This is a genomic window from Chitinophaga varians, assembly GCF_012641275.1.
Taxonomy (GTDB): domain Bacteria; phylum Bacteroidota; class Bacteroidia; order Chitinophagales; family Chitinophagaceae; genus Chitinophaga; species Chitinophaga varians_A.
This window is the reverse complement of record NZ_JABAIA010000001.1, coordinates 1,384,113-1,441,783: the sequence shown is the minus strand read 5'-3', so window position 1 is coordinate 1,441,783 and position 57,671 is coordinate 1,384,113. Positions and strand designations below refer to the sequence as shown.

At 47.8% G+C, this 57,671-nt stretch carries 44 protein-coding genes and 3 tRNA genes (1 of these 47 only partly in view); 26 read left to right on the top strand and 21 right to left on the bottom strand.

The window, feature by feature from the left end:
• Window positions 1–302 precede the first annotated feature (302 nt).
• A complete protein-coding gene (locus HGH92_RS05850) occupies window positions 303–1,430 on the top strand; it encodes a terpene synthase family protein (protein WP_168869805.1) in 1,128 nt (375 codons plus the stop codon).
• Between the two features lie 25 nt (window positions 1,431–1,455).
• Here HGH92_RS05850 and HGH92_RS05845 read toward each other — a convergent pair whose 3' ends face one another.
• On the bottom strand, window positions 1,456–3,222 hold the full coding sequence (locus HGH92_RS05845) for a hybrid sensor histidine kinase/response regulator (RefSeq protein WP_168869804.1): 1,767 nt from the start codon (window positions 3,220–3,222) through the stop codon (window positions 1,456–1,458).
• Window positions 3,223–3,597: 375 nt separating this feature from the next.
• Between HGH92_RS05845 and HGH92_RS05840 the strand changes: the two genes are divergently transcribed.
• Window positions 3,598–3,999: a hypothetical protein gene (locus HGH92_RS05840; protein ID WP_168869803.1), complete on the top strand. Its 402-nt coding sequence runs from the start codon at window positions 3,598–3,600 to the stop codon at window positions 3,997–3,999.
• 181 nt (window positions 4,000–4,180) lie between these two features.
• On the opposite strand, the gene HGH92_RS05835 is transcribed toward HGH92_RS05840, so the two are convergent.
• Together HGH92_RS05835 and nfi are read right to left on the bottom strand one after the other, a co-directional pair.
• A tRNA-Asp gene (locus HGH92_RS05835) sits at window positions 4,181–4,254 on the bottom strand.
• A 111-nt stretch (window positions 4,255–4,365) separates the two neighbouring features.
• Window positions 4,366–5,055, bottom strand: coding sequence for a deoxyribonuclease V (nfi, locus tag HGH92_RS05830; RefSeq protein WP_168869802.1), 690 nt, complete (start codon window positions 5,053–5,055; stop codon window positions 4,366–4,368).
• A gap of 98 nt (window positions 5,056–5,153) precedes the next feature.
• Here nfi and HGH92_RS05825 point away from each other — a divergent pair, with 98 nt between their 5' ends.
• The 7 genes from HGH92_RS05825 (at window position 5,154) to HGH92_RS05795 (ending at window position 14,212) form a co-directional block, all read left to right on the top strand.
• Window positions 5,154–5,417: a UBP-type zinc finger domain-containing protein gene (locus HGH92_RS05825; protein WP_168869801.1), complete on the top strand. Its 264-nt coding sequence runs from the start codon at window positions 5,154–5,156 to the stop codon at window positions 5,415–5,417.
• A 118-nt stretch (window positions 5,418–5,535) separates the two neighbouring features.
• A complete protein-coding gene (locus HGH92_RS05820; protein ID WP_168869800.1) occupies window positions 5,536–6,117 on the top strand; it encodes an RNA polymerase sigma-70 factor in 582 nt (193 codons plus the stop codon).
• A gap of 67 nt (window positions 6,118–6,184) precedes the next feature.
• Window positions 6,185–7,138: a FecR family protein gene (locus HGH92_RS05815; protein WP_168869799.1), complete on the top strand. Its 954-nt coding sequence runs from the start codon at window positions 6,185–6,187 to the stop codon at window positions 7,136–7,138.
• A 49-nt stretch (window positions 7,139–7,187) separates the two neighbouring features.
• Window positions 7,188–10,535 (top strand): SusC/RagA family TonB-linked outer membrane protein, encoded by a 3,348-nt coding sequence (locus HGH92_RS05810; protein ID WP_168869798.1) that lies wholly within the window; start codon window positions 7,188–7,190, stop codon window positions 10,533–10,535.
• A gap of 30 nt (window positions 10,536–10,565) precedes the next feature.
• Window positions 10,566–12,371 carry a RagB/SusD family nutrient uptake outer membrane protein gene (locus HGH92_RS05805; protein WP_168869797.1) on the top strand — a complete coding sequence of 602 codons (1,806 nt, stop codon included), beginning with the start codon at window positions 10,566–10,568 and terminating at the stop codon, window positions 12,369–12,371.
• A gap of 32 nt (window positions 12,372–12,403) precedes the next feature.
• Window positions 12,404–13,369, top strand: a complete 966-nt coding sequence (locus HGH92_RS05800) for a BT_3987 domain-containing protein (RefSeq protein ID WP_168869796.1) — start codon at window positions 12,404–12,406, stop codon at window positions 13,367–13,369.
• A 9-nt stretch (window positions 13,370–13,378) separates the two neighbouring features.
• Window positions 13,379–14,212 (top strand): endonuclease/exonuclease/phosphatase family protein, encoded by an 834-nt coding sequence (locus tag HGH92_RS05795; RefSeq protein ID WP_168869795.1) that lies wholly within the window; start codon window positions 13,379–13,381, stop codon window positions 14,210–14,212.
• Window positions 14,213–14,291: 79 nt separating this feature from the next.
• On the opposite strand, the gene HGH92_RS05790 is transcribed toward HGH92_RS05795, so the two are convergent.
• Window positions 14,292–14,879 carry a hypothetical protein gene (locus HGH92_RS05790; protein ID WP_168869794.1) on the bottom strand — a complete coding sequence of 196 codons (588 nt, stop codon included), beginning with the start codon at window positions 14,877–14,879 and terminating at the stop codon, window positions 14,292–14,294.
• A 179-nt stretch (window positions 14,880–15,058) separates the two neighbouring features.
• Here HGH92_RS05790 and HGH92_RS05785 point away from each other — a divergent pair, with 179 nt between their 5' ends.
• Window positions 15,059–15,409: a hypothetical protein gene (locus HGH92_RS05785; RefSeq protein WP_168869793.1), complete on the top strand. Its 351-nt coding sequence runs from the start codon at window positions 15,059–15,061 to the stop codon at window positions 15,407–15,409.
• 90 nt (window positions 15,410–15,499) lie between these two features.
• Here the strand turns inward: HGH92_RS05785 and HGH92_RS05780 are convergent, their stop codons facing one another.
• Window positions 15,500–16,057 (bottom strand): carboxymuconolactone decarboxylase family protein, encoded by a 558-nt coding sequence (locus tag HGH92_RS05780; protein ID WP_168869792.1) that lies wholly within the window; start codon window positions 16,055–16,057, stop codon window positions 15,500–15,502.
• Between the two features lie 197 nt (window positions 16,058–16,254).
• Here HGH92_RS05780 and HGH92_RS05775 point away from each other — a divergent pair, with 197 nt between their 5' ends.
• The 4 genes from HGH92_RS05775 to HGH92_RS05760 all read left to right on the top strand — a co-directional run bounded on the left by HGH92_RS05775 (window position 16,255) and on the right by HGH92_RS05760 (window position 19,386).
• Entirely contained in the window at window positions 16,255–17,370 is a 1,116-nt protein-coding gene (locus HGH92_RS05775; protein WP_168869791.1) for a hypothetical protein, read from the top strand.
• Entirely contained in the window at window positions 17,363–17,809 is a 447-nt protein-coding gene (locus HGH92_RS05770) for a DUF4375 domain-containing protein (protein ID WP_168869790.1), read from the top strand. Before HGH92_RS05775 ends, HGH92_RS05770 begins: the two co-directional genes overlap by 8 nt.
• Window positions 17,802–18,395: a hypothetical protein gene (locus HGH92_RS05765; protein ID WP_168869789.1), complete on the top strand. Its 594-nt coding sequence runs from the start codon at window positions 17,802–17,804 to the stop codon at window positions 18,393–18,395. Before HGH92_RS05770 ends, HGH92_RS05765 begins: the two co-directional genes overlap by 8 nt.
• 163 nt (window positions 18,396–18,558) lie before the next feature.
• Window positions 18,559–19,386, top strand: coding sequence for a hypothetical protein (locus HGH92_RS05760; protein ID WP_168869788.1), 828 nt, complete (start codon window positions 18,559–18,561; stop codon window positions 19,384–19,386).
• A gap of 78 nt (window positions 19,387–19,464) precedes the next feature.
• On the opposite strand, the gene HGH92_RS05755 is transcribed toward HGH92_RS05760, so the two are convergent.
• The 6 genes from HGH92_RS05755 to HGH92_RS05730 form a co-directional block, all read right to left on the bottom strand.
• Window positions 19,465–20,268 carry a hypothetical protein gene (locus HGH92_RS05755; protein WP_168869787.1) on the bottom strand — a complete coding sequence of 268 codons (804 nt, stop codon included), beginning with the start codon at window positions 20,266–20,268 and terminating at the stop codon, window positions 19,465–19,467.
• Between the two features lie 12 nt (window positions 20,269–20,280).
• Window positions 20,281–21,066 carry a hypothetical protein gene (locus tag HGH92_RS05750; RefSeq protein ID WP_168869786.1) on the bottom strand — a complete coding sequence of 262 codons (786 nt, stop codon included), beginning with the start codon at window positions 21,064–21,066 and terminating at the stop codon, window positions 20,281–20,283.
• 22 nt (window positions 21,067–21,088) lie between these two features.
• Window positions 21,089–24,553, bottom strand: coding sequence for a carboxypeptidase regulatory-like domain-containing protein (locus HGH92_RS05745; RefSeq protein ID WP_211092538.1), 3,465 nt, complete (start codon window positions 24,551–24,553; stop codon window positions 21,089–21,091).
• A gap of 108 nt (window positions 24,554–24,661) precedes the next feature.
• The gene (locus HGH92_RS05740) at window positions 24,662–25,669 is read right to left on the bottom strand and encodes a FecR family protein (RefSeq protein WP_168869785.1); all 1,008 of its coding nucleotides are present in this window, start codon (window positions 25,667–25,669) and stop codon (window positions 24,662–24,664) included.
• Window positions 25,670–25,752: 83 nt separating this feature from the next.
• Window positions 25,753–26,307 (bottom strand): RNA polymerase sigma-70 factor, encoded by a 555-nt coding sequence (locus tag HGH92_RS05735; protein ID WP_168869784.1) that lies wholly within the window; start codon window positions 26,305–26,307, stop codon window positions 25,753–25,755.
• 108 nt (window positions 26,308–26,415) lie between these two features.
• Window positions 26,416–29,700 (bottom strand): RHS repeat protein, encoded by a 3,285-nt coding sequence (locus HGH92_RS05730; RefSeq protein ID WP_168869783.1) that lies wholly within the window; start codon window positions 29,698–29,700, stop codon window positions 26,416–26,418.
• 55 nt (window positions 29,701–29,755) lie between these two features.
• Here HGH92_RS05730 and HGH92_RS05725 point away from each other — a divergent pair, with 55 nt between their 5' ends.
• Window positions 29,756–30,256, top strand: a complete 501-nt coding sequence (locus HGH92_RS05725; RefSeq protein WP_168869782.1) for a hypothetical protein — start codon at window positions 29,756–29,758, stop codon at window positions 30,254–30,256.
• 211 nt (window positions 30,257–30,467) lie between these two features.
• Here HGH92_RS05725 and HGH92_RS05720 read toward each other — a convergent pair.
• Together HGH92_RS05720 and HGH92_RS05715 are read right to left on the bottom strand one after the other, a co-directional pair.
• Window positions 30,468–30,550: transfer RNA gene (locus HGH92_RS05720), tRNA-Tyr, on the bottom strand.
• Between the two features lie 57 nt (window positions 30,551–30,607).
• A tRNA-Asp gene (locus tag HGH92_RS05715) sits at window positions 30,608–30,681 on the bottom strand.
• A gap of 172 nt (window positions 30,682–30,853) precedes the next feature.
• Here HGH92_RS05715 and HGH92_RS05710 point away from each other — a divergent pair.
• Entirely contained in the window at window positions 30,854–31,807 is a 954-nt protein-coding gene (locus HGH92_RS05710; protein WP_168869781.1) for an acetyl-CoA carboxylase carboxyltransferase subunit alpha, read from the top strand.
• A gap of 81 nt (window positions 31,808–31,888) precedes the next feature.
• The gene (gene dapA, locus HGH92_RS05705) at window positions 31,889–32,764 is read left to right on the top strand and encodes a 4-hydroxy-tetrahydrodipicolinate synthase (protein ID WP_168869780.1); all 876 of its coding nucleotides are present in this window, start codon (window positions 31,889–31,891) and stop codon (window positions 32,762–32,764) included.
• 60 nt (window positions 32,765–32,824) lie between these two features.
• On the opposite strand, the gene HGH92_RS05700 is transcribed toward dapA, so the two are convergent.
• Both HGH92_RS05700 and HGH92_RS05695 read right to left on the bottom strand, forming a co-directional pair.
• On the bottom strand, window positions 32,825–33,733 hold the full coding sequence (locus tag HGH92_RS05700; protein ID WP_168869779.1) for a ribonuclease Z: 909 nt from the start codon (window positions 33,731–33,733) through the stop codon (window positions 32,825–32,827).
• Window positions 33,734–33,810: 77 nt separating this feature from the next.
• Complete coding sequence (locus HGH92_RS05695) at window positions 33,811–34,185, bottom strand: STAS domain-containing protein (protein ID WP_168869778.1); 375 nt, start codon at window positions 34,183–34,185, stop codon at window positions 33,811–33,813.
• Window positions 34,186–34,489: 304 nt separating this feature from the next.
• On the opposite strand from HGH92_RS05695, the gene HGH92_RS05690 reads away from it, so the two are divergent.
• The 7 genes from HGH92_RS05690 (at window position 34,490) to HGH92_RS05660 (ending at window position 47,425) form a co-directional block, all read left to right on the top strand.
• The gene (locus HGH92_RS05690) at window positions 34,490–37,024 is read left to right on the top strand and encodes an ATP-dependent Clp protease ATP-binding subunit (protein WP_168810692.1); all 2,535 of its coding nucleotides are present in this window, start codon (window positions 34,490–34,492) and stop codon (window positions 37,022–37,024) included.
• 859 nt (window positions 37,025–37,883) lie between these two features.
• Complete coding sequence (locus HGH92_RS05685; protein WP_168869777.1) at window positions 37,884–39,551, top strand: hypothetical protein; 1,668 nt, start codon at window positions 37,884–37,886, stop codon at window positions 39,549–39,551.
• 98 nt (window positions 39,552–39,649) lie between these two features.
• On the top strand, window positions 39,650–41,662 hold the full coding sequence (locus HGH92_RS05680; RefSeq protein ID WP_168869776.1) for a hypothetical protein: 2,013 nt from the start codon (window positions 39,650–39,652) through the stop codon (window positions 41,660–41,662).
• Window positions 41,663–41,670: 8 nt separating this feature from the next.
• Window positions 41,671–43,254, top strand: coding sequence for a T9SS type A sorting domain-containing protein (locus tag HGH92_RS05675; RefSeq protein ID WP_168869775.1), 1,584 nt, complete (start codon window positions 41,671–41,673; stop codon window positions 43,252–43,254).
• A gap of 75 nt (window positions 43,255–43,329) precedes the next feature.
• Complete coding sequence (gene cmk, locus HGH92_RS05670) at window positions 43,330–44,019, top strand: (d)CMP kinase (RefSeq protein ID WP_168869774.1); 690 nt, start codon at window positions 43,330–43,332, stop codon at window positions 44,017–44,019.
• 638 nt (window positions 44,020–44,657) lie between these two features.
• Window positions 44,658–46,607 (top strand): tetratricopeptide repeat protein, encoded by a 1,950-nt coding sequence (locus HGH92_RS05665; protein WP_168869773.1) that lies wholly within the window; start codon window positions 44,658–44,660, stop codon window positions 46,605–46,607.
• 50 nt (window positions 46,608–46,657) lie between these two features.
• A complete protein-coding gene (locus tag HGH92_RS05660) occupies window positions 46,658–47,425 on the top strand; it encodes a LytR/AlgR family response regulator transcription factor (RefSeq protein ID WP_168869772.1) in 768 nt (255 codons plus the stop codon).
• A gap of 311 nt (window positions 47,426–47,736) precedes the next feature.
• Here the strand turns inward: HGH92_RS05660 and HGH92_RS05655 are convergent, their stop codons facing one another.
• Entirely contained in the window at window positions 47,737–48,960 is a 1,224-nt protein-coding gene (locus HGH92_RS05655; protein ID WP_168869771.1) for a 4-hydroxy-3-methylbut-2-enyl diphosphate reductase, read from the bottom strand.
• A gap of 34 nt (window positions 48,961–48,994) precedes the next feature.
• A complete protein-coding gene (locus tag HGH92_RS05650) occupies window positions 48,995–49,861 on the bottom strand; it encodes a rhomboid family intramembrane serine protease (RefSeq protein ID WP_168869770.1) in 867 nt (288 codons plus the stop codon).
• 347 nt (window positions 49,862–50,208) lie between these two features.
• On the opposite strand from HGH92_RS05650, the gene rpsA reads away from it, so the two are divergent.
• Window positions 50,209–52,104, top strand: a complete 1,896-nt coding sequence (gene rpsA / locus HGH92_RS05645; RefSeq protein WP_168869769.1) for a 30S ribosomal protein S1 — start codon at window positions 50,209–50,211, stop codon at window positions 52,102–52,104.
• A 60-nt stretch (window positions 52,105–52,164) separates the two neighbouring features.
• Here rpsA and HGH92_RS05640 read toward each other — a convergent pair whose 3' ends face one another.
• The 4 genes from HGH92_RS05640 to HGH92_RS05625 all read right to left on the bottom strand — a co-directional run bounded on the left by HGH92_RS05640 (window position 52,165) and on the right by HGH92_RS05625 (window position 55,531).
• Window positions 52,165–53,631: a LamG-like jellyroll fold domain-containing protein gene (locus HGH92_RS05640; RefSeq protein ID WP_168869768.1), complete on the bottom strand. Its 1,467-nt coding sequence runs from the start codon at window positions 53,629–53,631 to the stop codon at window positions 52,165–52,167.
• Between the two features lie 123 nt (window positions 53,632–53,754).
• Window positions 53,755–54,516 (bottom strand): cyclase family protein, encoded by a 762-nt coding sequence (locus tag HGH92_RS05635; protein ID WP_168869767.1) that lies wholly within the window; start codon window positions 54,514–54,516, stop codon window positions 53,755–53,757.
• Window positions 54,517–54,542: 26 nt separating this feature from the next.
• Window positions 54,543–55,205 (bottom strand): hexitol phosphatase HxpB, encoded by a 663-nt coding sequence (gene hxpB / locus HGH92_RS05630; RefSeq protein ID WP_168869766.1) that lies wholly within the window; start codon window positions 55,203–55,205, stop codon window positions 54,543–54,545.
• A 125-nt stretch (window positions 55,206–55,330) separates the two neighbouring features.
• Complete coding sequence (locus HGH92_RS05625) at window positions 55,331–55,531, bottom strand: hypothetical protein (RefSeq protein ID WP_168869765.1); 201 nt, start codon at window positions 55,529–55,531, stop codon at window positions 55,331–55,333.
• Between the two features lie 557 nt (window positions 55,532–56,088).
• Here HGH92_RS05625 and HGH92_RS05620 point away from each other — a divergent pair.
• On the top strand, window positions 56,089–57,671 hold the 5' portion of the coding sequence (locus HGH92_RS05620; RefSeq protein WP_168869764.1) for a HEPN domain-containing protein. The gene runs 529 nt beyond the window's last position; the window shows 1,583 of its 2,112 coding nt (coding positions 1–1,583); it begins with the start codon at window positions 56,089–56,091; the stop codon falls past the right edge of the window.

Here is a 57,671-nt window from a genome sequence, read left to right as displayed (position 1 = left end):
TCGCAGTCAAATAACTTACATTAAGTCTGCTTACTGAAAGAGGATTAACAGAAATTCGATTTTTCCCACAGACAAAATTTGTCCATTTTAGCTATCTTGTATCAAATAATATTCATAGCGATATTAATGATGAGTAATTGAAATTACTGATTGAAACCTCAATTTGCCATCATAACACCTCGATAATGCCACAAACAATCGAATGCAAAAAATATAGCTCCTAGCTTGGACCTGACTGTCCGTCCGACTACCAACTCATAGCATGGCATTCTATTTTTATACACATTAAAAAAATAACATCTATGAAAAGAAATGTATCTCTGACTGCCCTAAAATTGGGGCAGATTCAGGCGCAGTACCGTGAGCTTATTGCCAATGGTACAATGTTTTCTATCGCTGACCTTCTTAATTTCGACAGTTTTACGCTAAAAGACTACTGTCAAGCCTTAAACCCTCATCCCCAAAGTGAAACTATCATTAAGATAGCACAACAATTCTGTGAGGAACACGGCATCTGGATTGAGCAGGCGAAGCACTATATAACCTGTGAACTTTTCCTATATCCCGACGCCCAGTTCGACAGATTGGTTTCTATGGTTGAAAACAATGCTATAGACTATTATCTCAATGACATTGTTGGCCGCGATCTTTTCCGCCATCTAAATTCGGACAAGCAAACCGAAGCGAGGGAATTGATGAAAAGAATGTCAAATGTTGATTTGGATCTTCTACTACCGGATAATGTAACATCGGTTGAAAAGGCCAACATTGAAATTCTTAAATTCATGAAAGGTACCTCCCCTTTGCCATGGTTTGAAAAGTTCCTCCACCTTTATTGTTATCATATTGATGTTACTCATAGGGATGGGAACTCCGATGCACAAGGGTATGTGCCATCCATTGATGAGTATATTGAATTGCGTTGCCATACTTCGGGTATGCACCATATTGTAATGCTCATTGAGTATGCATCCGGTAACTTCCTGGATGCGGACTGGTGCTCAGATTTAGGGATTGACAACTATCTGCAGAGGATTAATTTTTTAACTGCTGCTTTTGGATGTCTGTCAAATGATCTTTTCTCGTTCGAAAAGGAGGTTATTGATAATTCAACAGATGCGAACCTCTTGATGATAGTTGCCTTGAATGACCCTATGTGTTCCTTGACGGATGTAATAGTTAAGTCAGCAAAAATTGTTCAGGAAATGATGATTGAATTATTGGATTTAATCGATAAAATTAAAAAACAGATGCATGATTTAGCCGGGAGTGATGGATCAAAAAATGATGCCCTCACCTCCTACGTAAAAGGTATTGAAAAATGCATTCAAGCCAGCTGGCTGTGGCAGGTTTATACGAAACGATATAAACGCCCGGCTTCAATTTTCGCGGAAACCGGATTGCCTGGTGCAGTGGCACAAGCTGTATAGGAATTAAATGCCATTAAACCGGTATCTATTTTAGTTGATCGTCACAGTGATGTTTTAAATGTTGTGTTAATACCTTTGCGAGGTCCTTAATCACAATTGGTTTTGACATGATTGCTGAAGCTCCGGCTGCAATTAATTTGGCCTGTTTTTCTGCGAAAGCATCTCCTGTGGCGATTACCACTGGAATGTCCTTGGTTCTGCTATCTTGTTTTAATTTGTTTAAAGTCTCTTCTCCATTCAATACAGGCATGGCGCTGTCCAGAATAATTAAGTCGGGTAATTTTTTCTCTATTGCATTTAACGCCTCTTGTCCATTTGAAGTAGTTTTTACTATACAGCCAAGATCTTCCAGAACTTTGGATAAGAGGAGGCAATTCATATCCTCATCATCCGCAATTAAGATGTTGTGTGGAAAATCAAAAATATCCATGTCTTCCTCCTCCTCTTTAATTTCCTCCTGTGTACCTGCCAAAAGAGGTAATATGACAGAGAATTTTGTATGTTCCGGCATTGGATTTGTCACCGCCACTTTTCCATTCAATGTTTCCGCAATGTTTTTAACAAGCGAAAGCCCTAATCCAGTTCCTTCCGTTTGCCTGTTGCCTTTAAATGTTATGAATGGATCAAATATTTGGTCAATTTTTTCTTTGGGAATCATTTTCCCTTTATTGATGACCTCAATCTGGTATGTTTTTTCATTCGCAGCAATTTTCAAATATACAGTACTGTACTTATGGGAATATTTTATTGCGTTTCCCATTAGGTTATTGACTATCTCGCCTATTTTGAGTGGATCGCCAATGATTACTGCAGGCATTTTTTCATCAATAAATAATTTTACCTGAATTCCTTTTCCCCTGGCTAACAATTTATAAGCGGGGATAAATTTTTCAAAGAATGAAGCGGTCTGGAAATGTGATAATACAACAGCATCTATTTGGCCTGATTCGATTTTAGCCATACTAAGGACATTGTTCACAATGTTTTTTGTTTCATTAGATGAATTTCTGAGTATGTCTATTAAATTGCTGATGTTTTCCAGTTGCTTATTTGCAGCGGCTTCTTTTTTTATTAAATAAGACGCTAAGTTGATTTGATTAAGCTCATTTCTCAACTCATGAGCAATTTTATAGGTAAAAACTTTTATAAACTGATTAGCCCGTTCCAGTTCCGGGTTGTTGTCATGGCTTTGCACATATGGTCTGCTAATAACCAGAATTAGAACCAACAAACCCACTAACGCCAAAGACTGAATAATGTAAGCAGTATCTAGTCCTAGTGGTTGCAGCACGACTGAATTTAAATAGTAGATTGTTTGTAAAATTACCAGGGTGAGAATTGCTGATATTAAACAAACTATTCTAAGGCTCTTTTCTTTAAATAACAGATAGAGAATTGAAATTAAAAATACTATTACGCATTGCAACTGTATCAGGCCTCCTAATATAATACCGAATGCTATCACAGCCAGACATTGAGAGAAATAGATTACCAGACTCGCGGTCAAATGTTTTTTATAGTGGTTTAATACGAGGACTGAGAGTGTAAACAGTATATCGACCCCGGCTGCAATTGCTATCACTACGTTCTTGGTAAATATAACGCCGATTGGGGCAATTGATAATATCATGAAGGCTATTGATGCACCAATAGCGTTAGTGAGCTTTATTCTCTTCACTTTATCCTGATCTTCGATACCTGTAGTGCCTATATTTCTAATTGTAGATACAAACCTGGCGGTTTTATTCTTAAAACGAATAAATTTTTTTTTGGTGTTAAGTCTAACATTCATGTTGTAGGAATTTACTAAGGGTCATAACTTCTGATTATTTTGAGAAAGTATCCACCACAGTGTCTGATGTAAAGTTTCCTAGTACTCAAATCTCTTGTGAGATATTGATTTATAATGCCATGTGTGCTGTAGGATTTGTTAATCTATTGTTATTTAATGGAAGATAACAATATTCTTTGTTACAATGATAAATTTAATGTTAACGGCTTCTCCTTTACGTTTATCGCTTGTGTTTTTCATTTCGCACTTCAAGATTAGATTTCTTATCTTAGTATATTCCGGGAGATGATCATATTCGTTTTATCATAACCTGGATAACTCCTAAAATATCCCCCTGCCCAATAAACACTACTAACCTGCAAAATTAACCAAAGAATGAGTGACGCCCTCTATCAGCCCAGATTTGAATTCGATACAAGGCTCGATTCCTCACTTTACCTGACATATGAACAGAACGAGTGTTATGCCTTGGTTGTGTTCGAGAATTATGTTGCCTCTATTCAGCTGAAATTAGCAGAACTGGAAGATGCCGTTTCGGACAAAGATGTCTCTAAAATTGATCTGTTAGCTCACGCCCACATTTCTACCTATAATTATGTTGGGCTGTCTCATATTGCCGAGATTATGCGAGAGATAAGACATCGTGTAAATACGTATGACTGGGACCATGTTAAACATCTCACAGAACAGGCGAGAGTCCAGACGGAAGATGCTTCTCCCATTATCAGTCAGGAGCTGGAGAGGTTACAGCTTTTTATTAAAAATAATCAGCTATGATGCTGACCCAATGAGGTACTTTTTTATGTAAGGTCTTTGACCAAAGCATACACTTTCTTATGAGTAGGATGAGATGAAGAAGAGCAGTGGATGACATATTATGCTAATTGCCACGCCAGTCAAGTAATACAGCTAAAATGCAAAAGGGACAAACCATCTTTTGATGATTTGTCCCTTTTTGCGGACTGGACGGGACTCGAACCCGCGACCTCCGCCGTGACAGGGCGGCATTCTAACCGACTGAACTACCAATCCTCGCTGTGGTTCTGCTTTTCAGCCAAACCGTTGGCCCCGTTTGGGGTTGCAAATATAGAAATATTTATTTCAATCAACCAAATAATTATTCAAAATTTAAGAAATAAATATCTAAATGCCTGCTGGTGGCTCTTTTGAGCCCGATTTGTAAGCCAGCAATGCCAGCCGCGCATAGTGGTCTGCCAGCCGTGTTGTCTCCGGCAGCCGGTATTGGGTGGCTATTTTCAAAACAATGTCTGTGGCGGTGGCCAGACTGACCTTGTGTCCTGTAGAGACAAATACCGGATTAATACCGTCCCGGGTACGCAGGGCGTTGCCGATCAGTGCCTGGTCGTCTTCGGCTATCAGCGGAGCGACGCTGCCGCGTGTTTCACCCAGGTTCTCGTACTCACCGCACAGGCGTGTTTTACCGCAACCTATCACCGGTTTGTCGAGCGTTACCCCGAAATGACAGGCCAGGCCGAAGCGGCGTTGATGCGCCAGTCCCTGTCCATCGCAGATAATAAGGTCGGGCTCTACCTGCAGCTGACGGTAGGCCTCCAGCAGCGGTGGCATCTCCCGGAAAGAAAAAAGCCCGGGGATATAAGGAAAGGTCACTTCCATACAGTGCGAGGCGACGGCCAGCACAGCCAGGGTATTGTAATCCATGACCACCACGCTGCCGGCGATGAGGTTGGTGGACTTGTCGTACTCTACGTCAGTACCGGCAATGGTCCGTATAGGATGAGGAAGCACATCGGTGGTGATGACTTGCGCCCTCAGCTGTTCCTGGAGGGTGATGGCTTCAGCAGGTGTGATCATGTACAGTTCAGTTTTAGCTGCAATATTAACTATTTGTATATTTGAATACCATATCGTGTCACCAGGCATATTTTTCTACCAGCATAAATGATCTCATCATGACACTCTGTTCTCATCTGAAAGCCATCACCGAAATTAAGACAGCGAAAAACTACGTCTGTGAAGAATGCGTCAAACATGATGGTACCTGGGTACACCTGCGTACCTGCCAGACCTGCGGCGCCACCCTCTGCTGCGATGACTCCCCCGCCAGGCATATGACACAGCACTTTCACCAGACAGACCATCCGGTCATCTCTTCGGCTGAACCGGGAGAACAATGGCTCTGGTGCTATAAAGACGGAGTTTTTGCAGAATACTGAATAAATTTTTATTAATATTGACGGATACAAATTCCACCGGATGAACAATGATGATCCACGATACGATAGCCGCGGCGTAACCTTGTGTTAATAATAGCATGTTAATTTTGTCTCCGTCATGGACAATACAACCAATCTGATTTCGCCAAAACTGTTGCAACGCCTCCGCCACGGGGAGGAAGACGCATTGCGCTCCCTGCTCGATCTGCTCGGGCCGAAGGTGCTGGCGTACTGTAAAAAGAAAGTGGGCAATGAAGAAGATGCGGAAGAACTGCTGCTGGACATCTTCCTGAAGCTGTGGCGTTTCCGGGAGAAAATCGACCTGACGGCTGATGTGCAGGTATTGCTTTTCACCATCGCACGCAATCATATTCTGAATTTTATCCGCAACAAAGCCACGCGCCAACTGGCCACTATCGCGCCTGAAGAGGTACTGCCGCAACAGGATGACCATATCCGCCAACGGATGGATTATAACGAGCTGTTCAATCAGTATCAACAGGTATTGGAAAAACTGGGAGAAAAACAACGGGCCGTTTTCCGCATGAGCCGCGAAGAAGGCCTCTCACACCGCGAAATAGCGGATAAACTGGGCATCTCCATACGCACGGTAGAGGCCCATATCCACAGCAGCCTGAAAACAATACGCACAGAATTAAAAGATGCCTATATATTAATCGTGTTACTGTTGATCCAATAAAATTTATTTCACTTCACTAAGTAGTCCCTTCTTTTTTCGTGTATATAAGGGAAAGAGCCAGTTAAATATGACGAAGTACGATGCCTCGGACATGCAGGAACTGATCCGGAAAATACAGGAACATACCGCTACTGCGGAAGAACTGCGGCGTTTCCTGCAAATGACGGAACAACCGGCATTAGACGACCTGCTGCCTTATACGGAATGGCAGCAAAGTCAGGAGGAGGCGTTGCCGTCCGCACTGAAGGAGAAAGTGATGCAGGCCATGCCCACCAACAGGCTACGCCCGCTGAAACACTATCTCCGTAAGTCATTGCCCTACGCTGCTGCCATCACCCTGCTGCTGACATTGCACCGGCTGCTGCCCCGTATAGGGCATCGCCAGTCTGCACTGTTGACGGCCGCCACGAAAGACGGCGAAATAAAACGTATAACCCTGCCTGATAGTACGACTGTTGTGCTCAATGCGCGCTCTGCTATCCGGTATGCGTCGTCGCCGGACACCATCCGGGAAGTGTTCCTGGAAGGAGAAGCCTATTTCGATGTAAAACAAAACGAAAACAAACCTTTTGTGGTCCGCTCCGGCGCACTCAGCACCCGCGTGCTGGGCACGGCTTTTAACATCCGGGCATACCCCGGCGAAACACAACAGCTGGGCGTAGTGTCGGGTAAAATACAGGTGTCGTCCCCGGAAGGCAAATCACTTGTCATGGTAAAAGGTGACCAGGTGACTTATGATGCTGCAGCCACTTTCGTCAGCATCGCCGCCGATCCGCAACAGATGAGCAACTGGCAGAAAGGCATCATCGATATGAACAACCTTACGCTGCAACAGGTGACCGCCATCCTGGAAAGATGGTACAGCGTTAAGATCATGCTGCTGTCACCCGGCATCGGCCAACATGTACTGTCCGGCACACAAACCAATACTTCGTTAACGGCTACACTGGAATCCATCTGTTTTGTATACAACCTCCAATACCAACAAGAGGGGCAAGTCATCAAAATCCGTGAAAAATAATAACCGGATCTAACTGTCACTCCTATACGACGATTACAAAATTTAAGGTATGAAACTATCTTTATCCACTATCCGTGGCCTTACAGGAAAGGTCATGCTAAACTTTCTGTGCCTGCTGCTGGCGGTAATGCCTGCAACAACGCTGAGGGCGCAGGCTCCCGGGCCGGACAACCAAACGGTCAATATTACGGTCAAACAAGCTACGGTAGTGGAAGTATTCCGCATCGTGGAAAAACAGACTCCCTTCCGCTTTCTTTTTGATAAAACCCTGGAAGCTTTCGCTGCCAGGGTTTCCCTTCAACACAAGAACATCCCCGTATCACAACTGCTGGAGGAATTAGACAAACAAACAGGCCTCCAGTTCAAAACATCCGGTACAACTATTTCTGTGGCTGTAAAAAATAAACCTTCTCAGGTGCACCCGGGCGTGGACGCCCCAAAACGGGAAATCACAGGTATTGTTCTGGATTCTACCGGGGAGGCTATGGTGGGAGTGACCGTGTCTGTGAAAGACGGCCGCATCGGCACCGGTACGGACGTAAACGGCCGGTATATTCTCTCCGTGCCCGACGATGCCATACTCGTGTTCAGCCTCCTCAGTTACCGCCGGCAGGAAATACCGGTGGCTGGAAAGAATAAAATTAATGTTGTCCTGCAGCCCGCTTCTTCTTCGCTGGAAGAAGTAGTGGTGGTAGGCTACGGGGAACAGAAAAAAATCAGCCTCGTAGGCGCGCAGGCCACCATCTCCCCCAAAGACCTCAAACAACCGGTGTCTAACCTCACTAACTCCCTCGGTGGCCGTATTGCCGGCATGGTATCGGTACAACGCAGCAGTGAACTGGGTTACAACGACGCCAATATCTATATCCGCGGTATCTCCACTTTCACGAAAGGCCTCAGCGCTCCGCTCACCCTCGTGGATGGCGTACCCCGGAATATCGCCAATGTGGACCCGGAAGACATCGAAAGTTTTTCTGTGCTGAAAGACGCTTCTGCCACGGCTGTCTACGGTGTTCGTGGGGCCAACGGCGTTATACTGATCACCACTAAAGCAGGTAAAGCAGGAAGACCGTCCTACAATATCCGTTATACGGAAGGCTTCACCCAGTTTGCCAAACTGCCCTCTTTTGCTGATGGCCCTACTTACATGCAGCTGTCCAACGAAGCCCTGAAGACACGCGGCAGCGCGCCGATTTATACAGATGAAGCGATTCAGAAAACACGCGACGGCAGTGACCCATATCTCTATCCCAATGTGGACTGGTTCAAGGAACTGTTCCGCGACCATGGCAAAGTGAGAAATGCGAATGCCAATATCAGTGGCGGTTCTGAGAAAGCCGTCTATTACATCGGCCTCGGCTATTATGATGAACTGGGCCTTTACAATGTGGACGGCCTTTCCAAATACAACTCTTCCATCTATTCCAAACGATATAATGTAACGTCCAATATTACACTCACCCCGTCAAAAACTACCACTGTCAAACTGGGCATTCAGGGTTATCTGAATAATGTTAACCTGCCGGCCACTGGTGTGAGCGATATTTTTGCTGATGCTTACTACCTGACTTCTGTACAGATACCCACCCGCTACCCCGATGGCAAAGTGGCCGATCTGCGTGGCGGCGGACTGAAAAACCCCTGGGCATCGCTTACGCAAAGCGGTTATGCCAACCAATGGAGAAGCCAGCTGTACTCTAACCTGCGCCTGACACAGGAACTGCCCTTTATCACGAAAGGATTGTCTGTTACCGGTATGTTTTCGTTTGATGCCTATAACTATACCAGCAACCGCTATACGAAAACACCGGACACCTGGTATGCCACCGGCCGGGATGCAGACGGTAAACTGATGTTTGAACAGACAGCCATCGGTACGGAATTTCTCGCTTACGACAAATCCAACCAGGGAGAACGCTCTTTCTATAATGAGCTGGCAGTGAACTATAGCCGCAGCTTTGGTAGACACGACGTGTCCGGCATGTTGCTTTATAACAACAGCGACAAGGCCAATACATATGCGACTAACCTGGAAACATCATTGCCATACCGCTTCCAGGGACTGGCAGGCAGGTTTACCTACGGCTTCAGCAACAAATATTTCGCAGAACTGAATTTCGGGTATAATGGCGCCGAAAACTTCTACCCGGACAAACGCTACGGCTTCTTTCCATCTGCCGGCCTGGGATGGGTAGTATCGGAAGAACAATTTTTTAAACCTGTTAAAGATTACGTACAACTGTTTAAAGTCCGGTTCTCACATGGTCTTGTTGGTAATAGCAACATCGATGGCAGAAGGTTCGCTTACCTGGCTACAGTGGCCAGCACAGGGGATTACTATTTTGGTAAAAACATGGACCAGAAGTACACGGGTAAGGAAATCGGAGAATATGCGGTGGACGTACAATGGGAGACTTCTAAAAAGACAAACCTCGGTTTTGATATACAAGTGCTGGATGAAAGCCTCGCCTTGCAGGTGGACCTCTTCAAGGAATACCGCAGCGGTATCTTCCTGCGCCGCAAGTCCCTGCCAGGCTACATCGGTATGATCAACGCTCCTTTCGGTAACGTAGGCATTATCGATAACAAAGGCATCGACGCATCGGTGACCTACAACCGTCGCTTCGGTGATCTCTCCGTGCAATTGCTGGGCAATTTCACCTATAATAAAAACGAAGTCATAGAAAACGACGATCCCGCATGGAAATACCCATGGCTGGAAAGAAAAGGCCATAAGGTAGACCAGCGCTTCGGTTACGTTGCTCTCGGTCTCTTTGAAAGTGATGAACAGGTGCGCAATTCCCCCCGTCAGCCGGGTGATGTACGCGCCGGTGATATCAGGTACAAGGACATCAACGGAGACGGCGTAATTGACTCCTACGACCAGGTGCCTATCGGTTATGGCGATGTCCCTGAAATCATCTACGGATTTGGATTTACGCTGGGGTACAAATCTGTCAGCCTCTCTGCTTTATTCCAGGGCGCTGCGCATGTGGACGTGCTCCTCAGCGGCGAAGGCACCATGCCTTTCCAGCAGGGCCTCGCGAGAGGTAACCTCTTCAGCAATATCACCGATCGCTGGACGGAAGAGAACCCCCGCCAGGATGCATTTTATCCGCGCCTGATGGCCGGCTCGCTGAACGATAACTATGCGGCCAGCTCCTGGTGGGTAAAACGCAGCGATTACCTCCGCCTGAAAACGTTGCAGCTAAGCTATAGCCTGCCTCAACGCCTTATGAAAAGGATCGGCTTTAAATCGTCCAATATATTCCTGCAGGGTGTTAACCTGCTCACTTTCTCGCCCTTTAAAATGTGGGACGTGGAAGTGGGTAACGGCAGGGGAGCCGCCTATTCCAGCACCAAATCCTATACTGTCGGCGTAGCCGTGAATTTCTGATGATTAGCTAACAACAATAATCTTCTTCGGATGAAAATAAAAAGACTCGCTTACCTCGCATTGGTAAGTACATCGTTCCTGACGACAGCCTGTAACAAGGACTTTCTTAACCAGGTCCCCGACGACCGCATCACCATCGAGCAGGTGTTTGCCCGCAGGCGCTATTCGGAAGAATACCTGGCCAATATCTATTCTACCATACCCAACGAAGCATACCGCAATACCTCCCCATGGGAAGGCTGCTCCGATGATGCAGACATCACCTATGACCGGCCGGGTTCTGGTTATGATACTTATCCCATCAACCTGGGCAACTGGAGCGCCGCTTCCGGTTATATGGACACCTGGGCCAAATACTACCGTGGTATCCGCTCCGCCTCGTATTTTATGCAACATATCGATGAAAACAAAGAGATAAAAGAGCTGCCCAACGGCCAGGACCTGATTGATAAATACAAGGCTGAAGCCCGCTTCCTGCGCGCCTTCTTTTATTATGGCCTGTTGCGCCAGTATGGCCCGGTGATCCTGCTTGGCGATACACCTATTGCCGGTGACCTGGAACCTTCCGACGCGGAAATGCAGAAACCCCGTAGCAGCTACGATGAATGTGTGAACTACATCGTATCGGAACTGGACCTCGCCGCCACGAAGTTGCCCAAACATTTCACCGAACAAGCCGATGCCGATTATGGCCGCGCTACCGCCGCCACCTGCAAGGCCATTAAAAGCCGTGTGCTCCTGCTTGCTGCCAGTCCGCAGTTCAACGGAAATACCGACTACGCTGGTTTCTCTAACATAGATGGTAAACAACTGATCAGTTCCACCTTCGACAAGGAAAAATGGAAACGTGCTGCCGACGCGGCAAGAGATGTGATCACTGGTTTCAATTTCTCCCTGTACCGCAAGAACGACGCTACCGGAAAATACGATCCCTACCTTTCCTGCCGCGATGTGTTCCTCGATCCGTGGAATAGTGAAGTGATCTTCGCCCGTACCACCAACAACCTGAAGGACTGGGAAAGATCTACCAGCCCACGGCTGGCCAACGGCTATGCTGCCGTGGCGGTGACCCAGCAGCTGGTTGACGAGTTTGAAATGCAGAACGGCAAAGGTATCCGCGAAACCGGCTCCGGTTACATGGAGACAGGCTTTTCTACCGCGGCCACCAAATACACCACCGCCGGTACTTACAATATGTATGTCAACCGTGAACCGCGTTTCTACGTGAACGTTAGTTACAATGGCAGCCTGTGGATCAACACCAGCGAAGGTAATAAGGTGATAGAAACGTTCTTTACAGGGAACACCGGTAAAAAAGGTTCCTGGGATTTCCCCCGCACCGGTTATATCGCCCGTAAAAATATCCACCCCAACAGCAATCCGAGAATTTCCCAGTATATCGCCCGGCCGTTTATACTGGTACGTTATGCGGAGATTTTGCTCAACTACGTAGAGGCGTTGAATGAATATGCTCCCGGTGATCCGGACATCGCCAAATACCTCAATGAAATCCGTAACCGTGCCGGTCTTCCGGAAGTAACGCCGGGCCTTGGCCAGAGCGAAATGCGGGCTAAGATCCGTCATGAGAGAAGGGTAGAGCTGGCGCTGGAAAGCCTGCGTTATTTTGATACCCGCCGCTGGAAAATTGCAGAACAGACAGACGGAGGCAACTTTTACGGTATGAACGTAGACGCCGGTACGAAACTGACAGACCTCGTGTTTTATCAACGTACTGTTTTTGAAAGAAGGGTCTTCCTCAAAAGCTATTATCTGTTCCCTATTCCGCAGTCAGAAATGGACCGCGACCGTAACCTGGTACAGAACCCGGGCTGGTAAACAATTTTATTGATCTTTAAATGACTGACATTATGAAAATGAAAATAGGAACGGCCTGCGGAATGGCTTTGCTGATGCTCGCCAGCTGCAGCCGTGACAGCGACCTGCTTCGTAATATCCCGGACAGCATCGCGGTAGTGTACATGCCGCAGGCGGTGAACAGTCCGGCTACGTATAGCTTTAACCGTACCGCCGCCAGCGATTCCATTATCTATGGCGCCTGCTATGGTGGCCCGCATTCCCCCGCATCGGACATCCGGGTGCAATTTAAAGTAGATGCTTCGCTGGTGGATAAATTCAACGCCAACAACTACACTAATTATCCCGTACTGCCTGAGGGCAGCTACGAGCTGGAGCAATCCGGCTCGGTCATCCCCGCCGGTAAATACAATACGCCCCCGCTGAAGCTGCGCGTGCGCTTCGATAAACTGGACGGCGTAGGCAACTACCTGCTGCCGGTCAGCATTACTACCGATGCTAAAGTCAATGATCGGTTACGTACCACCTATTTCCTTATCAATGCCAAATATACCAGCAACCCGTTTTCACTGTTTGATCGCGCGGCCTGGAAAATAACAGGCTTCTCTTCCGAAGAGCCTACCGGTGAAGGCGCTACGAACGGGCACGCTATTCACGCGCTGGATGGCGATGGTGATACCTTCTGGACTACCCAGTGGAAGGCCGCCAAACCCGGTCCGCCGCATACTATCACCATCGATATGCAGACAGCGCAAAAGCTGCATGGCCTCGCACTTACCGGCCGCACAGATAAAACTACCGGTGAAGTAAAAGCTACGGGCAACCCGAAAAACATCGTAGTGGAAACCAGCCTGGACGGTAACGTATGGGACTATACGGAAACATTCACGCTGGATAATAACAAGCTCAATACTATTTTCCTGGCTTATGCCCGGCAGGCACGCTTCTTCCGGCTCACGATCAATACCAGCCAGGGGGATACCTATCTGACAAACATCGCTGAACTGAATGCTTTTTAACTAGTATATATGTCCAGATATCTTGTAATAAGCCTGCTGCTGTTACTCTGTGCGTGTAGTAAATCAGACGGTAAAAAAGAAGGTCCGCCGGCGCCTGTGAAAGAGAAAATCCGATTGAAGGTGATGACTTATAACATCTACGGCGCGCGTGCCAGTACCGGCGCACCGGCCGATCTGTCTTTGCTGGCCAAGGTCATCAACGAGCAGCAGCCGGACCTGGTGGCTTTACAGGAAGTAGATGTGTTCACCAACCGTACCGGTATTACTGTCCATCAGGCAAAAGAACTGGCTGCCCTTACCGGCATGGAATGGTTCTTTACCAAGGCCATTGATGTCAGCGGCGGACAATATGGTGATGCCGTGCTGTCGCGACTGCCCATCAAAGAAAGTAAACGATATGCGCTCCCCGTAGATCCCAATGTGAGTGGAGAATTCCGGTCTGTCGCTATGATCAAAGTCAATAAAGAAGGAAAAGACTTTTATTTCGCCTCCACACACCTGGACCACCTGTCACAGGAAGAAAACCGGCTGGTACAGGCAGCGGAACTGAAGAAAATAGTAGCCGCCCTTGACCTGCCACTGATCATGGCCGGTGATCTTAACGCGGTGCCCACTTCCCAAACGATGAACATTATCCGCAGTTTTATGAACCTGGGCTGTACGCAGCAATGCCCGCTGACATTCCCTTCCAATAAGCCGGACCGCACGATCGATTATATTATGACGACACCGAATGGAGGTTTCTCAGTAAGCACCTACCAACCATTGACAGGATATATAGCGGATAAAAACGTATATGCGTCCGACCATTGTGCCGTGGTGGCTACGATCAGTATAAATTAACGAAAAACGATAAAGGATGAATGCCACGACGGCTGTTCCCGAAAGGGGAACGGCCGTTGTGTTTTAGGTGTTCTTACGATCAGTAATTATTCCTAAAGTAGGTAATCGTCGTCGCCAGCTCACTTACTTCATCCCTGGTTGCAGCAGGCCGGTTAATACGGCAGAACGCTGTTTGCCGGTTGGTGAGGGCTATGATCAGGTAGAAATCAGCTTGTCTTCTCTGGTAACTCCGGCTCCGTTCTACAATAAAAGTGTTGATGATATTGTTCCAGGAATAGAATGCCTTGTCCATTGTAATGCCCTGTTGGTCCACGATAACAATAGGTCTTTTCCTGGAAGACATTCCGGCAAACCGCGCAATACCCCATGAGGCCAGGAATAAAGTTGCAAAGCTCAGCCCTGCATATATGGGCTTCGGTTCTAACCAAGATACGCTCACTAAAACGACGAACGTCGCAATAGGTATTAAGGCGAGATAGGCGGAAGGTTTGTATATCAAAAATGGACTCCCATCCGGTCTGACCATAAAAGTATACAGAGATTTATCCGCGGTAGGTCTTATATGTAGCTGACTGCCATAGTTAAGTAATTGCCTGATGGCTTTTCCGGTATAGATTTGCTGGTATCCGGGCACGTCCTTGTATTTTTCTGCATCTATAACAGGCATAGGGATACGATTATTATATAGATCTAAAAATCGCTAATTTAGTAAATAATTACTATCCCCACTGCTATGAATCCTTACCAACAGAACGTCCAGGCCCCATAACCATATCTTCCTTCGTGGAAGGCGGCCCGGAAAAGCCGGCACGGAAGTAGCAGGGAAAGTTTCGATGAACCTCCACCATGCATACAATTATGAAAGAATCACTGAAAAAATACCTGGAATATATTGATTCCGACGAGGACTTTTCCTTTAAAGTAAGGATGGAAGCCGAATGGGACGATCACGCCTATCAGGAGTTCCTGCGGTTGCTCACCGCCGTCATCCATGACTACAAAGACAGTGGCCTGATGCCCATACCAGTGATGCTGTTTTTTACTTCCGGTCTCGATCAGCTCATCGGTATTGTCACCAATCCACTGTTTTTCAAAACGGCTTCGAGGGAATACGAAGACCTGGTCCGCGGCCGCGTGGCAGAGCTGGAGATGCTGCAAAAGAAATTCCTCTGCGGGGAACTCTTTATGCAATCTTAAGATATTCAATCGCTGATAGCATCTCCATAAAATTATATTGCTTTGTAAGAAACAATATCCTTTCATGAGCTCAAAACGTAGCCCGGAGCTTCAGCCCTGGGACCTCCGGCGCATATCACACAGCATATCAGAATGTATGTTCAGCCCGATGTTGGTCATGTTATACAGGTGTTCGCTGGCAATCAGCCATACCACTTCACAGATCTGTGTTTCGTTGTAAAACATGGCCATGCGGGAGAATGTGTCCGGGTTTACTTTTTTATGCTGTGTCAGCGCTGTTGTGTAATCCAGCAGCGCTTTTTCTGCTGGGGTGAACAGGTTGCTGGAGGCGTAGTCGGGAAGGGCGTCGAATTTGGCGCTGTCCATGGAAGAGCGGATAACCTCCCATCGCGCGATGTCCATGCAGAAGAGGCAGATGTTCAACCGCGCTACCTGTTGCCGTACCAGCAGAATGGTTTCGTTGCTTAAGGTCAGTTTTTTGTCCAGTTTGTTCACTTTGCCATAGAACATGCCGAAAGCTACCGGCAATCTTACAGCGTGTACTTTCAGCGGAGCCAGTACTTTACCGAACTGCTTACGGGTAAAATAATAAGCCAGTTTCATCATCAGGCTTTTAGGTTGCTCTACAGGGGCGAGAAAAGTGTCCATAATTATAATTTTTATCGGGTGATAGATTGTTTTTGAATGTTATACCCTTATATCAACTGAACTTCCCCGGATAGGACATCGGACGAAAAAAAAATTTGTACCTTTCCTTTTTATAAATACAAGGATTGATTGTCAGTATTTAAAATATATTTGGTAACCCCCATTGGTATGTCTGATGGAATATAACCTTACCCTGAATGAACAATAACATCACCGTAGAACCATTTCAGATTGAAACCACCTGTACCGCGGGAGCAGTAGTCACGCGACTGACGGCCGCCACAGGCGTAACACACCACGATAACATCACCTGTGGCGAACAGACGCTCATGGCCAACTATGTTTATAACAGCCGTTCCTATAAGACAGTATATACCCTGATGGATGCTGACGGCGCCGTTATCAACAGTTATGAGGAGGAAGACGGCATACTGCCGACACTGTTTACCAGCCCGGCGGGAGAAGCTTTTGTGTCTGTTGTTCCCTATCACCCGGACAAAGAACTGGAAATAAGCATACCTGTTTTTAACCGGGAACAAACAGAAATGCCGAAAGGAAACCGCCCTTTTACCGGTAAATTCATCAACGTGGTAAAGGATGCCGCCGTTTTTTATGACAATGACCAGTGGCCGTCTGCGAAACCGGACAAAATGCTCACCATCGTCTTTAAAGACGGGGTGATCAAAAAGAAAAATAATATCAAAATAGCACCGCCTGCACATAACAAAGTGTATATCGCGGACAATGAAATCCATCTGCTGAAGAAGGTGGATGAAATGTGGGTACACCGGCAAATCAACGAAAAAGGAGAGGAGATAAAACGCCGCGAGCTGGACCTGGGAAGACATTACGCCCGGGAGATCGTCACCTGCTCTTTTGAAGGCACTTCCTGCCTGCTGGCTGCTGATGAAAACGGCCTGCTGGCCCTCCTGCTGGTAGATACCGCCGGAGCAGCGGTCTCCCAGGAACTGTTTAACCTGGGCGACCCGGTTTTTAATACCTGGCCCGCGGCCTGCATTGGCCCCCATACCTCCGCCATTCGTTTTAATACAGAATTTGGCAACGGCTGGATGGTGCTCCGTGATCATCAGCTGGTGGAATTGTTTTACAGTAAAGGGGTACAGGGATATAAAAACCTGCTCAGCGGTGAAGTGATCAGCATCCCGACAGACGGAAAACTAATCCTTTCCGGCCTGAATAAAACCCGGGAAAATGCGCTGGCTGTCATTATCTATCCCAAATCAGACAAATCCAAAGAACAAAAAACATTGTTTATCATCAACAGAACAATAACAACAAATGGAAATGGATGAACAAAGACAAGCTTTTGAAGACTATTCTTTTGAAGTGACCGGCCGGCTCTTCGATCAGCATGGCGGCAAACTGGAACAGCTCCCGGAAAAAGAACAGGAAGTAGTACGGATATGGCGGCTGGAAGCGGATATGTATAACGGCGGCTTCCTGCAGTACTTCTGCAACTGGGGCTACGAAAATTTTGAAAAGACACAGCAGATACTGACCAGGCTGGGCGCAGTTCAAAGCCTGGCGATCATCACAGAATATGAACAGGCAATCACTGTGCTGAAAAATGATGAGAGAATTACGGAGCTGTGGGACATCCCCAAATACATGGACGAATACCTGAATGAAGAACAACAGCAACGGCTCAACGAACTGGATGAGCTGTACTGGGAAAACCCGGATGATATCCAATTATTAGGTTATAACTATTATTTGAAACAAGATGCGTAACAAATCAATATTTTTAGGCATGCTCCTGGCACTGGGAGCTACCTGCGCCATGGCCCAGGCTAAAGTCGACGACTATCTGAATATACCAGGGCCGCTGCAACTGAACAATGCAGCTTATCGGCTGGCCTGGTCTGCACATCCCAATAAGAACTACTACAAGCAGGAATACCTGGTCCCCGGAGAAACCCTGGAGAGGTTTAATTCCCTGGTTACCATCGACTTCCTGAAGGGGGAGTTCCGGCCCGCCGACCTGGCCGGTCAAAAAGTGGAGGAGCTGAAGAAACTGAAAGCTACCAATCCCCTGGTAAACTATAACGTGTACGAAAAAGACCAGCAGTACATTCTGGATTTCCTGATCAGCCAAAGTTCCGCTGATGGCAAGCAATTACTGATCGTGGAAAGAAATGTATACCGGTATGAGCGCAATGCCAACCCTGCCCAACCTGGAATTGTGCTGCTATGCGCCAGCCAGCGCGCCTATGGTAATGGTATTGAGCCGTTCCTGCAAAAACTGAAAACAGACAAAATGAAGCTGGTCAAGGCGGTGGCGGAATATAAAATGCCGGCTGTTACTGCAAAACAGTAATAGCTTCTTAAAGGCGTGTTAAAATTTTCTTGTATGCCCGATAACCCCCCTTTATGGCATAATAACCGGATAGGTTATACGTTTTTCACCTAAATTTGGATCTGAAAAACTTATAGCCAACAAACAATCCGGATGCTCATAAAGCCGCCGGGCCCATAGGAGTATGAAGAAGAATTTATTTACGGCTGCAGCTTTGCTGCTGGCTTCCTGCGCTTTCGGTCAAACTAAACCGCTCATCGGTATTTTTTTCAAAGGAACTGACAGTACCGGCCAACAGGCTGCTATTCGGAATACCGTGGAAGACGCCTTCCTGCGTGCCAAACGCTTTGATTTTGTGGAGCGTGGTGAAATGAACGAAATAAAATCCCAGCCAACGGAAAGTGCACAGCTGGAGGCTATGAAAGAGCTGAAAGCCCAATATCTGCTGGTCGGCAATGTAGTGAGCGTAATGGAAGACCAGAAACAAGCCAAACTGCCGGTATTCGGTAATTCCGTGACCCAACAGACGGAAGTCATCTTTAATGTGAAAGTGCTGGACGTGAATTCCGGTGAACTGGTGGCTGCTGGCAACTTCTCCAATACAGGCAAGGGAAAGAACGGTTTCCACGATGCGCTGGCCGGCACCCGCCCGCGCCTCGACAAATTCGTTAAGGACAACTTCAGACTGATGGCCACCATCGCTTCCGTAGAAGAGAAAAATGCTTATGGCGACGCAGTGAAAGTGCTGTTGTCAGCAGGTAAAGCAGTAGATCTCCGCGAAGGCGACGAATTTAAAGTCTACGAATCCGTAGAAGTAAATGTGGACGGTAAAAAAATTACCCGTAAGAAAACTGTGGGAAAGATCATCGTTTCCAGGATAGAGGATGAACACTTTAGCGTTTGTGCCGTTGTGGAAGGCGCCGGGGAAATCACGAAGCTGGTCGGCAATGGAGCCACCCTTCGTTGTGAACTCACTGCAGAAGCTCCTAAAAAATTGTTTTTCCAGAAATAAAGCTATACAAAAAGCGGCTGCCTTAAAGCAGCCGCTTTTTTATTTTAACTCTTCCTGCGCTATCACTGCTACATCTGTCTACCAGGTCCTGTCAGGATAAAAATACAAACGGGTCGCTTCCAGCTGGATCGGGTTATGGATCAGGAAATACGGCTGGACCAGGCCTTTTTCTCCGGTAAGTGGCAGGTTCATGCCAAAGGCGGTGACTTTACTGCTCTCTTCATCGTCCCCAAAAGCCCACTGGTCTGTCGTACCGGCTTTGGTAAAATAAATGGTGGCGGCATCCAGTTTGTTTTTGGTATCAAAATCAGGAGACGGAAGATAGTCTGCATATACCCAGGTATTGGGTTTTATATTTTGGGCGATGTATACTTTATACTCTTTGCCTGTGCTGGCGTCTTTCCGATAGAGGAAAATGTCGAAAGGCGCGTCATTATTGGTATAGCGGACGTAAAATCCCAGTTTGTTAGTGGCGGCGTCGGCGGAGGGAGGATTTATCGCCAGCGCTTTACCATCTAAATAAACGACATTAAAATTGGCTTTGGTGCCGCTGGAGGGCAGCGGTTGACTGAAAATAACCGCTTTGGTGGCCGTGTCGGTAATAGTCAGCGTTTGTATGCCCTGGTGATTTAACGGGGACGTATATACGGCATTAAAGGAAATCATTGAGGTCGGTTTGACGATAAATTTTCCGTGTATGGAAGACACGTCGTATTGAGTGGTGTCAATAGATACCTGCCATGCATGATCGCTGCCGTTATAACCGTTAATGACTACATGCATGATCTTTTTTGCCTGTAGGTCTTCTTTGTTGCAGGCGAAGAAAAAAATGCTGCATAAGAGGACAACGGTGTTGATAATATATTTGGGTAAAGACTTCATGAATCGTTGTTTTTATAATTCCAGATTTTTGTTAAATCTTATGCTGTTGCCGGTCTCGCTTTCACTGAAAATATAGATGGTGGAAGACGAGCTGGAGGCGGCAGGCGTAGGAGCGCTGGATGATGTGGGATGCCAGCTGTACACTGTCCCCTGAGTGTAATACTCGTTGGTACCGGCTTTATAAATATAGGCTTTGAACAGCACAGCGGTATTCTGTCCGTTGTATTGCTGGCCAGTGGTGGAAAAAGTGGATAACGTCACGGTTTCACTGAATTCGTTTGGCTTTACATTTTTAATGCGGGTGATTTCTTCGAACACTTTTGGGGTGAAATAATATTTCCCCAGTACGATATCTACCGGTTCACTGTAATGGGTCAGGGTAGGCGTGAACAGGTAGGATATTTTGATTTTGCCGTCTTCTTTGGGCTGTTTCTGTGGCATGTTCATGACCTGTCCGTTCATGTAAAAAAAGCTGATAACGGCAGGACCTTCGTCTTTTTTTAATTCTTTTTCCAGTATGATTTTCCCTGTTTCTTTTCCGGAGATGGTCAGTTTTACGGTATGCTGGTTGTCCGGGAAGGTATAGGCCTCGCTTTGGTTAAAGTTACCACTGTTCAAATTGTATTTGAATTTAAAGGTGTCCACTTTTACTTCCAGGTCTTCGCTGCCGCCGTTGTATCCTTTGATGGTGACCGGCAGCATGCCGCCTTTAAAGATGAAGTCCGCTTTTTTGTTACAGGCTGCTGTTGTCAGCAAAAAGACGCCTGCCAGCAGTGTAAATATTTTTGTGTGTTTCATTTTTCTTCTTTTGGAATGATCGTTAGAATGTATAGGAGAGTGACAGACTGAAAGATGTTCCTACTTTGCGAATGAAGGTGTCTTTATCTCCGATCCTGGTTTTGGTTTTTCCATCTGCCGATGTTTCATAATGTCCTTCTTCATATTTCTGCGAGAAACCTTCTTTCCATTCGTAGATGTCGCTCCATTCTGTGGCCGGTATTTGCGACAGGGAAAGGCCGTTCCATTTGTCCTGGTATTTATAGGTGTCGGTGCTGTTGATGTAAAAACGGTAAGCGCTGTTGGTGATGTTGCTGATATTCAGTTTTACGTTCAGCTTTTTGTCTTTCAGGAAGGCGTAGCTCAGTTGCGCGTCTACCTGGTCGCGTGGCCGTTCGTATTCCACGATATTAGGTGTCATGCCGGCGGTAAAGGTTTTATAGCCCATGTGGTTGAAGGCCACGTTGGCGCCTAAACGATTACCGGCATATTGAACGCCGATATTGTACAATACCGGTACCTGGCCGTACAATGGGCGTTTTTCTTTCTGCAGCGTTTTGGTGCGGTATTCATACCGGACACCATATTTATCTTCCGAAAGACCTTTCCCCTGGAAGATGCTGGACTGCACTTCAGAACTTTGAAGCGTAAGGTTGCCGCTCACGAAGATATTGTTCAGCCATTTCCAGCCGGGGTTCATAAACCCAAGCCGTTTACGGATATCAAATTCCCAGCCTTTCACCTTGGCCCATTCAGAGTTTTGGGTGGTCACGTATACCCTCATGGTGGCATCCGGCTGCATGCGGTATATCTCCACTGGTTTATCGAAATACTTATAAAAGAAGCCTGCGGAGATGACTTCACCAGGCTGAGGATACCATTCCAGACGCAGATCGTAGTGGTCTATCAGGGTAGACAACACGCCTTCATTGCGACGGTAAGCGCCTATTCCTGGGTCATAACGTATCATACGCGAGTTCTCGATCAGTGCAGGCCTTACTACTGATTGCGCGTAGGCTGCCCTGATGTTGAAGTCTTTTATCGGTGTGGCGGTGAGACTGGCGGAAGGAAGGTAACGCCACTTTTTTTCTTCTGAGGTAGGATCTGCGAAAGGAGAGACGATCTTGCCGCTTTCCGGATCAACATATTTAAGCTTTTCTCCCTGTTCTATCATCGTGGCGATAGTGAGGTCGTTGGAGCCGTTTTTCAGCCTTTCGTATTGATAATACTCTGCCCTGATTCCCCATACGAGGCGCAACCAGCTGGTAATACGGTTGTCCATCATGCCATAAACTGCCTGATTGGTATTTTTTCCTTCATAACTGTTACGGGAGAACGAAGCGGGATAATACATCAGGTCTTTCAACGGATCATTGAATGCCAGGTACCTGGTCCATTCCTGTACCGGCACAAAAGGATAGGCGCTGCCCTGCGGTTCTACAGAGCCTATAGGTAAAACCATCCAGTCATATAATCCCTGACGCTCCATAAACTGGTAACCGGCTTTGACGGTTTGTTTTTGTCCCAGTGTTTTGAAATGATAGCTCAGGGCGGCTTCCGCTATTTTGTTGGTTTCTTCATATAAATACTGCGCTCTGTTGAAGGTGCCGTTGCCCGGGTTGGTAACACCGCTGGGCATAACATTATGCGTGGTGTTGTTGAGCGTACGGGTAGGCACCAGCCAGGCTTCCACTGCGTCTTTTTCCAGGTTGGTCAGCTTGTTGCGGGCCACGTTCCAGTCAAACTGAAAAGCCCCCAGCGTATGCTCGCCACCGATGCGGTTTTGCAGCAGGTCGATAAATTTGGGACGGTCGTATTCCCTGACAGCAGGAGCATCTTCATAGCCAATCTCGTTACCCCAGCCTACAAGGCGGGAAAACTGGTTGTTGAACACCCGGGAATAGAAGTTACGTACTGTGATTTTATGGTTTTTGGTGCTCCAGCCCATGTTGAGCAAGGCGCCCCAGGTGGTGTTAAAATTATAGTGTTTGGAAGTGGTGGGCTGTAATTGATCACCGGTGACGGCATCATAGGCGGGCGCGCCAATTTTCTCCCAGTCGCCCCGTTCAAAGTGGGAGATATCATCAATCGACTGTTCATTGCGATAGCTAATGGAGCCTACAAAACCTAAACGATGTTGCTTCAGCTGATAGCTGCGGCCAAGGCTGAACTGGTAGTTCTGGCCGGGCACCGCCCTGTAGGTCCTGGTGCCCATTCTTTCCAGTCCACCTATTCTTTTGTTTTGTTCGGCGATCATCGCCGGTGTTATCTGTGCAACGCCCGGTGTTGGCGGGGCATTGGGATTTTTGGGGTTATAATTTTGGTTGTTGAAGGTCAGCAGGTCGTCCGGGAAATGCTCTCTGCTGCCGTCGTCAAAGCCCAGATAGTCTTTATTGCCACGGCCATAGCCCAGGAATTCTTTCCCGGTGCTGCCTGCTATGTATTTTCCGCCGATGCCGATGGTAGTAAAGTTCTGCTGCGGGATGGCGAACGTGTTCACCTGTATAAGGCCGCCACCAAAACCAAAGCTCATGTCTGGTGTGGAGGTTTTGGATACGATCACATTATCAATCAGGTTGCTGGGGATGATGTCAAATTCGAAATCGCGTACCTGCACGTCGGTGCTGGGCAGTATGGCGCCGTCCATCATGGCAAGATTGTACCGCTCGGCAATACCGCGTACTACTACACGCCGGTTGTCGTTGGTGCTGATACCGGAAATCCGTTTCAGGGTTTCGCCCACGTTTTTGTCAGGCAATGCCGCAATCTGTTCCCTGCTGATGCCGTTGATGATGCCGGCTTCGTTCTTCTGACGGGCATAGAGCGCATTGATAGTTTCTTTTTTTACGGAAGAGGTGACCACTACGCCAGCCAGTGTTTTTTTCTCTCTTTTGAGGGTAATGTTTACGTCGGAGGCGGTGGCGTCTTTTACATCTATGTCGGTAATCAGCTTGGAAACATAGCCGATAGAGGATACTTCAGCCTGATAGGTTCCCTGGGGCAGGACAACGCTGAATGACCCGTCTTTTGCGCTGGTGGTGCCTTTGTCCCCAATACGGATGGTGACGTCGGGCAGCGGGTCGCCGTTTCCTTCGTCAATCACTTTGCCGGTCACGCGCCCGGGCACTTTTTTAGCAGGGTCGGAGGCGGCTTTGTAAGCAGGGTCCGGAACGAGGAAGATCAGTTTCCCTTTGATGGTATAAGTGATCGGGCTTTTGTCGAAGATGCTTGTCAGCACACTTGTCAACGCTGCATCTGATAAGGAGAGTGTAACATTTTTGCCATAGGCTGACAGGGAGTTTTCGGAATAGGAGAAACTGAAGCCTGTTTGTTGTTCAAGCTGGGTGCAGGCTTCCCGTAACGGGGTGTTCCTGAATCGCACGGATATTTTTTTGCCGGCATCTTGTGCTGATAACGCAACGTTCAATACCAGCAGGCATCCCAGTAAAAGAGTACTGAACGTTTTTCGGGGCAGCATGCTCAAATGCCCCGTTCGGATTTTTTTCATACTTTTAATTGTTGTTTGTGTTATGGAAATGGCCGCCTTTGGATTCCCGTCCCCGGCGGCTTTCATAGCGCATGTTTATTTCCGCTTCTGTCAGCAGGAGCGGATTTTTTATTGTATCAATACGGTTTGACCGGACTTTTTTATGGTTACACCGGCTGTCATGGCTACAATGTCCAGTGCTTCCCCTGCCGTGGCCTGATGAAGGGTGGTGGTGATGATGCCGTCGGCAAGTTCCGGTCTGGCAAAACGAATGCTGATGCCATAGTACCGTTCCAGCTCGGCTGCCACTTCTTTCAGGGATTGTTTACGGAATGCCAGTATGCCATGCCGCCATGCGCCAATGCGCTCTGTATCGGACAGCGTGTGTACGGTGGCCTGATGAGTGCCGGTATCGAAGACTAACAGCTGCCTTTGGGTCAACGAGGCTATGTTGCCTGCTGCGGGCTGCTCCTGATCTATAACATTGACGGCCCCTTCGGCAACCGCCACTTTGATGGAAGGCTCCGTGTTACGATAACGGACGTTGAAAGCGGTACCAATATCAACGGTGGTAAGGTTATTCGTTTGAACGCTGAAAGGATGCCTGCCACCATGTTTTACAATGAAGTATGCTTCTCCTTCAAGAATGATTTTCCGGTTGGTGACGCTATAGTTCTTGTTGTATCGCAGGCTGCTGGCGGCGTCCAGGTATACCTGCGAACTGTCGGGCAGTATGATGCTGATCCTTTTGCCGGCTTCATTATGCAACTGTACCCATTGCTGTTCCCGTAAAGCCCGTTGTTGCTGGTTTTGCTGCCAGTGCCGGCCGGTGAGTAGAATAATGCCTGCGAATGCCGCCGCTGCAGCAATTTTCCACCAACGGACACGTGGTAACTGTTTTACAGGCGTTGACGGTTTTACCAAAGCAAGGTATTCCTCGTACTTTTTGTCTGCATCAGTTTCAGGTGCGTATGTTTCACCGGAGACTTGCTGCCAGTCCTGCAACAGCCATTCCTGAAGGCTTTCCTCATAGGCGGGATGGCGCAGGTACTGCTGGATCATGGCCAGTTGTTCCTGGGTACACCGGTCATTTATATAAATCCTGATAAGTGTTTTGTCTACGGGTTGCTGCTGCATACAGACAGGTGTTTAATGCTTTTACCTGCGTATATCCCTCCGCGTTAATATTCCCCTATGGCGTAACAATTTATTAACACTGGCTATAAAATGATGGAGGCCAGATGTTGGGCGAGTTGTGTGCGTAATTGTTTTAATGTGGCGGAGATCTGGTTTTCTACTGTTTTTGGGGAGATGTTCAACTGTTGGGCGATTTCCTTGTAAGTGAGGTTTTGTTCCCGGTGCAACAGGAATATCCGGCGCCGTTGCTCGGGAAGGCCGGCAAGACTTTCCTGGTAATGACGCATTAATTCTCCATACAGCACAGGGTCATTGGCTGTGGCCGGATCGGTGGCTTCTCCGCCTGCATCAAGGGAAAACAGGTGGTCTACTTTTTTCTGCCATGCTTTGATAACACGGTTGCGGGCAATGGTAAACAGGTAGTTTTCAAAAGTAGCGGGGTTAGTGACGGACTGCCGGCACTGCCAGACTTTGACCAGTATGTCTGTGGTGAGGTCTTCGGCATCCGTCTCGTTTTTGAGATAACGGAAAGTGTAACGCAGCAGCCTTTGGCGGTAATAATGAAATACCGCTTCAAAAGCGGTATCATCTCCCTGCAGCCATCGGTCTATCGGGCCTGAAATGTCCTCATGCGGCATATTGTTATCGTGGTGTTGACTGCAAAGAAAAAGAATTTGTATTAAGGGAGTATTAAGAAAAACGGGGCATGCCTGACGATATTGTTATGAGAGGCATGCCCCGTGTTGCTATTGGGCGGCAGGTACCTGGTATTGGTAGTCGAACTGCTTTACAATTTTACCATTTATGTCTTTGATCAGTTTCAGGCGGCCAAATGTGTCATATTCGTAATAAACAGTTTTACCCGAAGGGTCTGTCTCACTTGTTGCTCCCAGTAATGGGTCATAGGTGTACGTGCTGACGGTAGCGTTGTTCAGACCTGTTCTCAGTTTGTTTAGTTCGCTCCTGAGTTGTTGATCACTGGCGGGGTTGTTCAGTACGTTCAGGTCCACCAGCGAAGCTGCCTGCGTATAGGTGGCGCCGGTAATGCGGGCTACAGGGAATTGCTGTTGATATCCCCACAGATAGGATACGGGAATATCGTTGTTTTTCTGGACTGAGAGGATGCAGCCGGCGTCTCCGGTAGTCACCGTGTTTTCCGGTTGATAGCGGCTGTCTTTTACAAAAGCGGATTTGTTGCCTGCCGGAAGTACGCCAGGTAACTGATTGGAAAACTTGAAGCTGGCATAAGGAATGCCCTGGTCTGTTTCCAGCCGGTATGTTTGAGCAGGCATGCCTGGATTTGCCGGGTTGTAATGTGTGGCGCTGCCCGACGTGATTCTATTGTTCTTTGTACTCACTTGTTCTACCGGCAGGATTAGAATATTTTTATTGACCATGCTGTCGATGAAAGCTGTGCCGGCAGTGTAATCCGTAGGGTAAGCGAAATAGGATTTTTTCCATCCGTCGCTGATCTCTTCTGCAATGGATAAGGGTTGATAATGCCGGAAGGCGTCGAAAGACTCGTAAGTGTAATGAGTCCGGTTAACGATGGAATCTCCTGTGGACGTGTAAACTGTCTGAACGGTACTGTCTTGTAATGCACATCCCATGGGAGTGGGGTACTCCATGTATACAAATGTTTCACCGGAAGGGTCTCTGCCATCGTCGTATGCGAATTTGTCCTGTGCTGCTTTGAGTGCATCAAGTGTACCTGGCTCGCTGGCCATGGCGGGAGTTTGATAGTAGGAAAGGACCTTTTTTACCAGTTTACCGTTGGTGTCATATGCATACATTTCTTTCTGCAGCCCCAGTTCCCAGTCTTTCAGATAGGCGGGAGGGTTAGGGAACAGATTCTCTACATTAGATCGCGAATCTTTGAAAGAAGAGTATTTGTACACGTTTTTTCCATTGGGAAGTATTTCTTCCACTCTTTGGTAACCAATCGGGCTGCCGGATGTGTATAGCATAGCCTGGGTAGGATTGCTGGCCCTGGTGAAGTAGGTGGCAGTACTTAAGTTTTTAACAGGCTGGCCTCCTACCTCTGTAATTTTGTATTTTCTGGTGTCATAGATACGGTCATAAACAGGAAGCTTGCCCATTACCCCTGAAGAGGTAATGCCATCTTCCTGAACATACCTGAAGCTGCGTGACTGTATAACATTGGTAAAACCATCTAGGACCTCGATTTTTCTTATCCTGCATCCGCCGGTGAGAAAGCTGGGTATTATCATGGAATCCGGCACGATCTCATTCCATTTTAAAGAGAAGGTGAATGGGTTGTCCAGCGGATCTGTGTAGGTGGAGCTCCATACGATCTGGTACTGTCCGGCTGGCATGCTCAGTAAGTTGCTGCGGACCACCGTCTTCCCATTAGTATCACTATAGCCAAAGGTGGCAGAGCCATAAGTTTTGGTCCCATCGAGGCTCTTTATATCGAATGCAAATGCAAAACGTGTGTCCAGCCCATAGGGATAGTCGCGAAAGTAAAAGGTGAAATCAATTGCTCCGGCCTGTCTGTCGTTATAAATAGAGAATACTTTGCTTCGGGTTGTTTCATATCCATTCAGGAAAGTAGATTCTGTCTTGCTCCGGTAGTATCGGCGCATGATGGTGTCTGATACCCGGTTAGGCTCATATTCGAAGGTGGTTGTCCCTCCTGTGGGGTAGGTTATTTTGTTAAGTAATCCTGCCAGCGCTGCGGTCGAGTCTACGCTCCGGTCGCCGGCCAGTGTTGAATTGGCAGGAGGCGTTCCTGTACCGGTGTTAGCGAATATATATTTTTCAAAGTCTTCCAGCTTTGGTATCAGGGTTACATTGTTTTTTCCATTATGGTATCCCCAGTGGTCCTGGCTATAGGATAATCTGGCGGGTAAACCTGGATTATAGGTAAAGACGTGGGCTGGTTTCTGTTGGCTGCCCGCAAATTCCTGTACGCTGGTAAGGGTTAGCCTGTTGCCGACAGAATAGTCGTAATTAAGTTTCACACCTCTTTGGTTGCGCGTGTCATAGATGATGCTGTCCAGCTGCTGGTCTCCGGGAAGGTCTGTCCTGGCATTTCCATATTTAAACCGGACATCCCTGTTTCCCGGCAATACTATCCTGGAAATCCTTTTACCGTATATATCAACGCTACCGGTTGATGTCCTGAAGTTCTCCGCCGGATTGTCTCCGGGTATATTGAATTTCAGGAGATATTCCCGGGTTTGGGAGATGCCGGTAGTATATACTGAATGATATCCCTCATATTCATAAAGAATGCTTATGCCTGGTACCGGCAGGACCACTTTAGAGAGATGCCAGGCCGAGGTATAGGTCACATCGCCAAGGTTGGTATAACGTGTGGCAGTAGTTTCTTTCACATCGAAGACATATTTTACACCGTCGGTATTCGTAATGATAAAGCCGTCTATAGGGCTGTCGTTTGCGGGAAGACCACTGCGCAACAGTTCTATCCTCACGCCCGACCGGGTAGCCAGCATAATTTGATTGACATTGTTTTTTCTTTTCCCGATATAAAATTTTCCGGAAATGCCATTGAAGTTGAAAGTAAAGACATCCGGCTCACTGTCTTCCTGGCCAAAAGAATACCTCTCCAGCATCTGTTTGGTTTGGTTAAAGGGAGGCGCATACATAAAGCCAACGGAAGGGTAATCATCCGGAAGGCCTACTGTGCTCCGGTTAACAGATCCCCCTGCCCCTAATGACCAGCCAATGCCTACATTTGAAGGCATCTCGTCTACTTTGATACCACCTGAATGATAACTCATATCAATAGCCAAATGATAGTTCAAACGGGGAATGGTATACGTAAAAACCGGTATGTTGATATTGGGAACACCGGTATAATAACCTACCGGCACCAATGCAAATTTATCCATAGCAGCAGCAGTGGGAGAGGGCGCAATCACGTTAAATGTAGAATTGCCGTTAGGGTCCTGTCCCAGCACCAACGCAGGAAGCATAAAGATAAAATACAGCAGGACAAAGAGAATGCCGAGTGATTTAACAAACCTGTTTACATAGTTCTTCATAAAAAAGCAGTATAAGGATTATCAACAATTCATGTTTTGCATTTAAAAAATGCCCGTGGGTAAAGGACATTCCGAACAGTATACTGGTGGTATGGTCAGTGCCACCGTACAGAAAATTTTGGTTGACCTCTTTTTTGGCGTTACTAATATAATATATCTTCTGAATTTTTTTGAATTTATATGTTCCCGGGTAACGTTGCTGGCCGCACGAAATGGCGGTACTTTATTTGAAAAAATAAAAAGAGGAATAGTTATCCACTATTCCTCCGGATGGTTGGGGGGTGAAACCGGCCGTTTATACACTGTTTTTACCCCTGAAGGATCTCCGGACACTATAACCCAGGCTCATAACAATACAAGCAGGGCATATGCCAAACCTGAAAAAGGTAAGCGCTGCTTTTTTATACCACGGCAGGTTTGCGGGAATAATGGGACAGCTGACGCCATCGCCTTCATATTCCTTAATGCCCCATACATTGATGCTTTCTTTCATGGTGTACGATTATATGGTTTACCCAAGGAAATGATACAGGCAGAACCCGATCAAGGTAACTGAAAGGATACACAGAATAATTTTCGTTTGTTTTTTCATGTTTACAGATGTTTTTTGTTGATAAATGAGAGAACGCATTTGAACAATTAATACCTGTGGCTTTCAATTATCACCCGGGAAACAAAAGAATTTGCAGTAATGGGAGGGATGTAAACTGCAAACGGCCATAAAATGGAAAAAGCCTCCTGAACTTGCGTCAGAAGGCTTTTTAGCGTGGGCAGGATAGGATTCGAACCTATGAAGTCGAAAGACAGCGGATTTACAGTCCGCCCCATTTGGCCGCTCTGGAACCTGCCCGATATTGAAAAGAGAAAAGAAAAAGGAACAGACTTGTGTCTGTTCCTTTAATCCTTGCGGACTGGACGGGACTCGAACCCGCGACCTCCGCCGTGACAGGGCGGCATTCTAACCGACTGAACTACCAATCCTTTCCCAAAAAAATGCGCTGTTTTACCAGCTATCTTTCTGTGTCCCAAGACGTTGTGTTGTTCCGTTTTGGGATTGCAAAGATAGCAACAAAGATTCCAATTAAGCAAATCTTTTTTAAAAAAAATTTTCAGCACTATCTTTACACCCGATCTTTAACCAATTAAACTATTTATGCAATTCCTGGATTTCGAAAAACCTATCGCGGATTTATATGAGCAGCTGGCTAAGCTGAAGGAGAATGGTGAAAAGTCCGGGGTGGATGTTTCTGCTACTGTGAAGGAATACGAGCAGAAAATTGAAGACACCCGTCTCAGCATCTACACCCACCTCACCGCCTGGCAGCGCGTGCAGCTCAGCCGCCATCCGGATAGGCCCTATACTTTGGCGTATATCGAAAAAATGTGCACCAATTTTATGGAACTGCACGGCGACCGGAATGTGAGAGACGACAAAGCCATGGTAGGTGGCTTTGCTGACCTGGATGGAGAAACCGTGATGTTTATCGGTCAGCAGAAAGGGGTGAACACTAAAATGCGCCAGCTCAGGAATTTTGGGATGGCCAACCCGGAAGGCTACCGTAAAGCGCTCCGCCTCATGAAACTGGCGGAAAGATTCAACAAGCCCATTGTAACCCTCATCGATACTCCCGGCGCTTATCCGGGCCTGGAAGCGGAAGAAAGAGGCCAGGCAGAGGCCATCGCCCGCAACCTCTTTGAAATGGTAAAGCTCCGTGTGCCGGTTATCTGCATCATCATCGGCGAAGGCGCCTCTGGTGGCGCACTCGGCATCGGCATCGGCGACCGCGTGCTGATGCTCGAAAACAGCTGGTATACAGTGATCTCTCCGGAAAACTGCTCCACCATTCTCTGGCGTAGCTGGAACTTCAAGGAAAAAGCAGCAGAAGAACTGAAACTTACTTCCGATTACATGAGCCAGTTCGGCCTGGTAGACGGCCTTGTCCGTGAACCACTGGGCGGCGCCCACGTAAACCCGGACGAAATGGCTTCCATCCTGAAAACTAAAATCAAGGAAACACTGGCAGAACTGAAGAAAATCGACCCCGATGTACGCATCGAGCAAAGGATCGATAAGTTCTCCCGCATGGGCTTTTACGAAGAACACTAAAAAAAATTTAGAGATCACAATAAAAAATTAGAATTTCGGCCTTCGGAATTCTAATTTTTATTTTTTCCCGTAAAAACACACATGGAACAGTTAAAAGGCACCGGGGTGGCTTTAGTAACACCCTTTAAAGCAGATGAAAGCATAGACTGGAATGCTTTGGAAAACCTCATCAACTATGTAATTGAGGGTGGCGTAGACTATGTGGTAACATTAGGTACCACCGGCGAAACGCCCACGCTTTCTGCAGATGAAAAGCTGGATTTGATGAAATTCACTTTCGAAAAGGTGTCGAAGCGGGTGCCGGTAGTGGTCGGCATCGGCGATTATAATACCCGTGATGTGGTAAAAAGACTGGAAAAATGCCCGCTGGACGAGGCTGCCGCTATCCTCAGCGTAGCGCCTTACTACAGCAAACCTACACAGGAAGGTATCTACCTGCACTATAAAACCATCGCTGCTGCTTCTCCCAAGCCCATTATCCTCTATAATGTGCCCGGCCGTACCGGTCGCAACATGACTGCGGAAACCACACTCCGCCTCGCGCAGGAAGTGGAAAATATTGTGGCCATGAAAGAAGCGTCCGGCGATATGCAGCAGTGCATGCAGATCATCCGCGATAAACCGAAAGATTTCCTCGTGATCAGCGGTGACGACGCCCTGGCGCTGGCCCAGCTGGGTTGTGGCATGGACGGTGTTATCTCCGTTGCGGCCAACTATTTCGCGAAAGACTTCTCAGCATTGGTAAAAACAGCACTGGAGAATAACTTCCCCGCTGCCCGCGCACTGCACTACAAGATGATGCAGGGCTTTGACCTGATGTTCTCCGAAAACAATCCTGCAGGCATCAAGGCTTTCCTGAGCCATGCCGGTATTATCGGCAATTATTTCAGACTGCCGGTAGTTCCCGCTACTGACGCGCTTTATCGTCAGATTGGTGAATACCTGAAACAATACTAAACAGGGATCGAAATATTTAAACAGAAAAAAGGCGAAGGAATTTCCTTCGCCTTTTTTCTGTTATACGTAGTAAGTAACGCCTTCTTCGGCAATATCCGTGGCCGCAAATACAGGCCTCGTTTCTTCAAGGAAAGGCTGCAAATCGGTGTATTTTGAAGAAAAATGCCCTATCAGCAGCCTTTTGGCATCCGCTGCAGCGGCAAGGGAGGCGGCCTGCACGGTGGTGCTGTGGTAACGCTCCGCTGCACGGGTCTCCAGGTCATGCAGATAAGTGGTTTCATGATACACCAGGTCTGCCTCTCTCAGCCAGGGGAGAAGTTCGGGATCGTATATAGTGTCGGCGCAGTATACATACCGCTTGCCTTTAACAGGTGGCAACGTCACCCAGTCGTTTTTGACAACGGTGCCGTCTTTTCGCGTGTAATCTGCGCCTTCCTGTAGTTTTCCATAATAGGCGGCAGGTATCTCGTAAGCCTTGGCCTGCTCAGGGATCAGCTTCCGTTTCTTTTTCTGCATGGTAAAAGAAAAACCGAAACAGGAAATCCGGTGCTGTGTGGGAAAACAGCTGACAGTCAGTTCTTTGTCTTCCAGGATGATACCGCTGTAACCCGGTTGCAGCGGCACAAAAGACAACTCATAATGCAACTGTGTGCCGGAGCAATCCAGCTGCAGCTGGATAATAGGTTCCAGCTCCGGTGGCGCATATACGCTGAGGGGCTCTGTCCGCCCCATCAGGTTCAGGGTGTTCAACAGGCCAATCAGCCCGAAATAGTGATCGCCATGCAGGTGACTGATGAAAATATACCTGATTTTGCTGCGTTTGATGCGGTATTGTGCGATGCGAAGCTGGGTGCCTTCGCCACAATCCACCAGCAGCAACTGTTCATCACAGGTAACGATCTGTGCGGTGGGGTGCCTGTCCAGCGTGGGGATAGCAGAGTTATTACCTAATATTGTTACTGCAAACATATTGTGAAACGTTTCGCTGCCTGCTTCTGGCCCTAACCATTTTTGACGGCTACAGGCGGAAACAGGGCCGCTTTTTATCAATCCAGTCCGTTCAGGAGCTCTCTCTCCAGTTCTTCCATCATCACCAGGTCGATGGCTTCAGCCATCGTGGGAGCAATATTCAGCATATCACCACCCTCGGCTTTCAGTTCTTTTGTTAAAGCACTGTTAACGCCGGTAAGCGCACAGGAACGGCCTTTGTCATACATGTTTTGGTATACTGTTAAAATGGCTTGCATGCCCGCAAGGTCGTTTTTTTCGACCAATGTCAGGTCCAGTATAAGATTGCGGGTCTCCAGCTCCGGCAGGGAATCCAGCGTGGAAATCAGATCGGCTGACAAATTAGCATCCAAAGCAGGTTCTTCAGGACAAAAAACAACAATTTTTTCTTTGGTATCAATTTTGAATTTCATGCGTTGGACGTTGTTTTATACATTTAGTTAAAAAATCAATTTAAAGAGGGAAACCCAGCCTATAAAAACTAAAATAAAAAGGAGATCAAAAACAAAAGCCGCTTTTTCCTCGTAAATAATTTTGACGCTATCCCGCTTTCAACACAAAAATAAATCTTATACTATTAAAGTGTAAGTTGTTTGAGTTCAAAAAAGGAATAACTTCATCTAAAGTAAATAGCGTGATAATCTAAGTTCAGAATTATTCGTTATTATTGTATAAGCAAGCCCCCGTAAGGGTTTTTGATCATTTAATATTCTCACAATGGACCAGAATTTTTCACCGCAAGTTAAGGAGATCATTTCGTTCAGCAGAGAGGAAGCTTTACGCCTGGGGAATGATTTCATCGGTACTGAACACCTGCTGTTAGGTATTATCCGGGAAGGCGAAGGCACGGCCGTAAAGATTCTGCAGGCTTTAAACGTAGACCTATACGAATTACGTAAAGAAGTAGAATTAGCTGTTAAAGATAAGACTGGAAAAAATATTGCCAATATTAACAGTCTACCCCTCACCAGACAGGCTGAGAAAGTCATCCGGGTAACGGTACTGGAAGCGAAAGCGCTGAAAAGCGCCACCGTGGAAACCGAACACCTCATGCTTTCCATACTCAAGAACAAGGAAAACGTTTGTACTCAAATCTTACAACAATTTGACGTGGATTACGATACTTTTAAAAACGAACTGGGCTTTGTAAAATCTGCCGACCCTAAATCCGAATTCGATGATCCGGGTGAAGAGGAGTTTGAAGACGAACGGAAGAGTTTTGCATCGAAAGCGAAACAGACCAACACCAAATCCAAAACACCCGTACTGGATAACTTTGGCCGGGACATCACCAAGCTCGCTGAAAGCGGCAGCCTGGACCCGATAGTTGGCCGCGAACAGGAAATTGAACGTGTGTCACAGATCCTGTCCCGCCGTAAAAAGAACAACCCCATCCTGATCGGTGAACCCGGCGTGGGTAAAACAGCCATCGTGGAAGGCCTCGCACTGCGCATCGTGCAGCGTAAAGTGTCCCGCGTACTGTTCGACAAACGCGTGGTAAGCCTCGACCTCGCTGCTCTGGTAGCCGGTACCAAATACCGTGGCCAGTTCGAGGAAAGGATGAAAGCTATCATGAACGAACTCGAAAAGAACAGGGACGTGATCCTGTTCATCGATGAAATTCATACCATCGTAGGCGCCGGCGGCGCTTCCGGCTCACTGGACGCCTCCAACATCTTTAAGCCCGCCCTCGCAAGAGGCGAGCTCCAATGCATCGGCGCTTCCACCCTGGACGAATACCGCATGTATATCGAAAAAGACGGCGCACTGGACCGCCGTTTCCAGAAAGTAATGGTAGAACCACCCAGCGTGGACGAAACCATACAGATCCTCAACAACATCAAGCCCCGTTATGAAGAATACCATAACGTGAGCTACTCCGACGCTGCTATCGATGCCTGCGTGAAACTGAGCGACCGCTACATGACCGACCGTCTGCTGCCCGATAAGGCCATCGACGTGCTCGATGAAGTCGGCGCCCGCGTTCACCTGAAAAACATCAATGTGCCGCAAAATATCCTCGATCTGGAAAAACAGATAGAAGATATCAAACAGGAGAAAAATAAAGTCGTTAAAAGCCAACGCTTCGAAGAAGCCGCTGCACTGCGCGATACTGAAAAGAAACTGGGTGAAGACCTGGAACGCGCTAAAGCCATGTGGGAAGAAGAAGTGAAGCATAAACGCTACCCGATCGATGAAGAAGCCATCGCGGAAGTAGTGAGCATGATGACCGGCATCCCTGTTAAAAGGATGGTACAGGCCGAAACTGAGAAACTCCGCCGCATGGGCGAAGACCTCAAAGGCGCCGTGGTGGGACAAGACGATGCTATCAGCAAAGTCACTAAAGCCATCCAGCGTAACCGCGTAGGCCTGAAAGACCCGAAAAAACCAATCGGTACCTTTATCTTCCTCGGCCCAACCGGCGTAGGTAAAACCGAACTGGCCAAATCCCTGGCCCGCTACATGTTCGACTCCGATGAAGCCCTCATCCGTATCGATATGAGCGAATACATGGAGAAATTCTCTGTAAGCCGCCTCATTGGCGCGCCTCCGGGATATGTAGGTTACGAAGAAGGTGGTCAGCTGACTGAAAAAGTACGCCGCAAACCTTACTCCGTGATCCTGCTCGATGAAATCGAAAAAGCACACCCGGATATCTATAACCTCCTGTTGCAGGTACTTGATGACGGTATCCTCACCGATGGCCTCGGCCGTAAGGTGGACTTCAAAAACACCCTCATCATCATGACCTCCAACATCGGCGCCCGCCAGTTGAAAGACTTCGGTGCCGGCGTAGGTTTCACCACCTCTGCCAAGGCAATGAGCGAAGAGGAAAACACCAAATCAGTGATCGAAAAAGCACTGAAACGGACTTTCTCTCCGGAATTCCTGAACAGAATCGATGATGTGATCATCTTTAACTCCCTGAGCAAAGAACACATCTATACCATCATCGATATCACCATGAAGAGCGTGCTCAAACGCCTCAATAACCTGGGCTTCAGCCTGGAACTGACAGACGAGGCAAAAGGCTTCCTGGCAGACAAGGGCTACGACCAGCAGTTCGGCGCAAGACCACTCCACAGGGCCATCCAGAAATACCTGGAAGACCCGCTGGCAGAAGAAATCCTCAATATGAACATCCATGACGGTGATATCCTCGTCGCTGACCTCGACAAGGAAAACCAGAAACTGGTGTTCACCCTGAAGAACAACTCTTCTAAAAGCAAATCAGAAAAATCTGAAGCGTAAGTAAAACAACGCATATAATTATCTACAAACGGCTGCCTGTAAAAGGCGGCCGTTTTTTTATTCCTTGTGATTAACCATGCTTGTGTGCCCACCGCATGCCCCCTCAATCCCATTCATAAATCAGCCAGCCTTTTACTATCACCTCTCATCCTCTCCCACCTCTTTGCCTCATTTTCTCCTTTTTGCCTCCTTTTTAGCCTTTTTCTTCAATTTTGATCCTCATTCATACCTGGCCCCACCAAATCTTTCCAATCCCTTCTTCCTCATCCTCACTTCAACCTTTTGCTCCGTTTTTCTCTTTTTTGTCTCATTTGCTTGTTTTTTCTTCAATTTAGCCTTCCTAAATCTACCTGCCTCGTTATCTCTTCGCTCCGTTTTTCACCTTTTTGCCTCATTTTCCCCGTTTTTACTCAATTCTGTTCCCTCGACCCCGATACAGACTGTGAAATCCCTTGCCGCAATCGCCCCTTTCTCACATGAAAATGTTAACTCACCTCTTTTTCAAGATAAGTTAACAGCCTATACACGCTTTCCCGTGTCCCCACTGGCTTTTGGAATCGATGCCAAAGCCCTCGCCACGCACAAAAAGAAGGTATAAAAAATATTATTAAAATATAAAATATAGCATAATAATGTCATTTTTGAAAAAATCATAATACATACCTTTGTCACATGAAATAATATTGACCTCTATTATTTTTTGTATGAGAATTAGATATACATCAGACTCTTATACATATTATAAAATTGCCTATATCTTTATTCTGACTTCCTTATAACCGAACACACATAAAATAATCAAGTCCGCTCCCATGCGCGGCCTGCTGGAAGATCATTTTAACTATTTATCCTTATACCAATGACTAAATCTTTACAAGTCGCATTCCGCGGTGTTTTACTGGGAAGCCTTACCTTGTTGGCAGCAGATACCTACGCTCAGCTTAAAGTAGGTAATCAGCCAACCAAGATCAACAAATCTTCCGTACTGGAACTGGAATCTGACAGACAAGGTCTCTTGCTTCCACGTCTGACCTCTTTCACTGCTATCGATGCACTGACTCCCCCGGATGGGATGATCGTTTATCTCGAATCTACTGACGTTACCCAAAGAGGCCTCTACATCAGAAGAAACGGTGCCTGGGAGAAAATGGCGAATGATAAAGACGCAACAGCCAACTGGAAACTGACCGGTAACGACGCGGTAGCCGGTAACTTCATCGGTACCAACGCAGGCAGCGTGCCATTGGTATTAAAAGGCCAGGGCGTAGAAGGTCTGATCATCGACAACGGTTATGCCTTCCTGAAAAAACTGGACGTGGTGACTGCCGGTGTAGATGTGCTGTTGGTAGACCCAACCAGCGGAAAAGTATCTTCCCGTAAAATCAGCGAGACAGCCTTCACCTCTGCGATCAACTCTATCAATGGTCTCACTGGTCCTAACCAAACACTCTCCACTGCCGGCGGTACAGACTATGCCTTCAACTCTACCGGCAATGATCATAAACTGACAATCGCTACTCAGGACGGTACCAAAACAGTCGGTCTCCTTTCCAAAGCTGACTGGGACCGCCTCGACAAAGCTGCTAAAGCTTTGGTAATAGGTACCTTCAATCCTACTTCCACAGGGTCTGGCCTCAGCATCAGCCCGGACGCGCTGGGTACTCCATACCTGTCTCTCCACGCAGCTGACGAAACCAATCCCGGTGCGCTGACAGCCACTGCCCAGAACATCGGTGGTAATAAAACCTTCAAAGGCAGCATCACCGTGGAAAATGGCGGCACTATCAGCTCTGGCCTGACCGTTAACGGTACTTCCAGCCTGAAAGATGACGCGGTAATCGGTAAATCCTTACAGGTAGGCACTACCACCGAACTGAAAGGAAAAGTAACCCTCGGCAGCGTAGCTACCGGTACAGACGCCAATACGGACGTGCTGATGCTGGGAACCGGCGGTGAAGTAATTAAAAAGACATTGCCTACTGCTGCTTTCAGAACATTTGCAAACGGTACCGACGGCCCGGATGTACACTATGCTGAAGACGCTGCTGCCAATACGCTCACCCTCCACGTTCCTTCTGCTTCCCTCGTGGCCGACAGAGGTCTGGTAACCAATATCGGTCAGACTTTCAAAGGTGCTAAAAAGTTCAACGATGACATGGCTGTTCGCACGAAAGTAATCGTAGGCGATACAACAGCGACTGCTAACTCTACCCTCCAGGTAGCCGGTTCTATGTCGCTCAACATCACCAATCAGAACGCTAGTTACGTGATGACGGATAATGATAACACCATCCTCATGAACTGCACCAGCGGCAATCTCACTGTAACATTGCTCCCCGCAGGTCCCAGAAAAGGACGGATCGTTACCATCAAAAAAATTGGCGGAACATTGACCAATTCCCTGCAAATCCTGACAGCCTCCGCTGCTGAACACATCGAAGACGGTACAGACTACTTTATTTATAATGACTGGACTTTCGTAACCCTGCAATCTGACGGAGCCAACTGGTTCATCATCAGAAAATAGGAAATAACGGTCAGGGGTATACGCTTATATACGTATAGTCCTGACCGTTATCTGCCTTTTGCCGGTCCTGCCAACTTCCATGTAATTAATTTATGAAGATGACTGTTTTAAGATATTTACCCGTACTGGGTCTGGGATTCCTTTTTTCTGCCCGGGCCACTGCACAACAAATGAAACTGGGGCTTCAGCCAACACTGATCAAAAAAGAAGCGTTGCTGGAACTCAACAGTGACAACCAGGGGCTGCTGCTGAACAGGGTGCCCAAAAGTGCCATCAGCACTGGCGGAGCTTTGTTCAACGCCAACGACGGTATGTTTGTGTATGTAACAGACCCGGGAGAAAAATGTCTTTACATCAAAGCAAATGGAGCATGGAAAAAACTGGCGGACTTCTCGTCCATCACAACGGACAACGTCCCTGAAGGCACTACCAACCTGTATTTTACGCAGGCCAGGGCAAGAAGCGCCTTCTCCGCCGGTAATGGTATCAATATCAGTGCTGCCGGCGTTATCAGTAATACCGGTGTGCTGACTTTCAACGCCCGCACCCCCGACGCTGTGGGAAATATCGCTCCGGTCGCAGGTGACTATGCATCCTTTTATCTGCCCAAAGCCACTCAGCTCACACTGACTGCCGGCACTGGCATGAAAGCCACTACCACGGCTACCCAAAACCTTAACACCAATCCTTCTTTTACCATTGACGCTGACAATGGATCGGCTATCTGGAACGCCAATAAATTGTCGTCTGTAGCGGTGTCCACTACTGCGCCTACTGTCAACCAGGTACTGACGTTCAACGGTACACAGTGGGAACCTAAAGCACCAACTGGGGTTACCGGCAACTTCATCAACAACAATGCTGCTTTGCAAACAGGCGCCACATTTAATATCGGTGGAGATGGAAGTATAGGAGGGAACCTGCAGGTAGGCGGCAACTCAACAATGTCGGGAAATCAACTGTTGATGGGCAAGCTTACATTAAACAGCCTGGCTGCTGTTACTCCCGGCGCCGCTAATACTAAAGTGCTGTCACTGAATGCCGCCGGCGATGTGATCGTTACACAACATGCCTATCTCACCCGCAAAATAAAACTGGTGGCGGGCTCCGGTGTCATTAACTTCGGTGCCGCCGGAGAACAGGACCTCTCCGCCGACAGGTCCTGGCAGATCAGCGTGGACAGCGCCAAAAATATCTGGAACGCTAATAAAATCCAGAACAACCCCGTCGCTACTACCGCTCCCAACGATGGCGATGTATTGAAATGGAACGCCACCACCCAAATGTATACCCCAGCTGAAGATATTACTGGTGGCGCTTCTTACGGTACCCTGGCGACCAGGGATATCCGTAATGCTGACGCCCCTGATGAACGTTATCGTATGAAAATCTGGCAAGGCCCGTCCCCGTCAGATCCGGTGAACGCCGGCACGGTACAATATGGCCCCGGCGGTACCAGTGCATTTGCCTGGAGCGTGCTGGCTTTCAGGTCAGGCAGCTACACTACTCATCTTTATTTTGATAAAAACACGATGGCCATCCGTGAATGGCAGGGCAGCCAGAAGCCGTTGAGCGCAAATGCCGGCCCTCCTGCCAATCCATGGTACAAAATGGTGACAACCTACGGCGATAACTCCTTTACTCCCGGCGGCCTGCTGTTTGGTTATCGTACCAGTGACGCTACTTCCGAAGTAGCACAGGATGCAGGTAACCTTTTCTGGGATAATACCAATAAGGAATTAGGGATCAACACCAGCAATCCACAGGCTGCCCTGGACGTAAATGGTGATTTTAAATTGGGACAGAATGGGACAGTATTGAATGGGATGTATAAGTTTCAGGTTACAATAACCGGTACTGTTGCCTTTCAAAAACAACTGGTAGTGACTGTTCCTGCGCCATCTGGTGTTCCTGCGCTGAGTACAGATGCTAATGTGATCATTAATCCTACAATCGATCTTAATCCTACAAGTGGTACGACAACGGCGGTAGCGATAGGCTGGGCGAGGGTGATTAGCAGCACGCAAATCAAGGTATACTTTACCAATGCCGGAACAGCAAATTACACTATACCTGCTGGTACCAAATTCAACGTCACCGTCATTCAATAAATCTTATTTTGAAAAAACAGCTACTCGCCATCGCCATACTTCTGCTGGGATATATTTTGCCGGCAACAGCGCAACAGGGTGTCTTCATCCCTGATGGCGCTTCCGTATGGCTTTCCGGTAACTCAGGTGTTTTTTCAGACCTTACCAACAACGGTATCCTGGGCTCCAATCCTTCGGCTACCCTGTATTTCCTCAGTAAAAAATGGACTAACGGCAACGCTGCTACGCTGCCCGATGAAAGTGCCGATGGCCGCTCCGGTACCGGCGGCAAATTCCTCTTCATGGGCCAGAACCCGCTGTATGGCAACGTAGGAAGGCAGCTGGTATTCGGTAATTACAGCCTCGCCACCAAACAGGGATGCAGTTTTCCCAATCTCGAAATCAATAACAGCGCCGGCCTGCTCCTTGATGATTTCAGCGATCTTAAAATCAGGAACAACCTGCATTTTACAGACGGGCATATTTTCCTCAATGGCTGGAACCTCCTCGTCGGTGAAAATAATCCCGGTACCATCACAGGGTACAGTGACCAGCGTTTTGTCGTGAATGGCGCCGGTGTGGCTGGCGGCGCGCTCTACCGTGCAGGCGTCACGGATGCAGCCAATAAAGTCGTTTTCCCCGTGGGAACGACCATCAACAACTATTCGCCGGCGGCCATCCTGCTGGACGGCGCAATGGACATGTTCAGCGTGCGTGCCTATGACAGCGTGTACAGCCTCGCTATCAGCGGCCGCGCCTATCCGGACAGCTTTGTCAACAAAACCTGGCAGATCACCCGCGCCGGCTCAGGCGGCGAAGCTACTGTGATCCTGCAACACATGGATGCGGATGAACTGCCGGCCTATACCGCTGCACGCGACAGCAGCTATATTACCCGCTTCACCGGCGGCGTATGGGACCAGGTGCCTTACCTGGCCACCCTGCCCAAACCCGGTACACTCACCACTAACGGCCTCGCTACGCCGGCGACGATGCATATGCGCGTTTTCACCGGCCTGGGGAACAACGAATATTTTGCCAAAACAACCCTGATCAGCAAATCTAAACCTGCTATTTTCCTTAGTTTCGAAGCCTATCGCATAGCACCGCTTATGGTGCAGCTCGACTGGACCACCAGCCGCGAAGTCAACAACCTGCTGTTTGAAGTGGAACGCCGCTACGAAAGGGAAGAAACGTTTTCCCGTATAGCCACGGTACCTACCAAAGCACTCAATGGCAACAGCAGCGTGCCGCTGAGCTATACAATGCAGGACCTCAACGACTACGACGGCTGGACCTACTACCGTATCAAAGCCGTTTCCCGCAACGGCAAGGAAGTATATTCCGAAATCCGCGCTGTACCACCGTTTGTACAGATCGATGTATTCCCCAATCCGAACAATGGCAAGTTCAAAGTGCGTATCCGTGGCATAAGAGGCCCGCTGATGATGCAACTCCGCGATACCTGGAGCCAGGTGATGCGCGAGTATGACGTACGCCAGGATAATGACCTGAGCGTGAGCGACCTGCCTGCCGGTACCTACTTCATGGTGCTTTACCATAAAGACACCCAGAAAGTAGCCTACACCTGCAAGGTGATGGTGATACCATAGGTTTGTTTTGCTTTTTTCGCATAATTCCCTCAATTTTGTGGGGTTATCTCTGTAGGCGGTTTTAAATAAATAAGGTTGAAAAAAATCATCATCACGATAGATGGCTACTCTTCTTGTGGCAAAAGTACGTTGGCAAAACAACTGGCTAAGAAGCTGGACTATGTCTATATAGACAGTGGCGCCATGTATCGTGCGATCACACTTTATTTTCTGCAAAACCGCGTGGACTGGGCTTCCCAGCCGGCTGTCGTGGCTGCCCTGGCAGACATACACCTCGAGTTTGAATACAATCCCAAATCCGGTGTCAGCGAAATGCACCTCAACGGAGAAAATGTGGAGCACCTGATCCGCGAAATGCTCGTGGCGGAAAAAGTAAGTGAAGTGGCCGCCGTGAAAGAAGTACGCGATTTCGCCGTTGCCCAGCAGAAAAAAATGGGTGCCCGCAAAGGCATCGTCATGGATGGCCGGGATATCGGGACCGTCGTATTCCCACATGCTGAACTTAAAATCTTCATGACCGCGGATATCGCTATCCGGGTAGAACGCCGCTTCAGAGAACTCTACGAGAAAAATAAAAACATCTCCATAGAAGAAGTAAAAGAAAATCTGGAACTGAGAGATTATATCGATGCTAACCGCGAAATCAGCCCGCTGCGTAAAGCTGATGATGCTATAATACTGGATAACAGCCAGTTAAGCCGGGAAGACCAGATGGACCTCGTCATGCAATGGGTGGAAGACGCCACATTGGCCCACACTTCATGAAATATTATTTTCTTTTATTAAAAGTCTTTTTATACATTTGCCATGTCCCTGCCTAACCACCAGCGGACTATCCCAATAATTTTCCACATCCTGAAGAATTTCCTGCTGTTTATTTGTATGCAAAACTATGTCGCCAACTGACAGGGTTTTCCATGCTTTGACCTTATCTGACCTGAAATATTGCCAGGGTATTGAATGTGGGCAATGTTTTTGCGGCCGGCTGATGCCTGTCCGCATAAACATGCAGTAAGACAACCATTGAAACTGTGATCGCTGAAGCGTAAAAGATATAACTGTCTTTATGAAGTCTTATTTGTAAACTATATCCACAAAACCTTTGCTATTAACCGATTATTGAACTTAACTATAAATAAATTCCGCCCGGCACGGCTTTTTTGCATCCTGTCTGGCATAAAGAGAAATGTGGGATGGCGTGGCTTGCCATGGCCGTTCCATATTTTCAGTAGGTGTATTCGGTTAATAGGAAGAAGGGGCGAATTCTTTCGCCCTTTCGCTTTTTTAAAAAGCACCTGGTGATAGCTTCTTCAGGAATTTGTCCCTGAAATGAACCGTAATCAGTAATTCGTCGTTTGTAATTCGTAATTCTTCTTAAATTGTGTGGTCACACTGTTCAGCTCATGTCTATTAAAATACTGTGTTTTTTAGGCTTGCTCCTCATAGGAGCCGGTTGGGCCGCTGATGCGCAGGACTCCCTGCGGATGTACCACACGCTGGACTCTATCCGGAAACTACCCAACGATACCGCCAAGGTGTCAGCGCTGATCAGTGCCGGCAAACAATACGGCCGCTATTTCGATAACCATCGGTCAGAAAACCAGTTCTGGCAGGATGCCCTCCCACTGGCCCATAAACTGCGCTCCGCCCGCAGCCTCGCCCTCCTGTATAATGAACTGGGCACGGCCAAAAGAAACAAATCCCAGTACCTCGTGGCGGAAGATTACCACGAAAAAGCCATCAAATACGCGGAAGATGCCAACGATACCCTGATGATGTGCCTGTCGTTCAATAACACCGGGGTAGACTGCCGCCGTCAGGATAAACTGCAACAAGCCTTCGATTATCACCTCCGCGCACTGCAACTGGCAGAAAAAATCAACGATACCCGCAATATCTGCGTGGCCACCAACAGCATCGGCAATATCCAGCTGACAGCGGAAAACTATGAAGACGCTGTCCGCCATTTCGACCGGGCACTGAAACTGGAAACGGAAAGCCATAATGACCTTGGCGTGGCCATCAACCTGGGTAACCTGGGCTATGCCTATCAGGGACAGCACAAACTGGACCTCGCCATTCAATACTACCACCGCTCCCTGGCAGTCAACCAGAAAATAGACAATCCTACGGGAATGGCTATATGTTATAACGCGCTCGGTACCGCCTATAAAGAGAAAAAGGACTACGCCACCGCGATGGAATTTCTACAAAAAGCCCTCGTGGTAAATGATAAGGTAGATGATAAAGTCCACGTGGCTGAGAGTTATCTCAATATCGGCAAACTTCTCAGTGCGCAAAATAAACACGACGAAGCCCGTAAGTACATGCAACAGGCCATAGACCTGAGCATCTTCTGGAACTTCAAATCCATGCTGATGGAAGCCTATAAGGCACTGGCGGCAGACTACAAGGCCAGTGGCGACTTCCGGCGCTCACTGGACGCGGCCGACAAGTCCCTGTTGTATAAAGACAGCATCCTCAACGAAAAATCTGCCATGGCGTTGAAACAGATGCAGGCAATCTACGAGGTGGACAGGAAAGACAATCAGATCAAAACACTGGAACACGATAAAACCCTGGGTGAGCTTAAGACCAAACGGAACGTGGTGTTCATCTTCGCGCTGGCCGGCTTTCTGCTCATGGCCATCATAGGCGGTTTTTTCTACATCCGCCACCGTAACCTGGAAGCCAACAAACAAACCCTCCAGCTGGAACTGAAATCATTGCGCTCCCAGATGAACCCGCATTTTATCTTTAACTCCCTTAGCTCCATACACCGGTATATCTGGAGCAATAATCAGGAAGAGGCCTCTGACTACCTCACCAAGTTCTCCCGACTGATGCGCCTGATCCTCGATAATACGCAGCATACGTTTGTAACGCTCAACAAGGAACTGGAATCCCTGCGGCTTTATCTCGATCTGGAATCCCTTCGCTGTAATGGCATCTTTGAATATAATATCCGCATCGGCACTGATATCAACGACGAGGAGGTGCTTATACCGCCCATGATCCTTCAACCATATGTGGAAAATGCCATCTGGCACGGGCTGGTGCATAAACACGATGACAAGGGCAGGCTCGATATCGATATCGTATTGAAAGACAGAAGCCTGGTATGTACCATCACTGATAACGGCATCGGCCGCCAGAAAGCGATGGAGATAAAGGAGAAGAAAGGAAAGGGGCATAACTCTGTCGGCATGAAAGTGACCGAAGGAAGGATCGATCTTATCCGGAAAATCAATAATAAGGAGGCAAGGGTAATGGTCACCGACCTGGAAGATACCGCCGGGCAGCCGGCTGGTACCATGGTGACTATTATTTTACCGGCCGAATTCATATTTTAGCATAAATAAAAACGGACGGCCGGTTGCCGTACCGCTAAACCTACCACAGCATGAGCGACATAAGAGCTATCATCGTAGATGATGAGCAACATTGTATTGATGCCTTGCAAACCATGTTAGTCAGGAAGTGCCCGGGTGTAGAAGTGATTGGATCAGCCAAAGGAGTAAAAGAAGCCAAAGAACTGGTGGATGAACTTCACCCCGATCTGGTTTTTCTGGATGTGGAAATGCCTCACCAGAACGGGTTTGAATTACTGAAACAGTTTGAAAAAATCGGGTTTGACGTCATCTTTACTACTGCCTATGAACAGTACGCCCTCAAGGCCATTAAATTCAATGCGCTGGACTATCTCCTCAAACCCTTCAGTGTAAAGGAGTTGCAGGATGCCCTCGACAGATGCAGGGAAAAACAGCAACAACGCCAGAAAGACACCAACAGCCTTTCGCCGATGGACGTGTTCCTGCAAAACATGAAAACGCTGCAGCAGTCACATAAAAAAATTGCCCTGCCTACCATCAACGGACTGGTGTTTATGCCTGTACAGAACATCGTCCGCTGTGAGTCTACCGGCAATTACACCCGTATTTTCTTTACAGATAAAAAGAACCTGATGGTGTCCCGGCCGTTGAAGGAGTTTGAAGAACTGCTGGCAGACGTGGATTTCTTCCGGGTACATAATTCACACCTGATCAACCTGCAACAGATGCAGTCATATATCCAGGGAGAGGGGGGCTTTGCGCTGATGAGTGATGGTGCGCAGGTAGAAGTGTCCAGGCGCCGCAAGGCGGATTTTCTGAAACGGGCCATGCAGTTTTAGCCAGGCAAGGCGCATGTCCGGTAGGGGTGCGGCTTTTATGGAAAACGATTGCTTTCCGTTTCCGGCAAAAAATGCTTTCCGATTTTAGGCTTTTTTATGCCACTTATGGTCAATAAACTACCAGATAATAAATGGCTGTTGTATGCGTTTTCAGGAAGATTTAATTTTGAATTACGATTTCAATTTTAGCGCTATATATAAATTTTATTCTCTGCATTACTAGCGTGATTAGCCCCAAAGAAAAAAGACACCTTCTGGTGTCTTTTTTGTTATAAAAACTTTCTGAATAATCTTGTTACAAATGACCTTTATTAGTCAACTATAGCCAGTTCATCTGCTTTGTGCTCCAGTCCGTAAAAAGACAATAACCGGCGGATGACGCCTTCCACTAAAGCATCAGGGCAGGATGCGCCACTCGTCAGCAGGATGGTCACCTGTGATTTTTCAGGTAAAAAAGTATCACTGTGGATTTCCTTCTTTTGATGGAAATCCCAATGGTCAATCTTGTTGGCGTGGTGCATTTGTTCTGGTGCGCTGATAAAGTAAGTAGGCAGCTTCTCTTCACACAGTTCCACCAGGTGGGAGGTATTGGAGCTGTTATAGCCGCCTACCACGATCGCCAGGTCTGCTGGTTCTTCCAGCATACCGATAACGGCGGTTTGGTTGTCATTGGTAGCATAACAGAGCGTGTCGCGGGTATCGGCAAAACGTTCGCCTGTATTGGCCTCTGTGAGGCCGTAATGGGCTACGATCACCTGGCGGATATAATCGGCGATGGCCTGTGTTTCAGTGGCCAGCATGGTGGTTTGGTTCACCACACCTACCCGTTGCAGGTCTTTGTTAACGTCAAAGCCTGGTGAGTACTGGCCTTTGAATTCCTCATAGAAGGTTTCGGCCGGTGTTTCGCCGGTGATGTAACGTGCCAGTTTCTCGGTTTCTGCCATGTCTTTTACCACCACGGTAGGGGTATTGGACTGGCTGTGGGAGAAGGTGGCCCTTGTTTCCTCGTGTTTGGGTTTGCCATGAACGATGACGGTATAGGCCTTTTTGCCGATTTGTTCCGCCTTGTTCCATACTCTCTCCACAAAAGGGCAGGTGGTATTGTATTTCAGCGGTTCAATGCCAAGGGAGGAGAGTTTGTTTTCTGTTTCGATGGTGGTGCCGAAAGCAGGAATGATCACGATGTCGTCGGACTGCAGGGTTTCCCAGGGCACCAGCTGATTACCGGCGGTGTCCATGATAAACTGAACGCCGCGTTCCAGCAGGTCATTGTTGACATGCGGGTTGTGGATCATTTCACTGAGAAGGAATATGCGCTTGTCCGGGTTCTCATCTACCGTTTTAAAAGCGATTTCGATCGCGTTTTCCACGCCGTAGCAAAAGCCGAAGTGACGGGCAAGCAGTATTTTCAGCGGACCAAAATCAAGCGTGGTGGGCGTGAAGTCCTTTTTCATGCGGTCCTGCTGTTTGCGTTGGTTTTTGATGGCGCTGATCAGCGGACTGCGATATATGACCGGAACATTAAAAGTTTTCATGCGTAAAAGGGCGAAAATTGAAAGGCAAAGGTAATCAGTTTTCTTTGCTCACTTTGTCCAACCAGGCTTTTTCTTCCGCGCTGAGGCTGTTATAGCCTTTTTCATTGATTTTGTCGAGCAACTGGTCCAGGCGCAACTGGTTGTTGTCGTCTGGTTTTTTCACCACTTTCAGCGGTGACTTTTTGGGTTTGGTCCTGGCCTGTACCCGTTTGTTTTCCCGCCGGGTTTCAGCGTCGAAGAGCCAGATCAGTGGTTTGCAGAGGTCTGTGCCGCTTTGCAGCGCACTGATATAGACGAAGCCGAAAAGAGCGCCGCCCATGTGGGCGATAATGCCGCCGAGGTTGCCCCGCGGGATGGAGATGACACCCAGTACGATCACGGCGAGGGCCAGCCATTTCAGCCTGACGTTGCCAAAAAACAACAGCCCGATCTCATAATTGGGCATCAGGGTGGCGCAGGCCACCAGCATACACATCACCGAGGCGGAAGCGCCGATCATGGTGGAAGGCATCCCCGGAAACAGGAGGTTGTAGGACAACATATACAACGCCGCGCCGGTAATACCACCCATGAGGTAAAGCGGCAATACGCGTTTATTGCCTAAAAAACTACGAAAAAGATTTCCGAACCAGTAAAGGTTCAGCATATTAAAGAAGACGTGAAAGATCTCTACATGGGTGAACATGTAGGTGATCAGTCCCCAGGGTTTCCTGATAAAAGTGCCGGGCAGGGAGTGAAGGGTCAGCTGGTCAAATGTCCATGCAAATGCGGTATTGGGAGAAATGAGATACAACAGGTTGATCCCGATAAAAATGACAATGTTCCAGATAAGCAAATGATTGACCGTGTTGCCTTGTCTGAGCCAGAAGCGAATATCCGATTGAAATGAGGTCCCGTTCATATACACAAATTAAAATAAAAATCCGGGATTTAAAACCCTTTACAGGGCAGATTTTCAGTTGATGAAATTTAACTTTTTTTACTGCAGATAATTATCAATTGGACACTGAATAAATAACAAATTTTCGCTATTCTGGTTGACAACGGCTGGTAAAAAATAAACGGAATCCTGCCTTTGTAGTATTATAAATTCAAATATGATTAAAAAATATCCGAAAAGAACGTTAAATGAGGGACGGGAGAGGGGATTTCTTCCGGAAAAATGAGGTTAAACGGGTAATTTTTCGTATTTTTGCCGTCCCATAAAACAGGGAGTCCGGGTATTCCGGATTTAAATTTTCATTTTTTATGAGCGAAAACAACATTATTAACGAACAAAACGCAGAGCAACAGGCTCCGCAGGCAGCTGCGGCAGAAACTGCGACAAAAAAGGCTCCTGTAGTAGCAACTGCCCACGACGATTTCGATTGGAGCGTGGACAAACGTAACGTTTCTTCCTACAGCAAAGAAGAGAAAGAAAAGTACGACCAGACTTATGACAGCACCTTCAAAGTGTTTGAAGAAAACACCCTGCTGAGCGGTACTGTAGTAGGTATTACCAACACTGACGTGGTGATCAACATCGGCTTCAAATCCGACGGCCTGATCTCCCTGAACGAATTCCGTGACTTACCGGGTCTGAAAATCGGTGACGAAGTGGAAGTGCTGGTAGTGGAAAAAGAAGACCGCGACGGTAACCTGCACCTGAGCCGTAAACAGGCTCGCCAGAAACGTGCATGGGAAAAAATCGTGGAAGTTTACAAAACAGGCGAAGTGGTTACTGGTACTGTTACCAGCAAAACCAAAGGCGGCTTGATCGTGGACGTTTACGGTATGGAAACATTCCTGCCAGGTTCTCAGATCGACGTGAAACCGGTTACCGACTACGACCAGTTTGTAGGCAAAACCATGGAGTTCAAAGTGGTGAAAGTAAACGAAACCATCCGCAACGCCGTAGTTTCCCACAAAGCGCTGATCGAAAGCGATATCGAACAACAAAGAGTGGATATCATCTCCAAACTGGAAAAAGGCCAGGTATTGGAAGGTACCATCAAGAATATCACCGACTTTGGTGCGTTCATCGACCTGGGCGGTCTGGACGGTCTGCTGTACATCACAGACATCTCCTGGGGCCGTATCTCCCATCCGAGCGAAGTGCTCCAGATGGACCAGAAAATCAACGTGGTTGTACTGGACTTCGACGACGAAAAACGTCGCATAAGCCTGGGCTACAAACAACTCACTCCGCATCCGTGGGATACTTTACCAGCTACTATCACCGAAGGTGCTAAAGTTAAAGGTAAAGTGGTTAACATCGAAGACTACGGTGCATTCCTGGAAATCATGCCGGGCGTAGAAGGTCTGGTACACGTTTCTGAAATCTCCTGGGCTTCTACTCCTATCAACGCTAAGGAATTCTTCAAATTAGGCGAAGAATACGAAGCAGTGGTAGTTACCCTGAGCAAAGAAGAACGTAAAATGTCTCTGTCTATCAAACAACTGACAGAAGACCCATGGTCTACTATCGAAACTAAATTCCCGGTTGACAGCCGTCACAAAGGCATCGTTAAAAACATCACTCCTTACGGCGTGTTCGTTGAACTGGAAACTGGTATCGGTGGCATGATCCACATCTCTGACCTGAGCTGGATCAAACGTTTCAACCACCCATCTGAATACACTAAAGTAGGTAACGAAATAGATGTAGTGATCCTGGGTATTGACAAAGAAAACCGCAAACTCAGCCTCGGTCACAAACAGATCGAAGAAGATCCATGGAACACTTTCGAAACTATCTTCCCGATCAACTCTGTGCACGAAGGTACAGTTGTGAAGAAAGATGAGAAAGGTGCTACTGTTCAACTGCAATACGGCCTGGAAGCTTACGCTCCTGCCCGTCACCTGAGAACAGAAGACGAAAAACCAATCAACGTTGAAGACGTGAAAGAATTCATGATCATCGAATTCGATCGCAGCGAAAAACGTATCCTGGTTTCTCACACAAGAGTATGGGAAAAAGCACAGGCTGAAGAAAAAGAAGCTGTTGTGAAAGAGAAAAGAGCTGAAGCTGACAAAACCCGTAAAGCAGTGAAAAACATTCAGGGCAAAGTAGAAAAAGCTACTTTAGGTGACCTGGGTGCACTGGCTGAACTGAGAGAAAAACTGAAACAATCTGAAGGTGGCGAAGAAAAAAGCGCACAATAAGATCCGTTTTGGCAAATAATGAAAGAGGCTGTCCCGCAAGGACAGCCTCTTTTTTTGTGCCTAGTGGTGAACAACCACTTTGGTACTGTATATCTTTCCTTCTTTTGTCTGCAATCGCAGCACATACACGCCCGGAGACACATTTGCCGGCAATGTTAATGTCGCCGAAGCAGGAGAAGTCCTGAACACCTCCCTGCCTGACAGGTCTGTTAATACCAGCATGCTGTTCTCTATCGGAATGTTACCGTTTATGCGGAACGTGCCGGAAACAGGGTTAGGCGCTATTGTCAGTATATTTTTACCGGAAGACAGGCGCCCGGTTTGGATTAGCGCGGTTGTGGCCGAAGACCTGCTGACGACTGAATCGTTTCGTCGTCCTGCTAACTTTTCGATTTCTGCCAGGCTTAGCTCACGGTTATAGATGGTCAATTCATCTGCTATCATGTTTTTTATGCGGAAAACGGCCGGTCCTGCGGTGGTCCCGGAAGTAAACACGTAGTGCGGCATATCGTCAAAGCTGGCCGCCCAATCACCGTTGACATAGAGGCTCAGCTGCCGGTTCCCGTAGTTAGCTAAAACATGTATATAGCCCGTATCTGAATAAAGCTGTGTTGAAACTATCGGCGGTGTGGCCAGAATTTCTCCTATCAAATCAAGCTGGAATTTGAATGTGGCGTTGTCGGGGGATATCTCAAAGGTATATTTGTTTGTTGCAAATGAAATTCCTCCTTGTTGGCCAGGCAGCGTTTTTACCCAAACCGAAAAAGCCACTGCCGAATCTGCGAGAGTGAATTCAGGTACCAGGAATTGTTTTCCGCCGGAAAGACTGTCAATGGCTGCCAGATCGCACACGCCACCTGTGGTGTAGGTCATGTTGCCGGTAATACCATGGAGCCGGCGGGGCCCCAGGTCTTTTACAGTACTGTCCAACGGGTAATAGGCATACACATCAGGCGGAGCTTCGATACAGTTGGAGAGTGACCGGACAGTCGTATAGGCGCCATACACCTTCAGCCCGCTGCCTAAGGCCAGCAGCCCGGCATTCAACTGTACCGTGACCCGGTCAAAAGGCTTTGCTGCCCTGAAGGTGTAGGTGAGCCTGTTTGAATTAGGAATGCGTTCAAAGTCGTCATCAGCTATAATGTACCGGTCATTATTATATCCGTCGGGAGCGGTACTGACAGCTACTGAACCCAGCAGGTTAATAGAAAGCCCGTCATTATTGGCTATTTCAATGGTGATTTCCGCATTGGGGTCTGTCTGTAACGATGGAAAAATCAGCGTTTGTGAAATTTGAGCGCCCAGCAGACTGGTGCCCAGCAATAAAGTCGTATAATCATTACGGTTACCATTGACAGCGTTATTTCTGTCCTGCACCCTGCAGGTAAGGCATAGCCCGTTCGAATTTGTCACCTGCGAAGTGGCATATAAAGTATCCTGTGCTGACAGGGAAAACCGGCTGAGAAGTAATATCAGGGCAAACAGTACCCGTTTTAAGAGCTTTTGTTTCATGTAGAAATGATGCATAGTTGGGTTATTTTGGTTATCTGACGGGGGAGTTTTGGGAAAGGGGGCTACAGCACCGGCATGTGAGGGAACGTGCGGACTCCAACTAATTCAGGTATAATAAAGATAAGCTTATTTTGATAATCAAATCATGGCCACCACCCGCGCAGGTGCGGCACTGGCGCCTTTGATCTTCAGCGGGAAAACCGCCACTTTAAAACCGTGCGGCGGCAATGCGCCGAGGTTCACCAGCTGCTCCATATGGCAGTATTCTTTCTGCCGGCCTACCAGGTGGGCCTGCCAGAAATAGTCGTCCTTCCCTTCTGCTTTGGCTTTCTGCACCATATATTTCAGCGGAAGATCAAATCCCCACTGGTCAATACCCATTACTTTCACGCCCTGGTCTATCAGCCAATGGGTGGCTTCCGCGCTCATACCGGTGCCCCGCATCGGGTATTCACGGGTGCCAATGTACTGGTCACGGCCGGTATAGATCAACACGATGGTGCCTGGTTGAATCACTGCACCTGTCTGTTGCAGGTTTTCTCGTATATCCGCCAGCGTTATCTCCTCACAATCCGCCTTGTGTGTCATATTGATCACTACGCCGTCGCCGTAACACCATTCCAGTGGTATCTGGTCGATGGTTTTGGCAGGCTGACCGTTTACCTGCGGCGCATAATGCCATGGGGCATCGATATGCGTAGCGGCATGTACGCCCATGCTTACGATCTTATCGTCTGCCCAGCCTTCAAAACCTTTGGGGAACAGTTTTGCCGGCAGGCCGAGGAAAAAACGGATCAGCGAACGGCTTTGCCGGTGGGCCTTGTGTTTGATACGGATACGCATAAACCAGGGGTCCTGTTTATTGTATTCGATAGTCTTCGACAGGTCAATGATTTTCATAACCAGGGGTTGATATGATGAACAGATTAGTGTTGCATGAGGAGGGACAGCCGCTGATCATTGAAGTCCAGCAGGGAATCCAGCTGCATATTGGCCAGTGCGTAACGCGGGTCGTGACGGTTATGCGGCTCAGGTACCACTACGGTGGTCATGCGCGCGGCTTTGGCGGCTGTCATACCGGTAACGGAGTCCTCAAAAGCGATGCAGTCCAGCGGATCGCTGTTGAGTGCTTTGGCGCAGGCCAGGTATACCGCCGGATGGGGTTTGCCGTAGTCTTCAAATTCTGCGGAGTATACCGCCTGAAAAGAATCACGTATATGTAAATGTGCAAGTACCGCTTCAATCAGCCGCAGGGGTGAAGAAGAGGCCAGGCCCATTTTAAAGTCTTTCGCTTTGAAAAAATCCAGTATATATTGAAGCCCTTCCATCGCCTTGCCTTCCGCGATGATTTTAGCGGTCACGCTGTCGATGATCTCGTTGGTCACCTGTTCGGTGCTTTTACCTTCCCATTTGAAATAGCTGTGCCAGTAGCTGACCACCTCGCGGGTACGAAGCCCGGTGGTTTTGTGCGTCAGCTCAGCGGAGAGGTTGACGCCTACTGTTGCAAACACTTCTCTCATCGCGATACCCCACAGTGGCTCTGAATCTACCAGGAGGCCGTCCATATCGAATATTACCGTATTGATCATAATGCCATTTTACGCCGCAAAGATAATAACGGGAAGATGACCACCGCAGAATTCTTGCGGCGCAAGGAGACATTTATCAATAAAAGACGGCAGGATAACCGGCTTTGCATAAAGGAAAATGGCTTTTACCATTGTGCCGCAACGCCTGCCAGTCCGACTGACACCGCTGTTAATACCTGTGCTAAGACCGGCGCCAGCTGTTGCCAGGTGGTGCCTGCTGTGGCGTTAATGAACAGGAACACAAAGATGAAAAGCAGCAAAGGCAGGGCGGCCAGTAGGTAGCCAATAGCCACTCTTCGGGGTGCTGGTTTTCTGATTTCTTTCATAGGTGACAGGGTTAAAATGAAGAATAAGGGTAACGGGCATTTAATTAATGTTATATAATTAATGTTATAGTAAAAATAGTGATTTATTTTAATGTGTGTTTCTGTCTGGTCCTATGCACCGGTACTACCGTCCGAATCACCGTTCCCCGCTGCTTTTCCCCATAACAAAATGTTATCCGAGATAAGCGGAGGTTATGAGGGATGCGAAAATCATTAAATCTATCTTATTGATTATGAACGAATAAAAACTGATTTGGTCGATTTGAACGTATTTCTGTCCGGATATTTCCCCTCAAAAAAATTTTTGGAAAGACGGGTGGCATTTCTATCTTTGTATTACTCTACTAAAATTATAGGGAATATGGGTAATAGAATACGGAAGGTGATGAATGGCCACTATAATTGTTGTTGCATGGCAGCAGCAGCGGAACGCGTGTAGTATGCAACACAGATAAGTTAATAATACTAATCTCAGTTATACGACAGCCTCCGCCTACAGCGGAGGCTTTTTTACAACCAATACCAGCGATTTTTACCACCACCTGAAAATACGTTATATGCAAAGCTTCAGAACAGAACTTGAAAATCCCATAGTACAGCAGGATATCATCGACCTGGAGAAGAAGATCCGCCTGTTCCGCGAAGGGGCTATCACGGACGAGAAATTCCGTAGCCTTCGCCTGGCGAGAGGGGTGTATGGTCAGCGTCAGCCCGGTGTGCAAATGGTGCGCATCAAATTGCCCTACGGCAAAATGACCCTGCAACAATGGAAACGCATCACAGAAGTATCCGACGAATATGCTACCAGCAACCTGCACCTGACCACCCGCCAGGATGTGCAGATACACTACGTGAGCCTCGACAGAACACCCGAGTTGTGGCATACGCTGGAACAGGATGAAATCACCATCCGTGAAGCCTGCGGTAACACCGTCCGTAACATTACAGCTTCCGACCGGGCCGGCATAGACCCGGAAGAACCATTTGATATTACTCCCTATGCTGACGCTACGTTCCGCTATTTCCTGCGTAACCCTGTCAGCCAGGAAATGGGCCGTAAAATAAAAATTGCTTTTTCCTCTTCTGAAAAAGATACTGCCTGGGCCTTCATGCACGACTTCGGCATGATCCCCAAAGTGAAAATCATCGATGGCAAAGAAGTGCGTGGCTTCAAAGTATTGGTAGGCGGTGGCCTGGGCGCACAGCCCTTTCTGGCCAAACCGGTATATGAGTTCCTGGAAACAGACCTGCTCATTCCCTATATCGAAAACGTATTGCGCGTGTTCGACCGCTACGGCGAAAGGACCAGCCGCAACAAAGCCCGCATGAAATTCCTCATCCAGAAAATAGGCATGGAGGAATTCGAGCGCCTCGTCAAAGAGGAATACAAAGCGGTGAAAGTGAAAAGCGTGCCGGTAGATGCAGACGCATGGCCTCAGACCACACCGCCGGTAATCGGCGAAATACCAGCTTACGAAATAAAAAACCAGGCGAAATACGAAGCGTGGAGAAAGACCAACGTGTTTGAACAAAAACAAAAAGGTTACTACGGCGCTTATGTGAAAATCACCCTGGGCAATATCGGCTCTGCTGTCAGCCGTCAACTGATAGAAGCGCTGCGCCCGGTCATTGCAGACGATGTAAGGGTGACCGCTAACCAGGGCCTGCTGCTGAAATTCATCTTACCGGAACACCTGCCTTACGTGTACAGCGCACTGGAAGCAGCCGGTTTCGCTGAGCCAGGGTTCGACAGCATCGCGGACATCACCGCCTGCCCCGGCACCGATACCTGCAACCTTGGTATCTCCAACAGCACAGGCATCGCTAAAGTACTGGAGTCCGTTATCACTGACGAGTTCCCGGACCTCATCTACAATAAAGACATCAAAATAAAAATCAGCGGCTGTATGAATTCCTGCGGCCAGCATGGTATCGCCAGCATCGGCTTTCATGGATCTTCCATGAAGAGCGGTGGTAAAGTATTGCCAGCCCTTCAGGTACTGCTGGGCGGCGGTATCGTTGGCGACGGCGTAGGACGTGTAGCCGACAAGGTTATTAAAGTGCCCAGCCGCCGTGGCCCGGACGTATTGCGCAGCCTCCTGCACGACTACGAAATCAACGGCGCGGAAAAGGAACTGTT

Excerpts from the sequence above, each read along its gene's own strand:
- HGH92_RS05770 (WP_168869790.1), top strand. The coding sequence starts at position 17,363 with ATGGATGAACAAAGACAAGCTTTTGAAGACTATTCTTTTGAAGTGACC.
- HGH92_RS05815 (WP_168869799.1), top strand. The coding sequence starts at position 6,185 with ATGACGAAGTACGATGCCTCGGACATGCAGGAACTGATCCGGAAAATA.
- HGH92_RS05810 (WP_168869798.1), top strand. The coding sequence starts at position 7,188 with ATGAAACTATCTTTATCCACTATCCGTGGCCTTACAGGAAAGGTCATG.
- HGH92_RS05765 (WP_168869789.1), top strand. The coding sequence starts at position 17,802 with ATGCGTAACAAATCAATATTTTTAGGCATGCTCCTGGCACTGGGAGCT.
- HGH92_RS05695 (WP_168869778.1), bottom strand. The coding sequence starts at position 34,185 with ATGAAATTCAAAATTGATACCAAAGAAAAAATTGTTGTTTTTTGTCCT.
- HGH92_RS05820 (WP_168869800.1), top strand. The coding sequence starts at position 5,536 with ATGGACAATACAACCAATCTGATTTCGCCAAAACTGTTGCAACGCCTC.
- HGH92_RS05655 (WP_168869771.1), bottom strand. The coding sequence starts at position 48,960 with ATGAAAACTTTTAATGTTCCGGTCATATATCGCAGTCCGCTGATCAGC.
- HGH92_RS05635 (WP_168869767.1), bottom strand. The coding sequence starts at position 54,516 with ATGAAAATCATTGACCTGTCGAAGACTATCGAATACAATAAACAGGAC.
- nfi (WP_168869802.1), bottom strand. The coding sequence starts at position 5,055 with ATGATCACACCTGCTGAAGCCATCACCCTCCAGGAACAGCTGAGGGCG.
- HGH92_RS05825 (WP_168869801.1), top strand. The coding sequence starts at position 5,154 with ATGACACTCTGTTCTCATCTGAAAGCCATCACCGAAATTAAGACAGCG.
- HGH92_RS05790 (WP_168869794.1), bottom strand. The coding sequence starts at position 14,879 with ATGCCTGTTATAGATGCAGAAAAATACAAGGACGTGCCCGGATACCAG.
- hxpB (WP_168869766.1), bottom strand. The coding sequence starts at position 55,205 with ATGATCAATACGGTAATATTCGATATGGACGGCCTCCTGGTAGATTCA.
- HGH92_RS05665 (WP_168869773.1), top strand. The coding sequence starts at position 44,658 with ATGTCTATTAAAATACTGTGTTTTTTAGGCTTGCTCCTCATAGGAGCC.
- HGH92_RS05760 (WP_168869788.1), top strand. The coding sequence starts at position 18,559 with ATGAAGAAGAATTTATTTACGGCTGCAGCTTTGCTGCTGGCTTCCTGC.
- HGH92_RS05735 (WP_168869784.1), bottom strand. The coding sequence starts at position 26,307 with ATGCCGCATGAGGACATTTCAGGCCCGATAGACCGATGGCTGCAGGGA.
- dapA (WP_168869780.1), top strand. The coding sequence starts at position 31,889 with ATGGAACAGTTAAAAGGCACCGGGGTGGCTTTAGTAACACCCTTTAAA.
- HGH92_RS05795 (WP_168869795.1), top strand. The coding sequence starts at position 13,379 with ATGTCCAGATATCTTGTAATAAGCCTGCTGCTGTTACTCTGTGCGTGT.
- HGH92_RS05680 (WP_168869776.1), top strand. The coding sequence starts at position 39,650 with ATGACTGTTTTAAGATATTTACCCGTACTGGGTCTGGGATTCCTTTTT.
- HGH92_RS05845 (WP_168869804.1), bottom strand. The coding sequence starts at position 3,222 with ATGAATGTTAGACTTAACACCAAAAAAAAATTTATTCGTTTTAAGAAT.
- HGH92_RS05840 (WP_168869803.1), top strand. The coding sequence starts at position 3,598 with ATGAGTGACGCCCTCTATCAGCCCAGATTTGAATTCGATACAAGGCTC.
- HGH92_RS05850 (WP_168869805.1), top strand. The coding sequence starts at position 303 with ATGAAAAGAAATGTATCTCTGACTGCCCTAAAATTGGGGCAGATTCAG.
- HGH92_RS05640 (WP_168869768.1), bottom strand. The coding sequence starts at position 53,631 with ATGCATCATTTCTACATGAAACAAAAGCTCTTAAAACGGGTACTGTTT.
- HGH92_RS05780 (WP_168869792.1), bottom strand. The coding sequence starts at position 16,057 with ATGGACACTTTTCTCGCCCCTGTAGAGCAACCTAAAAGCCTGATGATG.
- HGH92_RS05755 (WP_168869787.1), bottom strand. The coding sequence starts at position 20,268 with ATGAAGTCTTTACCCAAATATATTATCAACACCGTTGTCCTCTTATGC.
- HGH92_RS05775 (WP_168869791.1), top strand. The coding sequence starts at position 16,255 with ATGAACAATAACATCACCGTAGAACCATTTCAGATTGAAACCACCTGT.
- HGH92_RS05800 (WP_168869796.1), top strand. The coding sequence starts at position 12,404 with ATGAAAATGAAAATAGGAACGGCCTGCGGAATGGCTTTGCTGATGCTC.
- HGH92_RS05710 (WP_168869781.1), top strand. The coding sequence starts at position 30,854 with ATGCAATTCCTGGATTTCGAAAAACCTATCGCGGATTTATATGAGCAG.
- HGH92_RS05745 (WP_211092538.1), bottom strand. The coding sequence starts at position 24,553 with ATGAAAAAAATCCGAACGGGGCATTTGAGCATGCTGCCCCGAAAAACG.
- rpsA (WP_168869769.1), top strand. The coding sequence starts at position 50,209 with ATGAGCGAAAACAACATTATTAACGAACAAAACGCAGAGCAACAGGCT.
- HGH92_RS05690 (WP_168810692.1), top strand. The coding sequence starts at position 34,490 with ATGGACCAGAATTTTTCACCGCAAGTTAAGGAGATCATTTCGTTCAGC.
- HGH92_RS05625 (WP_168869765.1), bottom strand. The coding sequence starts at position 55,531 with ATGAAAGAAATCAGAAAACCAGCACCCCGAAGAGTGGCTATTGGCTAC.
- HGH92_RS05805 (WP_168869797.1), top strand. The coding sequence starts at position 10,566 with ATGAAAATAAAAAGACTCGCTTACCTCGCATTGGTAAGTACATCGTTC.
- HGH92_RS05685 (WP_168869777.1), top strand. The coding sequence starts at position 37,884 with ATGACTAAATCTTTACAAGTCGCATTCCGCGGTGTTTTACTGGGAAGC.
- HGH92_RS05740 (WP_168869785.1), bottom strand. The coding sequence starts at position 25,669 with ATGCAGCAGCAACCCGTAGACAAAACACTTATCAGGATTTATATAAAT.
- HGH92_RS05700 (WP_168869779.1), bottom strand. The coding sequence starts at position 33,733 with ATGTTTGCAGTAACAATATTAGGTAATAACTCTGCTATCCCCACGCTG.
- HGH92_RS05660 (WP_168869772.1), top strand. The coding sequence starts at position 46,658 with ATGAGCGACATAAGAGCTATCATCGTAGATGATGAGCAACATTGTATT.
- HGH92_RS05730 (WP_168869783.1), bottom strand. The coding sequence starts at position 29,700 with ATGAAGAACTATGTAAACAGGTTTGTTAAATCACTCGGCATTCTCTTT.
- HGH92_RS05650 (WP_168869770.1), bottom strand. The coding sequence starts at position 49,861 with ATGAACGGGACCTCATTTCAATCGGATATTCGCTTCTGGCTCAGACAA.
- HGH92_RS05750 (WP_168869786.1), bottom strand. The coding sequence starts at position 21,066 with ATGAAACACACAAAAATATTTACACTGCTGGCAGGCGTCTTTTTGCTG.
- HGH92_RS05785 (WP_168869793.1), top strand. The coding sequence starts at position 15,059 with ATGCATACAATTATGAAAGAATCACTGAAAAAATACCTGGAATATATT.